Here is a 46,119-nt window from a genome sequence, read left to right on the forward strand (position 1 = left end):
GGGGCGGAGGCGCCCCGCCCGGGACCACGGGTACTGAGGGCGCAGCAGCCGCCGGCGGTGGCGGCGGAGGCGGCGTCGGCAGCGCCGACAGCGGCCTCGCCCCGGCCAGCTACACCGGCGGAGACGCGGGTGCTTACACCGGCGGCACCGCCGCTGGGACCGATGTCGGCAGCGCGGCGGCGACCAGCGCCAATCCCGGTGTGGCCAGTTCTGGTGTCGGTGGCTTCGGGATGATGCCGATGCCCATGCCGATGGGGGCAATGACCCGCAGCGCCGGTCTACTCGGCGACGGACCCTCGATGCCGGTGCCCGCCAAGGCCGAGGAGAAGGAAGAAGAGGCTGCCGCAGTCGAGGAAGCCACAGCAGAAGCAGAAGGCACGGCCGAAACGCCCGAGCCCGAAGTGCCGGCCATGAGCGTGCTGCCCACAGCGGTGCCCGGCGCCGCGGCGGCAGCAGCTCCCGGCGAAGCGAAGCCGGCCACGCAACCAGCAGCGGGAGCATCCCGGATCCCGGCATCGGGATTCCGCGCGTCGGACGCCGTCGCAGAGGAAGCCGAAGAAACGGTCGCCACGCTACGTCCGAAGATCGCCCCCGGCGAGTTTCGCCCCCGGGCCGAAGAAGAGGAAGAAGCGCGGGTCCAGATACCCGGCGCTTGACGCGTCGCTAGTGCGCGGGGGCGCGCAGCAGGCTCAGCGCCGTGCGGCCCAGCACGATGGGGTCGAGCGGATGCGGCACCGCCGCCTCGGCGCGTGACCAGCTGGCCAGCCAGGCATCGTCCGGACGTCCGGTCAGCACCAGAATCGGCGGGCACGACGACAACTCATCCTTGAGCTGCTTGGCGATCCCCATGCCGCCGGTCGGCGCAGCCTCTCCGTCCAGGATGGCCAGGTCGATGCCGCCTTCGTCCATCGTGCGGATCACCATCGGGCCGGTGGCGACCTCGACGTAGCTCAGTTCGGGCAGGTCCGGGTGCAGCCGTTTACCCAGGGCCTGCTTCACCTGTTCGCGGGTGTGGACGTTGTCGCTGTAGACGAGGATGCGCAGCGGGCTGGAGTCAGGCACGGTGCAGATGTTATTTCACGCGGTCTGAGCCGGGTGCACGAAGACGGCTTCAGCGGACACCGTGACCGCGTTGGACATCACGCCGAGTTTGTTCCAGTCCAGGTCGAACCGGGATCGGTCGATCTGCGTCCGACCCGAAACCCGTACCGACCCGTCGTCGAGTTCGGTGATCGTCACCGGGAGGGGCACCGGCTCCGTAATGCCCTTGATGGTGAAGTGGGTGTGCAGGTCGGCGGACTTTCCGGTAGCCGGGTGCAGGGCGTTGACGACGACGGTGATCTCGCCGAAGCGTTCGACGTCGAAGAAGTCGGCCGAACGCAGGTGCTTGTCGCGGCGTGCGATCCCGGTGTCCAGTGAGGCGACCTGGATGTCGATCCGGCCTGCCACCTCGCCTTCGCCGGTGAGGCGGCCCTCGCCGCTGAACTCGGTGAAGGCGCCTTTGACGGGCATCAGGCCCCACATGTTGCGGATCTTGAAGGTGACCGCGGAGCGGTCGGGCACCAGAGCCCACGTCCCGGCGGATTCCGGGTCGGTGAGCAGAGTTTCCAGCGTGGTCATCGTGAGTCCCTGACTAGTAGGGGCGCGAGGTCTGCGGGGTCGAAGTACTCGTCTATGTGGTTGATAAGACCTTCTTTGTCCACCTTGATCACGATGCAAACCCGCATCGCGATCGACTGGCCGCCGTGGCCTGTGGCGTGCAACACGTGCTGCTGGACGAATCCGTTCTCGAATACCTGGCGGTCCAGGATTTCGTAGCCGCGCGTAGCGGTGGTCGAGAGGAACCAGTCGATGACGCGCAGTGCCCGCGGCTTGTCATCACAGGTGGTCGGGTCGCGGCGGCCGTCGGTGCGCCAGACGGCGACGTCGTCGCCCCACATCGAGGCGACAGTCTCCCGGTCGCCCTTCTCGATTGCGCTGAACAGCCGGTCGGCGACCTCGGTGATCGTCATGAAGCGGGCTCCTTGTCGTATCCGGGGTGGGCGGCGGCCAGTCGGTGTCGTACCAGCGTGCGCAGGCACGCGGCGACGTCGTCGCCACGGTCGTCGAGCTCACCGGCACGGATCGCTGCGGCCAGGGCGGGTTCGTCGGCGAAGCCCAGGCCGGTCAGGGCGGCGCGAACCTCGGTCTCGCCGGGGTTCTGCAGTTCGCGCTCGACCATGCGCAGGGCGTTGGCGGCCACTCGGGCGTGGAAATTGACCTGGCCGGTGGTCGCGTCCCGCACGTCGTTCTCCAGGAACTCGGCGACGGCGGCGACCAGTTCGGCCGCGGTGGGCCGGCCGTGTAGGTTCACGAATCCTCCAACAGCTCGAGCAGATCCCATTCGTTCTCACACACCCGGCGACCGATCGTCGCCAGCTCTACTGAGCGGGTCTGCCCGCTCAGGTGGCGTTCGGCCTGATAACGGCAGATGACACCCCAGCGCAACGTGGCCAGCACCAGCCACCAGTGAAACGCGGTCCGGTCGACTGTCGTTGCGCCGGCCTCCTCATAGGAGCGCAGGAAGCTTTCGATGCTGCCCAGTCCGCCGGCCGCACGGCTGGCGGGCGCACCGAACCGCCACGCGCGCACGCAGAACCAGGCCAGGTCTTCGTAACGCTCGCCGACGTGCACCAGCTCCCAGTCCAGCACGGCGGCCAGGTCGGAGCCGTCGACAATCAGGTTGCCCATCCGGAAATCACCGTGCACCAGCACGGTGGGCGACGGAGCGGGCCGGTGGGCGCTCAGCCAGCGGATCGTCCATTCGAAAGTGGCTGTGGTGTCGCCCATGTCGTCGAGCTGCTGGCGGGAATGCTCGACGGGGTCATCGTGGGCGAGGTCGGGATCGCCGGCATCGGCGCGATGGATCGCGGCCAGGGCCTGCGCGCATTGCTGCAACAGCCGCTGCGGGTCGTCGAGCTGGCGGTAGATGCGCCGGACGATGGTCTCGCCCTTGATCTCCTCACAGATCAGAAACGGATTACCCAGTGCCGCAAGAGAATTATCAGCAACCAGCACATGCGGCACCGGTGCCCCGGCGGCCGCCGCGGCGGCCTGCACCCGGGCTTCCAGTTCCATGCCGGCGTGGATGTCGTCGGGTGGCCCGGTGCGCAGAATCAGGGGTCTTCGGTCGCTGCCGGTGACGGCGTCGAACGCCCAGGTGGTGCGGCTGGCGCCGCCGGTGAGCACCCGCAGGTTGTCGATCGCCACGCCGTCGCCCAATACCGGCTCGAGCAGCCCGGTCAAGCTTTCGGACAGCGTCATCTCTTGGTCACTTCTTGCCGAACTTGAACAGCCGCTGGGCAACCCGGCGGATCTGAATCTCCTCCGCACCCTCGGTGATCCGGTAGCGGCGGTGATGGCGGTAGATGTGTTCGAGTTGCTCGTGCCGGCTGTAACCGATGCCGCCGAGCACCTGCATGGCGCGGTCGGCCGCATCGCACACCAGCCGGTTGGCCCGGTAGTTGGCCATCGACACCTTGTCGGAGACCTCCATGTGGTGGTTGCGATCCAATTGGGTTGCGGCGTAATACACCAGCAGTCGCACCATCTGCGCCTCGGTCTGCAGTTCCACCAGCGGCCACTGCACCGCCTGGTTCACCGCCAGCGGCTTGCCGAAGACGTGACGTTCGCCGGCGTAGGCCACGGCGCGGTCGATGCAGTACTGGGCGGCGCCGAGGCTGCTGGCGGCCTGACGAATCCTGTTCTCGTGCAGGAAGGTCTGGCCCACTTCCAGTCCGCGGTCCACCTCACCCAGGATCGCGTTGTCGGGCACCCGGACGTCCTTGAGCTCCACCTCGGCATGGTCGGTGGGCATGTTGAACGTCCACCAGTAGTACGGGATGGTGAAACCGGGCGAGTCGCACGGCACCAGAAAGGCCGTGATGCCGCGGGCCTGGCCGGGTTCGCCCGAGGTGCGGGCAAACACCAGGTCGTGGGTGGCGCGATGGACGCCGGTGTTGAATCGCTTGGCGCCGTTGATCACCCAGTCGTCACCGTCGCGGACGGCGGTGGTTTCCAGCCAGGTGGCATCCGAGCCGTGCTTGGGCTCGGTCAGCCCGAAGGCCATCGACCGCTCACCGGTGATCAGCGCCTCGGTCCACTCTTTCTTCTGCGCGTCGGTGCCGAACCGGTCCATCATGATCACCTGCGGGAAGTTGCCCACGATCGACGACTCGTCCTGCAGGTCGTTGTGCAGGCCAAGTCCCTTGTGCGCCAGATGCTCCCGGATGACCGCCATGTCGATGTTGGTGCCGTCGCGTCCGCCGAACTGCGACGGCAGCCCGTACCGCAGCCAGCCGGCCCGGTCGGCGCGCCTGCGCATCTCACCGAGCAGGTCTTCCCATTCCCGGCGGGGGATGCCGCCGTTGTCCCAGTCGGTGCGGGCATTCTCGCGCCGATGGTCGAAGTACTGGATGTTCTCGCGTTCCAGCGGCTTGATCTCGGTTTCGATGAACTCGTCCATCTCCGCGAGCAGACCCGGAAGGTGTTCGGGCAGGCTGAAATCCACGTTGATCTCCTTTGTCTTGTCAAGCGCCGTACAAAGTTTTCTTCCAGATCCGCGACAGCAGGGCTATCGCGTCGTCGTCGCTGATCGTCACGCCCAGGTCCGGTTTCCCGACGAACACGGTGGTGAAGTTCTCGAAGAGCAGCGCGATGGCCGCCGCGGTGTGCTCCGGGTTGAGCTCGCCGCCGTGGCCCTGTTCCTGCGCGCGACGTACCGAAGCGGCCACGATGTCCATTCCGAATCGCCGGAATTCGTTCTGGACGTCGGCGAACCGTTGTTGGGTGGCGGCCAGCTGAGCCACCGCGATCATGATGCCGATGTTCTGCTTGAACATGCCCCAGTAGCCGGTGACCACGGAGGTGAAGAAGGCATCGTCATCCGGTGATTCGGGCAGCTGAACCCGCAAGCCGGACGGCTCGACGACGTCGTGCAGGAACGACTCCGCCAGCGCGGCCAGCAGATCTTCCTTGTCGGTGAAGTAACGGTAGAACACCGCCGACGACTTGCCGGCGGCAGAGGTGATGTCGGCCAGGGTGGTCCCGTGAAAACCCCGCTCCGCGAACAGCTTCCGCGCCGCCAGCTCGATGGCCTGGCGCGTCTGCTGGCCCTTGGCGCTGAGCACTTCTGCCGGCATCAGGTCCGCATCCGGTCTCCCGCGCGCAGCAGGGCGCTCGGCAGGTCATGGCCGACGGCCGCTCGGGCAACCTGCGCGGCGGCGATCGCGGCCCGCAGGTCCACGTCGACGTCGAACCCGCTGTCGGTCAGCAGGTACACCAGGTCCTCGGTGGCGATGTTGCCGGTCGCCCCCGGCGCGAACGGGCAACCGCCCAGTCCGCCCACCGAGGCGTCCAGTCGGGTGACACCGGCCGCCACAGCGGCGTACGCGCTGGCCAGGCCGGCGCCGCGGGTGTTGTGGAAGTGTGCGCCCAGCGGCAACTCGCCGACCACCGGATATAGTTGCCGCACAAGCGAAGTCACCCGCCCCGGCGTGACCGTGCCGATAGTGTCTGCGATGCAGAACCGGTCGGCGCCCCGTTCGCGCGCCGCGGCGGCGATGTCCAGCACGCGTTGCGGGGGAGTGGGTCCCTCGAACGGGCAGTCCCACGCCGTGGCGACGATCACCTCGACGGCCGCGTCGGCGTCGTGCGCGATGGCGACGATCTCGCTGATCTGTTCGGTGGCCTCGGCGCTGGACCGCCCGACATTGGCCTGGCTGAAGGCGTCCGATGCCGCGACCACGTACTCGATGGACCGCAACCCGGCGGCGATCGCTCGCCTGGCTCCGTTCGGACTGGCCACCAGCGCGGAGAATTCGATGTCGGGGTAACTGTGCAGTTCGGCGGCGAGCTCGGCGGCGTCGGCCATCGACGGCACCTTCGACGGCGACACGAAGGCGGTGGCCTCGACCTCGCGCACGCCGGTGGCGGCCAGGGCGGCCAACAGTTCCAGCTTGGCCGACAACGGAATTGGCTTCTCGATCTGCAACCCGTCCCGCAGCGCCACCTCGCGGATGTCGACATGGGGGCTCATATGACCTCCTCGGCCGCCAACGACGCGACTTCGTCGGCTGTCTTGCCCAGCAGCCCGGTGTAGATGTCGTCGTTGTGCTGTCCCGGGCGGGCCGGACCGGCATTGCGCACGCGGCCCGGCGATTCCGAGAGCACCGGCACGATGCCCGGACCCAGGACGTCGCGGCCCAGGCGTTCGTCGTGGTGCGGTACCAGCATGTGGCGGGCCCGCAACTGCGGGTCGTTCACCACCTCGGCGACGGTGTTGATCGGGCCGGCGATCACGCCTGCGGCGGAGAGTGTTTCGATGATCTCGGCGGGTGCACGCTGGGCGGCCCAGGCGCCGATGATCTCGTCCAGCTCGTCCTGGTTGCGTCCCCGGGCGCCGTGGGTGGCGAACCGGTCGTCGGTGACCAGTTCCGGGCGCTCCATCGCCTTGCACAGCCGGGCGAAGACGGTGTCCTGGTTGGCGGCGATCACCACCCACGACCCGTCGGCGCTCTGATAGATGTTCGACGGCGCGATGCCCTCCAGCCGGGTACCCGACGGGCCCCGCACCACACCGCCGACGTCGTAATCCGGGATGGTGGATTCCTGTACCGCCAAACAGGATTCGGTCAGCGCGACGTCGACCACCTGGCCGTGCCCGGTGACGCTGCGGCGGTGCAGCGCGGCCAGTGCGCCCTGGGCGCCGAACATGCCGGCCAGGGTGTCGCCCAGCGACAGCGCGAGCCGGGGCGGCGGGCCGCCGGGGAAGCCATTGAGGTGCCGCAGCCCGCTGGCCGCCTCGGCGACCGACGCGTAGCCGGCCTTGCGGGCGTCGGGTCCGGTCTGGCCGTAGCCGGAGACGCGGACCAGGATGATGCCCGGATTGCGTTCGGTGAGCACGTCGTAACCCAGGTTCCACTTCTCCAAGGTGCCCGGCCGGAAGTTCTCCACCACGATGTCGGACTTCTCGACCAGATCCAGGAACAGTTCGCGCCCCCGCGGCTTGCGCAGGTCGAGGGTGATGGCCCGCTTGTTGCGGGCGTGCACGGTCCAGAAGACGCGATGGCCGTCCATTTCTGCCTGCCCCCAGGTCCGCAACGGGTCCGGGGCGCCCGGTGGTTCCACCTTGATGACGTCGGCGCCCATGTCTCCGAGCAGGCGGCCGACGAACGGGCCCGCGATCAGGGTGCCGAGTTCGAGCACCCGGATACCGTCGAGAGCACCGGTCACTGCGAGCCCACGAAGTTGTGCCGGGTCAGCCAGTCGGTGACGATATCCACCGCCTGGCGTAGCTTGTCCCGCTGGTCGGGTCCCGCGTAATAGTGTGTGGCGCCGGGGATTTCGTGCATCTCCTTGTCCGGGTGCCCGATCGCCTCGTAGAGCCGACGGGTGTGGCTGGGTGTGCATGCGTCGTCGCCCAGGTTACCGATCACCAGGGCAGGGATCGTGAGGTCCTTCCCGCACGCTACGCCGTCGCCCCGGGCCTCGTCATAGCTCCACTGCGACAGCCACCCGCGCAACGTCGAGAACCGCGCCAGGCCGACGGGGCTCATGTTCACCACCTGGGGGTCGCCCAGGTAACAGGTGCCCGGCGTGCGCTCGTTGGGGTCGACGGTGGGGTCCAGCCAGCGCGGGTCGGCCATGGTGCCGTGTACGACGAAGCAGAACTCGTCATCCGGGCGGCCGGCCGACTTGAGTTCGGCCAGCTTCTCGCGGACCCACGCGGTGATCCGCCGGTTGCGGTCGATCTGCGCCTGCCGGTAGCGGGTCAGGAACTCCTCGGTGTAGGGCGGTTGATTGGGGTTGTCCGGGTTGTAGAGATCCAGCTCGGGGTCGCGCTGGGTGGGGTCGGCTTCGTCGAGGATGGACGCATCCAGCCACTCGGTCAGGGTGCCGTGCCGGCTGATATGCGCGGCGAGCAGCATGATGCCGTCGGCGGGCGGCAGTTCGAGCTGGGTCAGGTCGGGTCCGTCACCGGACGGGCTGGCGGTGATGGTCGGGTGCTGGGCCTGTTGCTGGTAGAACACCGACAGCGACCCGCCCCCGCTCCAGCCGGCGAGCACCACTTTGCGGTAGCCCAACCGGTTCTTGGCGTCCTTGATGCATTCGCCGAGGTCCTCGACCACCTTCTCCATCAGCAGTGCGGAGTCGGTGCCGCGGAAACGGCTGTTGCAGTAGATGACATGATGCCCGGCGCGGGCGAGCGCGTTGATCATCGGCAGGTACGCGCCGCCACCGATCGGATGCATGAACACCAGCACGGTGTCGGACGCCCGGTCCTTCGGCTTGAGCAGATAGCTTTCCAGCACCGTGATTTCCGCGAGCCCGCCGTAGACGTCGCGGACGCCGGAATTGTTCTGGAAAGCAACGAGATACGGGATGCGCTCGTAGTCGTGTTTCATGAGTGCTGCCCCAGGTCGTGCGCCAGCACCTCGGCCGACGGGATGAGCCGGCGACGGGTGTCGATCGCGATCACCTGCCAGTCGACGCTGGTGTACTCGTCGAACTTGCGCCGGGCGCGTTCGCGTGCCTTCTCCGGCGCTCCGTGGTGAACCCCTTGCGGCGCATGAGATATCAGGCCCGGTGGCATCGGGATGCCGTAGAGCGAGCCGCCGTGGAAGAACGCGATCTCGTCGTAGTCGACGTTGCGGTGATACCAGGGCGTGCGTTCGGTGCCCGGGACGGTCTCGGCCGGTTTGGGCAGGAAGTTCATCACGTAGACGCCGGTCGCCTGCATGAACAGATGGACGGTCGGCGGCAGGTGCATGCTGTCGGAGGTGATGACGTTGTAGTCGGCGATGTTGAACGTGAACGCGAAGTTGTCGCCGCGCCAGCCTTCGACATCAATCGGATTGTGTTGGTAGTAAAGGGTAGTCGGGCCGCCCTCATGGATGAGGCGGACTTCGTATTCGTCGCGGCCGTCGTCTTCGATCGGGGCCGGCTCGGGGATGACGGCTTGCGACGGATCGAACGGGAAGTGCCGTCCGAGCGCTCCGGGCGGCGGCACCCGGAACTCGTCGGTGGCCTCGATCATCAGCAACGTGGTTTCGCTTTGCGGAATCTGGCGCCAGGTGGTCGCTTTCGGCAGGTACACCCAGTCGCCGGTGCGGTAGCGCAACGGCCCGAACTCGGTCTCCAGCAGGCCGGCACCGTCGTGCACGAAGCACAACAGGTCGCCGTCCACGTGGCGGGTGTAGAAGGGCATCTCCTCGTGGCGCCGGCTCAGGAACACCCGGCAGTCGGCGTTGCTGAACATCAACAGCGGTCCGCCGTTGGCGTCGGTGGCGTCACTGGGCTTGAGCTGCTCAGCCAGGACGTCGACGGGTCGCAGTGGGCCGACGGCGCGGAAGGCGGTGGGGTCGTGGCGGCGGTAGATGTTGGCGGTGCGCCCGGTGAAGCCGCCGCGGCCGAGTTCGTCGTCCTTGAGGCCGTCGAGATCGGCGTGAACACGGCGCGGTGTCCTGCCTTTACGCAAGTGGACAAACGATTCCATGAAGCGGCCTCCAGATAGCGTGCAGAAAGTAAAAGTGACATTACTTTCTGTTTTGCGCGTGGGCAAGGGGCTGTGCCCGTCACGCCGGATCTAGCGGACCCGCAGAACGACCTTGCCCTTGGCGGTGCGGTTTTCCAGCGACGCCACCGCTGCCGCCGCTTCTTCGAGCGGGAAGACCTCCGGCTCCGGGGCGCGCAGCTTGCCCGAGGTGAACAGCTCTTCGAGGGCCGCCCACTGCTCTTCGAGCGAGCCGGGGTGGCGGCCCGCCCAGGCGCCCCACCCCACGCCGACGACGTCAATGTTGTTGAGCAGCAACCGGTTCACTTTCACCGTCGGTATCTCGCCGCCGGTGAAACCGATCACCAGCAACCGGCCGGCCGGAGCCAGTGAGCGCAGCGAATCGGTGAACCGGTCACCGCCGACGGGATCCACCACGATGTCGACACCGCGGCCACCGGTCAATTCCTTGACCGCGTCCTTGAATCCGTCGGCCAGCACCACGTCGGTCGCCCCGGCGGCCGTGGCGATCCGGCCCTTCTCCTCGGAGCTGACCACGGCGATCACCCGCGATGCGCCCAGCGCCGGGGCCAGTCGCAGCGCCGACGTGCCGATTCCGCCGGCCGCCCCGTGCACCAGCACCGTCTCGCCGGGTTGTAAACGACCGCGGACGGCCAGCGAGAAGTACACGGTCAGGTCGTTGAACAGCACGCCCGCGCCGGCTTCGAAGCTCAGGTTGTCGGGCAGCTTGAACAGCCGGTCGGGCGCGAGCACCGCGACCTCGGCCATGCCGCCGGTCAGCATGGTCAACCCGAGCACCCGGTCGCCGGCCTGGACGTGGGCGCCCTCTGGCGCCGACCGCACCACCCCGGCGATCTCGGCGCCGAGGGTGAACGGCGGGTCCGGCCGGTACTGATACAGCCCGCGGGTGAGCAGCGCATCGGGGAAGGCCACCCCGGCGGCGTGCACATCGACCACCACACCGTCCCCGGTGGGTTCGTCGATGTCTGTCACCTCGATCGCATCCGGACCATCCAGCCGAGTCACCCGTGCTGCGCGCATGCCGATCACCCTACTTCCGGCTCAGAAGCCACCCGCGACCCGTACGACGGCCCGGCCCGTGAAGGCCCCGGCGCGCACCTGGTCAAGAACTCCGACCACATCCTTGACGTCGACCTCGGTGGTGACCGCGTCCAGGTGACGCGGCCGCAGCGAATCGCCCAACCGCGCCCACAGGTCGCGGCGCGGACCGATCGGCAGTTGCACCGAGTCGATGCCGAGCAGGGCGATACCGCGCAGGATGAACGGCATCACCGTGGTGTGCAATGCCACGCCGCCGGTGAGCCCGCTGGCGGCGACCGCGCCGCGGTAATCGACAGCGCTGAGCACGTCGGCCAGCGTCGCCCCGCCGACGCAATCCACGCCGGCCGCCCAGCGCGCCTTGGCCAGGGGCCGCGGCTTGGCGTCCGGATCGGCCGGCAATCGCCCGATAACCTCCGCAGCGCCAAGCCGTTTCAGTAGTTCTTCGGCCTGTGGCTTGCCGGTGGACGCCACCACCTGAAAGCCGGCAGCGGCCAGCAGGTCCACGCTCACGGTGCCGACGCCACCGGACGCACCGGTGACCACGACAGGCCCGTCTCCGGGCGTGATGCCCCAGTCGGTGAGGGCCTGCACGCTCATCGCCGCCGTGAAACCCGCGGTCCCGATCGCGGCGCCGTCGCGCGGACTCAGCGCCCCGAGCGCCACCACCTGGTCGGCGGGCAGCCGCGCGTATTCGGCGTATCCGCCGTGATGGCCGGTGCCGATCTGGTAGCCGTGCGCCACCACGGCATCACCTACGGCGAAGTCCGGCGACTGCGAATCGACCACCTCGCCGGTGAGGTCGATGCCGGGCACCAACGGATAACTGCGCACCACGCCACCGCCCGGCGTCAACGCCAGCGCATCTTTGAAGTTGACGCTGGAATACAGCACGCGGATCGTCACTTCGCCGGGCGGCAGGTCAGTTTCGGATAGCGTCTGGACTGTCGTGGAAATCTGGTCGCCCTCTTGATGCGCCACCAGCGCGGGGAATTTCTGCATAGGACTCGACGCTAGCCTCAGTTATGGATTCCTTTCCACTTGGTCGTTTTTCGGTTGCCCGGGTCGGCTTCGGAGCGATGCAGCTGCCCGGGCCAGGAGTGTTCGGTCCGCCTCGCGACCGTGACGCGGCAGTGGCCGTGCTGCGGCGGGCCGTCGAACTCGGGGTAGACCACATCGACACCGCCCAGTTCTACGGGCCGGACGTCGCGAACGAGCTGATCAGGGAGGCGCTGCACCCGTATCCGGAGAACCTGGCCCTGGTGAGCAAGGTCGGCGGACGCCGCGACGAGGCGGGCGCCTGGCTGCCGCTGGCCGATCCCGCCGCCCTGCGCGCCGACCTCGAAGCGAACCTGCGGACGCTGGGTGTCGACCACCTGGCGGTGGTGAATCTGCGGTTGATGGACAGCAATGAGCCGGATGACCTGTTCGACGAACAGCTCTCGGTGATGATCACGGCCCGCGACGAAGGACTGATCGGCGGTATCGGGCTCAGCGAGATCACGCACCGGCATCTGCTGCACGCCCTGGAGCGCACCGAAATCGCCTGTGTGCAGAATGCTTTCAACCTCGTCGACCGGTCGTCGGCTCCGGTGCTGGAGGAGTGCACGGCACGCGGCATCGCGTTCGTGCCGTTCTTCCCGCTCGGTTCGGCCTTCTCGCCGTCGAATCCGGTGCTGGGACACGAGCTGGTGCGCAGCGCAGCCGAGCGGCTGGGTCACACCCCGGCGCAGGTGGCGCTGGCCTGGACCCTCGGTGTGGCGCCCAATGTGTTGCTGATCCCGGGCACGTCGTCGGTTGGCCACCTGGAAGAAAACGTTGCCGTCAGGGACATCGAGCTCGACGACGAGCTGCGCGCGCAACTCGACGCGGTGGCCTAGCCTGGCGCCGAGCGTGACGTCAGGGCGCGATAATCGTGAAAATCTCGCCCTCAGTTCACGTTCGACGAAGAAAATCGGTCGCCAGCGACTCGCCGTCGATGCCCGGGAAGCTTTCCAGGTTGTCGCTGAACATCTTCCCGACGAACGACGGCGCGAAGGGGAAGTCCGAGCCGAAGGTGATGTGACCCGGCTTGGCGAACGCGAGCAGCGACGGCAGCGCGGCGGGACTCGACGTGAGGGCAGTGTCGAAGTAGAAGCTGGACAGTTCATCGAGCACCTCGAACGGGTCCCGACCGGTTTCGGCGGTGATCGCCATGGCCATCCGGTAACTGGCGTATGGCACGAAGCCGCCGCCGTGGCTGAGGATGAATCTGATCTCGGGATAGCGCTGACGGATGCCGTTGCGCACCAACAGGAATGCCGCGCGGGTGGTGTCGAGCAGGAAGTCGGTGGCCCACGGCGCGACGCCGGGCACCGTCGGGCCGGGTAGCTCGGCAGGGTGGATGAACACCACGGCGCGCCGTTCGTTCAGGGCGGCGAACAACGGGTCCTGGCCGTCTTCGCCCAGGTAAACCCCGTCGTTGTTGGCGAGCAGCACCACCCCGTCGGCCCGCAGCTCGTCCAGCGCGCGCACCGTCTCGGCCACGGCCGCGTCCAGGTGGGGCAGGGGCACCGTGGCGAACAAGCCGAACTGGGCCGACATCAGTTCGGCGCCATAGTCATTGACATCTCGGGCCAGGGCCGCCGCCGCTGCCGCGTCGGGAAGGAAGCTGGTACCCGGCGCGGACACCGAGAGGATGGCGGTGTCGACGCCGAGTTCCCTCATCGTCTGCAGCGATTCCTGCGGGCTCCATTGCGGCAGGTCGCGCCCGCCGGCAGCGTCGATTCCCGCCGTGCGCAACGCCTTCCGGTAGACCTCGGGAATCATGTGATGATGAGTGTCGATTCGGCCCATGTGCGTCCCCCGGATATTTGCCCCGTAGTGATCGCTACGGTAATGTAGAGTGAGTTCCGGAGTCAAGGGGAGTTGCATGGCCGCTGAGAAGACCGAGCGAAAGCGCCGGGCCGACGGCGAACTGTCGCGCACCCGGATCTTGGACGCAGCCACCGAGATCGCGGCCGAACGCGGCTATGAGGGCACCAGTATCGGCCTGGTCAGCGCGAAGTGCGGGCTGCCGGCAAGCTCAATCTACTGGCATTTCAAGGACAAAGACGACCTGATCGCCGCAGTCATCGAGCGCAGTTTCGGCACCTGGCTGAGCGCGTGGAACCTCGCGGAACCGACCGATACGTCCGATCCGCGGGAGCTGGTCGCCGGGCTCACCGAACAGACCGCGAAGGCTCTGCTGGAGGCGCCGGACTTCCTGCGACTCGGACTGATGCTCGCCCTCGAGCGCCGCCCGGAAGAACCCCGTGCCAAGACGATGTTCATTCAGGTCAGGGCCCGCGCGTTCGACCAACTCAAGAACAACTTTCGGGCGGTCATGCCGAAGTTGACCGAGGCCAACGTGCACCAGCTCGCGACCTATGCGATGGCCGGCGCCGACGGCTTATTCATCGCCAAGGAACTCGGCGGTGACGCCGTCGACCTGATCGCGTTGTTCGAGCTGCACGGGCGGGCCATCTACGACCTCGCCCGCCAGCTCACTTGAGCTCGGCCGACGACAGGCCCAGCAGGCGGCGGGCCACCACCAACTGCTGAATCTGTTGTGTCCCTTCGAAGATGTCCAGGATCTTGGAGTCGCGGCCCCACTTCTCCAGCAGCATCTGCTCGGAATATCCGGTGGTGCCGGCCAATTCGACGGTCTTCAGAGTGACGTCACTGGCCATCCGGCCCGCTTTGGCCTTGCTCATGGATGCTTCTTTGGAATTGGGGATGCTGTTGTCGGCCTGCCATGCCGCACGCAACGACAACAGGTAGGCGGCCTCCCAGTCCGATTCCATCCGCAGGAATTCCGCCGCGGCCGCGCTCTGGACGTGTGCGGGCCGGTCGTAGTCGATCTCGACCCCGGCGTCGGTGAGGATCTTGCGGATCTCCTCCAGCGCGGCGCGACCGATCCCGACGGCCATGGCGGCGACGATGGGACGGGTGTTGTCGAAGGTCTCCATGACACCCGAGAAGCCTTTGCCGACTTCGATTTCCGGGTTGCCGAGCAGATTCTCCTTCGGGATGCGCGCGTTATCGAACCGGATGGCAGCGGTATCCGACCCCTTGATGCCGAGCTTGTGCTCGAGCCGCTCGACGGTGACCCCGGGGTGCTCCCGCGGCACGATGAACGACTTGATCGCCGCGCGGCCCTTCGACTTGTCCAGCGTGGCCCACACCACGATGTGGGTGGCGCGCGAACCGGCTGTGACGTAGATCTTTTCGCCGTTGATCACATACTCGTCGCCGTCGAGCTTCGCCGTAGTGGACACCGCGGCCGAGTCCGAGCCGAAGCCGGGTTCGGTGATCGCCATGGCGGCCCACACCTTGCCCAGACGCTCCAGCTGCTCCTCGGTGGCCACCGCGGAGATCGCGGCGTTGCCCAGTCCCTGATAGGGGATGGACAGCATCATCGCCACGTCACCCCAGCTGGCCTCCAGGGTCTGCACGAGGGCGGCCATGTTGGCCCCGTTGTGGTTGTCTTCCTTCTTGTCGCTGCCCCGCAGCTCGCCGGCGCCCGCGAAGCTGAACGACTCCGACGCGCCCTCGAAAAGATTGATCAGCGTGTCGAGTTCGACCGGGTAGGCGTGTTCCCGAAGGTCGTACTTGCGGGCGATGGGCCGCACCAATTCGGCGACGCCCTGGTGGGTCTTGGTGACTACCGCTTGCAGCTTGCCGGGCAGTTCGAGATTGATTGCCATGATTGATCTTTCGCCTTTGAAATATACGAAGTAGTAAACGAGTTAGATGACCACTACACCTTCGGCGACGCCGATGGCCCGCAGATCGCGGTACCAGCGCTCGACCGGGTGTTCCTTGGTGAATCCGTGGCCGCCGAGCAGCTGCACGCCGTCCAGGCCGATCTGCATGCCCTTGTCGGAAGCAAACCGCTTGGCCAGCGCCGCCTCCCGGGCGAACGGCAGACCCTGCTCGGCGCGCGACGCGCCACGCCAGGTGATCAGCCGCAGACCGTCGAGTTCGATGGCGATGTTGGCGCACATGAAGGCGACGGCCTGACGCCGGGCGATCGGCTCGCCGAAGGCTTCGCGCTCCTTCACATACGGCACGACGTAGTCGAGCACCGCGTGTGAAGTGCCCACGGCCAGTGCCGCCCAGCCCAGCCGGGAAAGTGCGATCGCCTCGGAGTAGTCGTCGTCGGTGGCCGCGTCTTCACCCAGCCGGGCGTGCAACGGCACCGAAACACCGTTCAGCTCAACCTGTCCCAACGCGGCGGCGCGAATCCCCATGCTGGGGTCCGCCTTGACGGTCAGTCCCTGGGCGGAGGATTCGACGATGAACAGCGCCGGCTTGCCGTTGAGCTGTGCGCCGACGATGAACAATTCGGCATCGGCGGCGGCCGGCACCAGCGACTTCACGCCGTCGAGTCGGTAGCCGGACGGGGTGCGCACCGCGGTGGTCCGCAGCCGCGTCGGGTCGAACAGCGGATGCGGCTCGGCGATGGCCACGCACGCCTGCGGGACGCTCTCGCCCGCAAACTCGCGCAGGTACGTTGCCTGCTGATCGGCGCTGCCCCAATGCGTCAGCGCCGCAGCGACACCGCCGGGCGCCAGGATGGGCAGCGCCTGGCCCATGTCGCCGTAGGCCAGCGCCTCGGCCACCAGCACGTTGGTCACTGCCGAGCGGTGCTCGGCGATGCCGTCGAAGTCCTCGGGGATGTTGATCGCGGTGATGCCCAGTTCGGCGGCCTTGGCGATCAGGCCGCCTGGGTAGGTCGCGGCCTCGTCGGCGTCGTGGGCGGCCGGGCGCAGGATCTCCGCGGCGAATTCCTCGACGGTCTCGGCGATCATTTTCTGGTCGTCGTCGGGCGTGAGGTCGAAGTAGTTCTTGCCGCTCGACTTCAGCCGGGTGGGGGTGCCGCGCAGGCTCTGCACCCGCTTGAACTGGCGGCTTGCCGCGGCGGTGGTGGAGAACACCTGCTTGGTGCCGTAACGCAGCGTCCGATTGAGCGGGTCGCGCAGCTTGTACTTGTCCAGGAACTCCTGGCCGACCAGCGGCGTCAGCAACGCGATGGCGATGTCGACGCCGGTGCGCTTGTGCGGTTTCATCCCGATGGTGGTCTGGGGGTCGCGGCGCTTCTTGGAGCGCGTGCCGGAAGCAGGAAGTGTGTCGGTCATATCAGCAGCCTCTGTCGTTGGGGCGATGCGAATAACCGTATCTTACTCCGGAGTAAGATAGATGGCACGTGTTAGCTAGTTCACAGCGGGCCGCAGCTGATTCAGCACGTCTTCGTGTAGCAGACCGTTGGTCGCAACGGCGCTCCCGCCGTGCGGACCGGTGGTGCCGTCCAGGCTGGTGAACCGCCCGCCCGCCTCATGCACCAGGACGTCGAGGGCAGCCAGATCCCAGACCGACACCTCGGGTTCGGCGGCGATGTCCACCGCGCCTTCGGCAAGCAGGCAGTAGGACAGAAAGTCGCCGTAGGCCCGCACCCGCCAGACGGCGTCGGTCAGATCGATGAATCGTCCCCGCAACCCCTTCTCGGCCCAGCCACTGAGGCTGGAAAACGACAGGCTGGCCGAATCTAGTTGCGCCACAGCCGAAACCGATAGACGACGCGGCGGGTCGCCGGCAACCGACGCGAACGCGCCCTGCCCGCGCGCCGCCCACCACCGTCGCTGCAGTGCCGGCGCGCTCACCACTCCGACGACCGGGATGCCGTCGTCCAGCAACGCGATCAAGCTGGCCCACACCGGAACTCCGCGCACGAAATTCTTGGTGCCATCGATCGGGTCGATGATCCACTGCCGTCCGTGCCAGCTGGTGGTGCCGCCGAATTCCTCGCCCAGGACGCTGTCCCCGGGGCGCCCGCCGGCGATCGCCTCGCGCAGTTCCGTCTCCACGGCTTCGTCGGCGTCGGTCACCGGCGTCAGGTCGGGTTTGGTGTCGACGCGTAGGTCGAGGGCGCCGAATCGGGCGCGGGTCAACTCGTCCGCCCGGTCGGCCAGTTCCAGCGCGAACTGCAGATCCGTCTGCTCCACCCCAGCAGTCCTACCATGGCGGGATGTGGGAATTCATGGTGCTGCTCCTCCTGGTGGCGGTGCTGGTGGTGTTTCTGGCGCCGCGGTTCATCCGTCCCGGCCCGCGCGGCGCCCTGGCCAGCGGCACGCTGCTGGTGACGGGTGTCAGCCCGCGCCCGGATGACATCAGCGCCCAGGGCGAGCAGTTCGCCACCATCTCCGGCGTCATCAACGGGCCCACGGTCAACGAGCACGCCGTGTACCGGCGCATGGTCGTCGACGTCGACCAGTGGCCGGTGACCGGCCAGCAGTTTCCGGTGGTCTACTCGCCGAACAATCCGGACAACTGGAACTTCGCGCCGCCTGAGCCGGCTGAGCCGCCTGAGCCGGCCGACTGAGCTGACCCCTCAGCCGACCGCCGGCGACGGCCACATCACCCGCAGCCGGCGTCCGTACCGGGGGACGACGATCGACGGTCGGGACACCTTCATCCCCGGCATCCCCGGCATCCCCAGCCCGGGCGCGGCGGGTTCGGCCGGTGCGGCAACGCTTGGCAGGGCGCCTTTGACCGGCACACCGGCCCAGCTCGCCGGCACCGACATCGATCCGACCGTGCCGGCGCGCGACAGCGTCGCGGTCACCTCGCCCACGGCGGCGCCGCCGCGCGCGACGGACGCGCTCAATCGGGGCGCCGGGGTGATGACGGGCGTCTCCGCGGTCAGCGCGGGCAGAACGCCGAGATTGTGCTCGGCTCCGATGACTCCGCATGCGGTCAGATCGAGCTTGGTGGCGCTACCGATCGTGGTGCCCACGACGCGGATCTCGTCGAACACGGTGACATCGAGATAGAACAGCGACGACGGGTCGAGCGCGGTATACAGCGCGCGCAGTGACAGGTCACCGGCAGACTCCTCGGCGGCGGCTGGTGCCTGGGCGGCCGCGGTGGCCCGCTGTGGCGAGGTGAACGGCGTCAGCTCCGATGCCGCCGCGGAGCCGGCCGCGTAGCCGTGCATCGCGGCGGCGTCCTGGGCCCAGTACTCGGCGTACTGCGCCTCGGTGGCGGCGATCGCCGCGGTGTTCTGGCCGAAGAAGTTCGTCGCGATCAGCGCGGCCAGCGCAATGCGGTTGGCCGCCACCACCGGCGGGGGCACCGTCATCGCATGCGCCAGTTCGTAGGCGGCCGCCGCCGCCCGGGCCTGCAGGGCCGTCTGTCGCGTTTGCCCGGCGGTGACCTGCAGCCAGCCGAGGTACGGGACGGCGGCTGCCGTCATCGCCGCCGACGCCGGCCCGTGCCAGTGCAACCCGGTGAGGGCGGAAAGCACCGAGTGACAGCTCTGGGCCGTGGTTTCCAGCTCAGCGGCCAGCGAGTCCCAGCTCTCCGCGGCCGCGAGCAACGACCCCGATCCGGGGCCGCTGTACATCCGCCCGGAGTTCACCTCCGGCGGCAGAAAAGCGAAATCGATCATCCAGCAGCCGGCGGGCGGGCCATCACGGTAAGCCGGGCACCGTACCGCGGCGGCGACCCGGCGCCGCGCGCCGCTGTCGCCGACGCCAGTCCGGGATAGCCGGGGTACCCGGCCACCACCGCGTCCTCGGTCCCGGGAATCACGGTGAACCCGGCCGGCTCCAGCGCCGAGAACCGGCTCGTCGACGGCGCCGCCCAGCTCGCGGGCACCGACATCTGCCCGATCGTGCCGGCCCGGCTGAGAGTGGCGGTGACGCTGCCCAGTCCCGCCGCGGCTCCCACCGGCGGCGGGGCCGCCGCAGCTGCCGGGGCGGCGTCGGCCGCCAGAGCCGCACCCGCCTTCGGAAGCACGCCCAGATTGTTCTCGGCGCCGATGACCCCGGCGGCGAACGCTTCCAGGTAGTACGTGGAGTTGATGGACGTGCCGACGGCGGCGATGACATCCAGGGCGGTCAGGTCGTCCGGGATGATCGACCCGGCCAGCGACTGCAGCTCCTGGGTCGTCGCATCGATCAACTGAGACACCGGGTCCGACGCGGCGGCGCTCGCGTTGGCCTGGGCGACCGCCGCCTGTTGAGCGGTTACTCCGGCCTGGTTGGAGGTCTGCGCGGGGGAGGAGAACTGCGGCAGCAGCTGTGTCAGCGTCTGCGACGACGCGGCGTAGCCGTACATGGCGGCGGCGTCCTGGGCCCAGAAGTCGGCGTACTGCGCTTCGGTGGCGGCGATCGCCGCGGTGTTCTGGCCCAACAGGTTCGTCGCGACCAGGGAGCTGAGCTGCGTGCGGTTGGCCGCCACTGCCGGCGGCGGCACGGTCATCGCGTAGGCCTGCTCGAAGGTCGCGGCGGCGGACCTGGCCTGTGCCGCCGTCTGCTTCGTCTGTTCGGCGGTGCCCTGCAGCCAGCCCGCATAGTGGGCGGCAGCGGCGGTCATGGCCTGCGAGGCTGGGCCGCTCCACTGCCAGGTGGCCAGAGCTGTGAGCACCGCCTCGTACCCCGCTGCGGTGGTGGCGAGTTCGGCGGCCAGCGCGTCCCAGCTGCCGGCGGCGGTCAGGAACGAAGTCGGGCCGGGGCCGGCGTACATCCTCGCCGAGTTGACCTCCGGGGGAAGAAAGGCGTAATCCATTGTGTCACTTCTCCTTCGTGGGGTACGTCTCGCTTATCAGGCGCGTGCGAGGTGGAACAGAGTTTGATTCAGTGGGGTGTTATTCGCCGTGCTGCCGCAAGCCGGGGCTGGCTGCCCGAAGACCATTCGGATGACCTCCGCTAGTGCCGTGTTCTTAACCTGACAAGGCTGACACCGGAACTGATGCGAATCCGGTGAACAGAGAAATGCGTCACGGTGAATTCCTGATGCGCTCACGCCGGCGAAATCCGGTCGTAGCTGGCCGGTTGGCTAGGGACCTAAGGCCCCGATCCGGGGACCTATGCCTCTGGGTTCCCGGCCCGGCCGTCAATAACGTTCGGGTTGGCCACGTTGATGCCAGGGTGATCGAGTGAAGGAGAGGCCGCGATGACCAGCCGCGAGTCGGGTCCCGCAGTCGTGGTAGGTATCGACGGTTCGAGAACGGCTCTGCACGCCGCGCTGTGGGCGATCGACGAGGCGGTCGCACGGGACGTTCCACTGCGCCTGGTCTATGTCATCGAATCGCCACCGGTGTCGGGCGGTATCGCGGGACACCAGGCGGCTGCCCGCGCGGCGTTGTTCGACGCCCAGCAAGCCGTCAGGGCGACGGGCAAAGAGGTGGTGATCGAAACCGAAATTCTGTGGGGCCGGCCGCTGACCAAACTGATGCAGGAGTCGCGGACGGCGTCGATGATCTGCGTCGGGTCGATAGGGCGCAATCACGCGCACAGTGGTGAGGGCTCGGTGGCCGGGGCCCTGGCCGGATCCTCGCTGTGTCCGGTGGCGGTGATACACCGGTCGCACGACGGCACGACCGCGCCCACGATCAGGCGGGTCGTCGCGGAAGCGGACAACGGAGCCGTATTGCGCCATGCGTTCCAGGAAGCTCGCCTTCGCGGCGTCCCGTTGCGCGCTGTCTCGGTGCAGCGGCCTCACTCAGCGGACTCACCCGGCGACGGAAACCGCTTGGCGCAAGCGCAGTTACACCGCAGGCTGACCCGCTGGACGCGGCTGTATCCCGATGTGCGGGTGGAGTCGGCCATCGTCCGGGGGCACGACGGCCGCTATATGGCTGACAATGAGGCGCCGGGTCAGCTCTTCGTCACCGACGCGCACGCCGCCCAGGTGCGCAGCGTGTACAACGCGGGGTCCTCGGTGTTGACCGTGCGCAGCGGCAACCTTTAGCGGCGACTTCGGGAGTGATGCCTTGGTAAGAGTCTTCCTGGTCGATGACCACGAAGTGGTGCGACGCGGCCTCATCGACCTGCTCGGTGCCGACCCCGAACTCGACGTCGTCGGCGAAGCCGGCTCGGTCGCCGAAGCGATGTCGCGGATTCCGGCGGCGGATCCGGATGTCGCGGTCCTCGATGTCCGGCTGCCCGACGGCAATGGCATCGAACTGTGCCGGGACCTGTTGTCTCGCATGCCCGAACTCCGGTGCCTGATCCTGACGTCCTACACCTCCGACGAAGCGATGCTGGACGCCATCCTGGCCGGCGCCAGCGGCTACGTCGTCAAGGACATCAAGGGCATGGACCTGGCCCGCGCGGTCAAGGATGTGGGCGCCGGCCGGTCGCTGCTGGACAACCGCGCGGCCGCGGCCCTGATGTCCAAACTGCGCGACGCCACCGAAAAACAGGACCCGTTGTCGGGCCTCACCGAGCAGGAGCGCGCATTGCTGGCCCTGCTCAGCGAGGGCCTGACCAACAAGCAGATCGCCGATCGGATGTTTCTCGCCGAGAAGACGGTGAAGAACTACGTGTCCCGATTGCTGGCCAAACTGGGCATGGAGCGGCGAACCCAAGCCGCGGTATTCGCAACGGAATTGAAGCGCTCGCAAGGTGCCGGCCGATGACCGTCGGTGAGCCGGACGAGACCGGTCCCGACGAGGTCGCTCTGCAACCGTTCCGGCAGACCCTTTCCCAGTTGCGGTTGCGGGAACTGCTCGTCGAGGTGCAGGACCGGGTCGAACAGATCGTCGAGGGCCGCGACCGCCTCGACGGCCTGCTGGAGGCCATGCTGGTGGTCACCTCAGGGCTGGAGCTCAATGCCACACTGCGTGCCATCGTGCACTCGGCGACGGATCTGGTCGACGCCCGCTACGGCGCTCTGGAGGTGCACGACGGCGAACAACGCGTGATGAACTTCGTCCACGAGGGCATCGACGAAGAGACGGTGCGCCGCATCGGCAACCTGCCCCAGGGCAAAGGCATCATCGGCCACTTCATCGATGAGCCGAAAGCGCTACGGCTGGATGATCTTTCGAAGCACCCGGCGTCGGTCGGATTTCCGCCGCATCATCCGCCGATGCGGACGTTCCTCGGGGTGCCCGTGCTGGTTCGTGAGGAATCCTTCGGCACCCTGTACCTGACCGACAAGACCAACGGGCAGCCCTTCACCGAAGACGACGAAGTGCTGGTGCAGGCTCTGGCGGCAGCGGCGGGTATCGCCATCGCCAATGCGCGGCTGTATCAAGAGGCCAAGGAACGGCAGTCCTGGATCGAGGCCACCCGTGACATCGCCACCGAACTGTTGTCCGGCACGGAACCCGCTACCGTGTATCGCCTGCTCGCCCAAGAGGCGATCAAACTGACCGCCGCGAATGCGGCCCTGGTCGCCGTCCCGCTCGACGAGAACGTCTCCCATACCGACGTCGCGGAACTGATGGTGATCGAGACGCTCGGCTCTGAAGTTGAAAATGTTGCGGGACAGACCATTCCCGTCGTCGGCACGGCGCTGGGAGAGGTGTTCATCAAAGGTATGCCACGCCAGATCGAACGGCTGGACACCGAGGGCCTGGCCGGCCTGGACGATGTCGGCCCGGCGTTGCTGCTACCGCTGCGGGCCACCGGCACCGTGGCGGGCGTGGTCGTCGTCCTGGGCCGAGGCGGTGCGGGATTCTTCACCAACGACCAACTCGAGATGATGGCCGCGTTCGCCGACCAGGCCGCGCTGGCACTGCAGTTGGCGACGTCGCAACGGCAGATGCGAGAACTCGATGTGCTGACGGACCGCGACCGGATCGCGCGGGATCTGCACGATCACGTGATCCAGCGCCTGTTCGCGGTCGGGCTGTCCTTGCAGGCCGCGGTGCCGCGGGCCGGAGAACCCCAAGTGCAGCAGCGGCTTTCAGGCGCGATAGACGAGCTGCAAGGCGTCATCCAGGAGATCCGGACCACGATTTTCGACCTGCACGGAGCCTCGCAGGGCATCACCCGGCTGCGTCAGCGCATCGACGCGGCCGCCGGTCAGTTCGCTGACTCCGGGTTGCGTACCAGCGTGCAATACATCGGGCCGCTGTCGGTGGTCGACAGTGCACTGGCCGACCACGCCGAGGCCGTGGTGCGGGAGGCGGTCAGCAACGCCGTCCGGCACGCGAGAGCGACGGCGTTGACGGTGCGCGTCAGGGTCGACGACGACCTGTGCATCGAGGTCGGTGACGACGGTTGCGGTATGCCCGAGCAGTTCACCGGCAGCGGACTGACCAACCTCAGGCGGCGCGCGGAGGAGGCCGGTGGCCAGTTCACCGTCGACACAGCGGCCTCGGGTGGGACGCTGCTGCGGTGGTCGGCGCCGCTCGTTCAATAGTTACTCGGGCCAGTCGACGACGCGGACCAGTCGGCGCCGTGGAGTGGCCGGCAACGGATCTGCGTTGATCGGGGCCCAGCCGACCCGCAGCAGCATCTGCGGATAACCGCTGTCGCCGAACACGTCGGCGCGGACCGCGGCGCGGGTCTCCGCAATCTCCAAAGGCTCGGTGATGGGGCAGCACGCCAGACCCAGCGCCGTGGCGGTCAACAGCACGATGCTGGTCGTCTCCCCGGCCCGCAGTTGCGATAACCGATCGTCCTTCTCGGTACCCAGTGCCAGGATGACGCCGCAATCGTCGGCCGGTGAGATGCCGGTCGGCTGTGCCAGCCCCGGGCCCGCGAACAACCGTGCGGGGATCGGCGAGTGCGGGTCCGACGGCGGCGCGTTGCGCGCCGGCACTCCGGCCACCGCGCCGTATCGTCCACTCCACGTGGTCAATTCGCGCATATAGGCGTCGTCGCTGGCATGGTCGGAAACGGCGCGCGCCACAATGCTTTTCATTCTCGCCAGCGAATCGACCTGGCGGAGCATGACGCCGCTGCGAGCCGCGCGGGCGGCCATCTGCGCGATGTCGCCACCCGGTACCGGCCACGAACTGTACGCGCGCCGGTCGGTCCGGCGCCGGGGGATGGCCGCTGCCAGGGCGATGTCGGACTGATCCGGCGCCTGCGGAACCACCTCGATGGTGGCCAGGTGGCGCGGATCTGCGGGTTCGGGAAAGCGACTTACCTTGGCGTGCCAGCCCATTGACGCCAGTGCGACGACACAGTGATGCAGCGCGACGCCACAGCTGATGGTCAGGTCCCGGCCGTCGGGATCGGTGCTCTGCAGCTGCATGTCCGGTTCGGAGAACAGGTCCAGGCTTGCCGCGCCCACCCGCCACCGCCAGGGCTGCGTGTTGTGGATCGAAGGGGCACGGGTGGCCAGGGTGAGGACCGTTCGCAACGTGTCGGCGTCGGGGAATTGGGCGTTCATCGGGGCTGAGCCCTTCCTGTCCATGACTGTGGTCACGCTCTCCAGGATTGTCGGCACCGCGCGACCCGCGTCAGAGGACGAAGCCCCGGCAGCGTGGGACCTTTGGCCCTGCTCCCGGCACCGCTGACAGCGGATAGTGAAACTGAGAGTTGCACATAACTGGGAGGCGCTGATTCATGGACCACCTGACGACACTGGACGCAGGGTTCCTCAAGGCCGAGGATGCCGATTCGCGGGTCAGCCTTGCGATCGGGGGTCTTGCGGTCATCGAAGGGCCGGCACCCGAGCAGAGTGAGTTGATCTCGGTTTTCGCGCAACGGATCCGGGGTTGCCCGCGGTTCGGTCAGCGCTTGCGACTGCACCCGTTGGATCTCGGTGCGCCGGAGTGGGTTAATGACCCCGGCTTCGACATCCAGCGCCACGTGCGCCGGGCCGCGCTGCCACATCCAGGTGACGACCGCGAGCTTTTCCGGTTGATTGCCGACGTGATGGCCCGGCGTCTGGACCGCGATCGGCCGCTGTGGGAGGTATGGGTCATCGAGGGACTCGCCGACAATCGCTGGGCGATGCTGACCAAACTGCACCACTGCATGGCGGACGGCATCGCCGCCACGCATATCCTCGCGGGGTTATGCGACGACGGGGTCAGCAGTGCTTCTCACCGTGGGTTGCCCGCGGCGAGGAAGATCTCGAAAGAAGGCCCCGCGCAACGGAAGCCGCTTCTAGAGGGTTTGGCGCAGGCGTCGGCCGCACTCACGGCCGGTGTCGTCCGTGCCGTCCAGGGCGCCGGTGAGATCGCCGCGGGTCTGTTGATTCCGTCCGCGTCCGCCCTGAACGGTCCGCTCAGCGACCAGCGCCGATACGGCGGGGCGCGGGTGGCAATGGCCGACATCGAACTGATCGCCTCGACGTTCGATGTCACCGTCAATGACGTTGCGCTGGCTGCGATTACCGAGAGCTATCGCAATGTCATGGTGGAGCGCGGGCTCACGCCGCTGCGCGGATCATTGCGGACACTGGTCCCCGTATCGGTGCGGTCTGCGGGTGCGGCCGGCGTGACGGACAACCGGGTGTCGTTGATGTTGCCGAATCTGCCGGTGGACGAGGAGAACCCGGTGGAGAGGCTGCGGACCGTGCACGACCGGTTGGGCCGCGCGAAGTCCAGTGGTCAGCGACAGGCGGGAAATGCGTTCTTGTCCTTGACGAATCGCATCCCGTTCGCATTGAGTGCTTGGACCGTCGGGTTGTTGATGCGTTTGCCGCAGCGCGGTGTGGTCACGGTGGCCACCAATGTGCCGGGACCGCGCCGACCGCTGCGGATCATGGGCAGGCAGGTGACCGGGCTCTATCCGGTTCCGCCGCTGGCGATGGACCTGCGCACCGGTGTGGCGATGCTCAGTTACGCCGGCGAACTGTTCTTCGGGATTCTCACCGACTACAACGCGGTCGGGGACGTCGATCAACTGGCGCGCGGCATCGAGGCCGCGATCAGGCGGCTGGTGACAATCAGCAAGCGCCGCAGGAACCCTCCGACCCGTGGGCCGCTGTCGTTGGTGGTCTGACGGTGGCGGCACGGGATCTGGTCGATCGCGCGGATATCGAGGCATTGCTGTACCGGTTCTACGGCACGGCGTTACACGACGAGGTGCTGTACGACGCCTTCACGGAACTGAGAGCCGCCGGGCTGGACGGACACATCCCGACGATGAGCGACTTCTGGGAGACCGTGCTGTTTCGCGCGGGCCGCTACCAGGGCAGCGCATTGACCGTACATCGGGACCTGCACAGCCGAACTCCGTTGACGGCAGGCCACTTTGTCCGCTGGTTGACCCTGTGGCACGAGGCCGTCGACGAACTCTACGACGGACCGGTGGCCGAGCACGCCAAGCTGCAGGCCGCCCGGATCGCCTGGTCGATGAACCGGCGGTTGAACGGTGCCGACGCGCGTGAGCTTGACGCGCTCCTCACGCGCTGAGTCCTCAGGAGGCGGTCGCGTTGTGGTCCGGTTCCGGACCGAACACGAAGCGGCGGCCGGTGATGTCATTCGGGGTGATGCGGACGAAGTTCGGCTTGGCCGTCGCCACCCACGGGTACAAGCCGGCCTTGTCCGCCTGCTGGATGTCGGCGTCGGCCTTCAACAGCTGCGCACGCCCGCGCACGATCACACTCCAGCCTTCGGCGACATTGTGGTCGTCGGCCTCGAAGATCACCGTGCGATTGGCGACGGCCGAGAAGAGTTTGGTGCCCTCGGCCGTCCGGAACAACACGGTCCGGTTCTGCACCACGAAATTGACCGGGAAGATCTCCGGTTCTCCGCCGAAGTTGGTCACCAATCGGCCGAGCGAGGCCGTGCCCAGCAGATCCCAGCTCTCGCTTTCGGACAGGACGGTGATCGGCTCATTGCTCATTGCTCATCCTTTCGGAGTGTCTGGCGTGGGGCGGATTTCGAGGACGGCATGCAGAGGACGGCGTGGTGTCGGTGCGGGCACAGGTTCCATTGCCGGGGCGATGCCGACCCGGATCAACACCTGGGGCTCGCCGCGCCGGCCGATCAGTTCCCGTACGATGTCGCGGCTCTCACTCGATTCGATCAGGTGGGTCAATGTGCAGGTCGCCATTCCGGCCATGGTGCATTCGAGTAGCACGCTAGAGAGTACTTCGCCGCAGCGCAGAACATCGGCTTTGGTGTCGGTGGGTGTCGACAACACCAGAATTTTAGACCAGTCGGTCGCGATCCCCGGGCGGCGATCCTGGTGGCCACGGACCGGGAACTCCCGGGCAACATCAACCCGCAGGCGTTCAGTGTCGGATGCCAGCGAGGACGGGGGCATGCCTTCCGATAGGGCGAATGGCGAAGTCCACCAATCGAGTTCGGCATGATAAGAAGCGTCGTCACGGCGCAGTTCCTCGCTCAGCTGCGATGCCTCGGCAAGCCTGAGGCGCTGCTCGTCGGCGAGCACGTGCAGGGTGGCCACCTCGTCATCGAGCGCTTCGCGCAGCACCGGTTCGAAGTGGTCCCAGTACATGGGCCGGTCGAACGGCAGCCGATCGGTGTAGCGCTGCAGGATCGCTTCGGCCCGATTGCGATGTGCCGAGGTGACGAGATCGATCGGACGGAATCGCAGGGTGGCCAGATGCCCGGGGTCGTTCGGGTCGGGCAACCGGGTGATGGTGGCCCGCCAGCCCGCCGCCGCCATGGCGACCTCGAGATGATGGAGTGTCGCGCCGCAGCTGATCAGTGCGCTACGCCCGGAATGGTCTGTGGCGGGAACGGTCCGGTTGCGATCGGCGAACAAGTGCACGGCGTTATGGTCGACGACCCAGCGCCACGGTTGACTGTTGTGGATCGACGGCGCCCGGCAGGCCAGCAAGACTGCGCTCTTGACGGTCTCGATGTCCACGCCAGGCACGTTACGGATGGGCGCTGGCGAGGGGTAGGGACCTTGGTCATTCGGCGGCATGCCGTGTGTCACCGTTCCGGCGGCGACGTTCGACGGTGGAAAGTGATATCGCCTGTGATATCAACACCTTTCGGCCTTCGCGGCGATCCGGACTTGTCAGTGGCCCTCCATAGAATTGGGGTATGGCATCGAGTACGCGTGAGGAGATCGTGGAGGTCTTCAATGCACTCGACGCCGCTGTTGATCGCCTGTGTGACTTGACGTTCGATGCGTTGACCACCCCGGAGTTCCTGCGCGGCATGGAGCGCCTGGAAAAGGTGCACCGCCGGATGCGCACACCCCAGCACACGTTGATCAACCACCTCAAAACCCAAGCGACCGAGGAAGAACTCGGCGGCAAACTGCCCGCGGCGTTGGCTGAGCGCCTGCGGATCACCAAAGCCGACGCCAACCGGCGCATCGCCGAAGCCGACGACCTCGGCGAACGCCGGGCGTTGACAGGCGAATCATTAGGGCCACTGTTGGGCGCGACCGCCGCCGCCCAACGCGAAGGTCTGATCGGTGACGCGCACATCAAGGTGATCCGCGACTTCATCGCCCACCTGCCCAGCACGGTGGATGTCGACACCTGGGAAGCCGCCGAAAAGGACCTGGGCGGCAAGGCCTGTGACTTTCGCCCCGACCAGGTCGCCAAATACGCCCACGAACTCATGGCGCTGCTGCACCCCGACGGCGACTACACCGACGACGAACGCGCCCGCACACGCGGCCTGACCCTGGGCCCCCAGCAATACGACGGCATGTCCCGGCTCAGCGGCCTGATCACCCCCGAACTACGGGCACTACTCGAAGCCGCCTGGGCCAAACTCGCCGCCCCCGGCACCGGCATCCCCGACGGAGACACCGACACCCGCAGCCAACCCCAACGCAACCACGACGCCATCATCACCGCCATCCGCGAACTCTTCGCCTCCGGCGAGTTGGGCACCCACAACGGCCTACCGGTCTCCATCATCGTCACCACCACCCTCAAGGACCTCGAAGCCGGGGCCGGGCGCGCCCGCACCGGCGGCGGCACCCGCATCCCGCTGCCCACCCTGATCGGCTGGGCCGCCACCTCGCATCACTATCTCGCGGTCTTCGACGGCGCCAAACCGCTGGCGCTGTTCCACGCCAAGCGGTTTGCCAACCTCGCCCAGCGACTGATGCTGCTGGCCAAAGACGGCGGCTGCACCCGCCCGGGCTGCGACGTCCCCGGCTACCACGCCCAGGTGCACCATGCCAGCGGCTGGACGAACACCCACGTCACCGACATCCACGACCTCACCCTGGCCTGCGGCATTGATAACCGTCTCGCCGATAAAGGCTGGACCACCCGCAAGAACGCCAACAGCGACACCGAATGGCTACCGCCCGCCCATCTGGATCACGGCCAACCGCGAATAAATACATTCCACCACCCGGAGAAACTGCTGGCACCGGATGACGACGAACCGAGTTGACCGCGCTTCGCAATGCGGCCCGCACCTGGCATCCTGAACGGATGGCAGGCAATGAGCTGGACCCCATCCGGGCTAGAAGCGCTCTGGCAGTGATCAAGCAGAACCCCGGCATCGTGCTCTTCGCGGTGTCACCGCTGATCGCGCTGGTGGCTGTCACCTGGTACTTCGCCGGTGCCGGCTGGGGAATCATCCTGGCACTGGTGCTGCTGGTCGCCGGCGGCGCACTCGTTCTCCGCAAGCGCTGACACCACCGGCATGCGTTCCTGGTGGGGGTGGGGCACGCTCGAACAAGCCCTCACCGAGCAAGAGACCAAAGACCTGGTGGCACGGGTTGCGGCCATGCTGCCCGGTCACGACCTCACCGACCACCCGCCACCCGACCCGAACGCGCTCGGGTTACCCAGCCCGCGCATCAGCCCGCCGCAGTCCCTGGCCGCGTTGTGCTCCGCCCAGGTGGTGGACCGGGCCGGGCACGCGCGGGGCAAGGCTTTCCGCGACGTCGCACGCAATCTGCAGGGGCGCCTGGATCATTTACCCGACCTGATCGTCCGGCCGCGGCGCGAACAGGACGTGATCGACGTACTGGATTGGTGTACCCGCGAAGGGATTCCGGCTATTCCCTACGGCGGAGGCAGCTCAGTCGTCGGCGGCGTTGAGCCCCGCTTCGACGGGCCCGCAATCACCCTGGATGTCAGCGCAACGAGCGCGGTGGTCGAGGTGGACCAGGTCAGCCGTGCCGCGCGGATCCAGGCCGGCGCACTCGGTCCGTGGATCGAAGACCAGTTGCGCAAACACAACCTGACCCTGCGGCACTTCCCTCAGTCCTTCGCGTTCTCCAGCCTCGGCGGCTGGTTGGCCACCCGCGCCGGCGGACATTTCGCCACCCTCTACACCCACATCGACGACCTGACCGAATCGGTGCGCGTGGTCACCCCGGCCGGCGTCAGCGAGTCGCGCCGGCTGCCCGGCTCGGGCGCGGGACCGTCCCCGGACCGGCTCTTCGTCGGCTCGGAGGGGACCCTCGGCGTCATCACCGAGGCATGGATGCGCTTGCAGTACCGCCCGCGCTGGCACGTCACCGCGTCGGTGGCCTTCGAGAGCTGGCCGGCCGCGGTCGCCGCCACCCGCACCGTCGCGCAAGCGGGTCTGTTTCCCGCGAACTGCCGGTTGCTCGATCCTGCGGAGGCATTCCTGAACGCCGGAGTACCGGTGACCGGTGGCCTGCTGGTGCTGGCCTTCGAGTCCGCCGACCATCCGATCGACCCCTGGCTGAACCGGGCGCTGGAAATCACCGCCGAACACGGCGGCACGGTCATCTCCCGGCGCAACCGCGAATCCGACAGTGAGAGAACAGAAGAAGACGCGTCGACCAACTGGCGCTCGTCGTTCCTGCGCATGCCTTATCAACGAGATGCCCTGGCGCGCCGCGGTGTCATCGCCGAGACATTCGAAACCGCTTGCACCTGGACTCAATTCGAGCATCTGCACAACGCGGTGACCCGTGCCGCCACGGACGCGATTAAAAAGGTCTGCGGCACCGGCGTGGTGACCTGCCGGTTCACCCACGTCTATCCCGACGGCCCGGCGCCGTACTACGGCATCTATGCCGCCGGCCGCTGGGGTGCCCTGGACGCGCAGTGGGACGAGATGAAAGCCGCTGTCTCCGAAGCGATCAGCGCTACCGGCGGCACCATCACCCATCACCACGCGGTAGGTCGCGACCACCGCCCCTGGTATGACCGGCAGCGCCCCGACCCGTTCGCCAAGGCACTGCGCGCGGCCAAGCACGCGCTGGACCCGGCCGGCATCCTCAATCCCGGCGTGCTTGTGGGGTAGTCGCGGCGGCCCGTGCTCAGCCGTGCCCGATGTGCAAAAGCCTAGCGAGGTTGGGCAGCTTGACCCGGGGGCGGCCATGCGGCTCACCGGCTGAGCGCTCGAACTGGTCGATGACGTCCCAGTGCTCCGAGGTGATCACCTTGGGCTGCCGTTCGGTCAGCCAGTCCGAAATCCGGTCGGCGTGGTCTTCGGGGAACTCAGCCAAGGAAGCACCTGCCAGATCGGCGATCAACGTGTCGACGGTCTCCTGGGAGTCGCTCTTGTTGGTGCCGATGACGCCGGTCGGACCGCGCTTGATCCAGCCGACGACGTATTCGTTGCGACTGCCCTCGACCCGGCCCCCGGTGTTGGGAATGGTGCCGCGCTTCTCGTCGAACGGCAGCCCAGGGGTGGGCACGCCGCGGTAGCCGACCGAGCGGACGACCAACTGCACGGGGAGTTCCTCGCGCTCGCCGGTGTCCTTGGCTGATACCCAGCCGCTTTCGTCGGTGACCAGTTCGTTGCGACCGAGCACGATGCTCTCGACGTGCTCCTCGCCCTTGATCTCGATCGGAGAGGTCTGGAACCGGAACACGATTCGGCGATGGCCCGGGCGCGGCTCGCGCTCCGCATAGCCCCGCAGCACCTTGATGTTCTGTTTGGTGGTCTTGCCCGCGGCCTCGGCGTCCTCGTCGGTGATGCTCTCGAACTGGGCCGGGTCGACGATCACGTCGACACCTTCGAGCTCGCCGAGCTCACGCAACTCCAGCGTGGTGAACGCCGTCTGCAGCGGACCACGGCGGCCGATGATCACCACCTCTTCGACTCCGCGGGGGCGCAGCGACTCCAACGCATGGTCGGCGATGTCGGTGAGCGCCAGCACGTCGGGGTCGGTCACCAGAATGCGGGCGACGTCGATCGCGACGTTGCCGTTGCCGACCACCAGGGCGCGGGCGCCCGACAGGTTCGGTGTCTTCTCCTCGAAGTGCGGGTGCGCGTTGTACCAGCCGACGAAGTCGACCGCGGAGATGCTGCCCGTCAGGTGCTCCCCGGGAATGTTGAGTGGCTTGTCCGACTGGGCCCCGACGGCGTAGATAACCGCGTCGTAGTGCTCGGCGAGTTCGTGCGCATGGACGTGTTCGCCGACGGCCACGTTGCCGAAGAACCGGAAGCGGGGGTCGGTGGCCGTCTTGGCGAACTGTTTGCTGATCGACTTGATCTTCGGGTGGTCGGGTGCGACGCCGGAGCGCACCAGGCCCCACGGTGTGGGCAGCATCTCGAGCATGTCGACGGCCACATCGATCTCATCGGAAGTGTCGGCCGCCTTCAGCAGGGACGCGGCGGCAAAGAAGCCCGACGGCCCGGAGCCGACGATGGCGACGTGATAGGGACGCATGTAGAAGGATGCTAGACGGTGGTGCCGGTAACGTTGTCGCCTGTGGAACCTGACCGTCAAGCAGATATCGCCGCACTTGACTCCACCCTGACCACGGTGGAGAGGGTGCTTGACGTCGAAGGTCTGCGCACCCGCATCGAAAAACTCGAGCAGGAGGCGTCCGACCCCAACCTGTGGGACGACCAGGCGCGCGCGCAGAAGGTGACCAGCGAACTGTCCCATACCCAGGGCGAATTGCGCCGCGTCGAGGAGTTGCGGCAGCGGCTCGACGACCTGCCGGTCCTCTACGAACTGGCCGCCGAAGAAGAGGGGCCGGCTGCCGACGCCGCCCTGGTGGAAGCCGACGCCGAGCTCAAGGCGCTGCGCGCCGACATCGAGGCCACCGAAGTCCGCACTTTGCTGTCCGGCGAGTACGACGAACGTGAGGCATTGGTCACAATCCGCTCCGGAGCGGGCGGGGTCGACGCCGCGGACTGGGCCGAGATGCTCATGCGCATGTATATCCGCTGGGCAGAGCAGCACAAGTACCCCGTCGAGGTGTTCGACACGTCCTACGCCGAAGAGGCCGGCATCAAGAGCGCGACCTTCGCCGTGCACGCACCGTTCGCCTACGGAACCCTGTCGGTGGAACAGGGCACCCACCGTCTGGTGCGAATCAGCCCGTTCGACAACCAAAGTCGACGTCAGACGTCTTTCGCGGAGGTCGAGGTGCTGCCGGTGGTGGAGACCACCGACCACATCGAGATCCCCGAAGGCGACCTGCGCGTGGACGTCTACCGGTCCAGCGGTCCCGGGGGGCAGTCGGTCAACACGACCGACTCGGCGGTTCGTTTAACCCACATCCCAACGGGTATTGTCGTGACTTGCCAGAACGAGAAGTCGCAACTGCAGAACAAAGTTTCAGCGTTACGAGTGCTTCAGGCAAAGTTGTTGGAGCGCAAGCGTTCCGAAGAACGCGCGGAGCTGGACGCCTTGAAAGGCGACGGCGGCAGCTCCTGGGGAAACCAGATGCGGTCATACGTGCTGCACCCCTACCAGATGGTCAAGGATCTGCGCACCGAGTTCGAGGTGGGCAACCCGGCGGCCGTCCTGGACGGAGACATCGACGGATTCCTGGAAGCCGGGATTCGGTGGCGCAACAGAAAAGATGACGACTAATAACCTCGCTTTCCACGTAAAGGGCATTGCCTCCGCGGCACAGCGATGGCATGACTTCTGGCGCGGTCCGATCGGTGAGTGGATCATCACCAGGGGACTGCGGGTTGCCATGCTGCTCATCGCCGCGGTGCTGGCTGCCCGCTTTGTCAGCTGGGTAGCCCAGCGGATCTCCCGCCAGCTCGACCTGGGCTTCGCCGAGAGTGACGCGCTGGTGCGCTCGGAGGCGACCAAACACCGTCAGGCCGTGGCCTCGGTGATCCGTTGGGTGTCGATCGTGATCATCGCGATCATGGTGATGATGCAGATCGCCGACGTGCTGCAGTTCTCGGTGGGTGGCCTGGTCGCACCGGCCACCGTCGTGGGCGCGGCCCTCGGTTTCGGCGCCCAGCAGCTGGTCAAGGATCTGCTGTCCGGGTTCTTCATCATCGTCGAGCGCCAGTACGGCTTCGGTGACCTGGTGAAGCTGACCATTCAGGGTTCGACGACCGACGCCACCGGCACCGTGGAGAACGTGACACTGCGGGTGACCAGGCTGCGATCGGCCGACGGCGAGGTGTTCACCGTCCCCAACGGCCAGATCGTCAAGTCGGTCAACCTCTCCAAGGACTGGGCGCGGGCCGTCGTCGACATCCCGGTGTCGACCAACGCCGACCTCAACCGGGTCAACGAGGTTCTGCATCAGGAGTGCGAGAACGCCCAGAACAACCCGTTGCTGGGCGAGCTGCTGCTGGACTCGCCCACGGTGATGGGCGTGGAGAGCATCGCGGTCGACACCGTCACGCTGCGCCTGGTGGCCCGCACGCTGCCCGGCAAGCAGTTCGAGGCCGGCCGGCTGTTGCGGGTGCTGGTGATCCGCGCGCTGGCGCGCGCCGGGATCGTGACCGCGGCGGACGCGACGGTCGGAGTGGTCGACGACGCCGGGATGCCCGCGACCGACGAGGTGACCGACGCCGACACATCGGTGACGAAGCGATGAAACAGATCGGATTGAACCTGCTGCAGCGCGTCCGGGAGAGCCGGGAGCGGCGGACGCCCAGCCATCTGTTCGGCGGCCGGGTCCGTACTTCGACCGTGGTGCTGATCGTGGCGTTCTTCGCGCTGTGGTGGACCTACGCCACTTACCGTCCGCACCCGGAGCCGCCGCGCAGCGACACGCCTGGCCAAGTGGTGCCGCCCGGGTTCGTGCCCGACCCCGGCTACACCTGGGTGCCGCGCACCCGGGTGCAGCCGCAGCCCGTCACCACCACCCCCACGCCGACGCCGACGACCACGACAACCCCGCCGCCGCCGACGACGACGACCACCACGACGACACCGGGCCTGCCGTGCCTGCTGCCGCCGCCCTTCTGCCCGGCATCGACGACCCCGACCACACCGCCCGCCAACCAGCAACAGCCCGGGCTGCCGGGGCCCGGTTCCTCGCCTGGTCCGGGGCCCAGCTCACCGGCTCCGGCGCGCTGAGTTTCGCCCCCCGGCGAACCACCCCGCTACACTGGCGTGCCGTGATGATCACCCTGGAACATGTCACCAAGCAGTACAAATCGTCGGCACGTCCGGCCTTGGATGACATCAACGTCAAAATCGACAAGGGTGAGTTCGTTTTCCTCATCGGTCCGTCGGGCTCGGGCAAGTCCACGTTCATGCGGTTGTTGCTGGCCGCAGAGACGCCGACCACCGGTGACATCCGGGTCTCGAAGTTTCACGTCAACAAGCTGCGCGGGCGCAACGTGCCCAAGCTGCGCCAGGTGATGGGCTGCGTCTTCCAGGACTTCCGGTTGCTGCAACAGAAGACGGTGTACGACAACGTCGCCTTCGCGCTGGAGGTCATCGGCCGCCGCGGCGACGCGATCAACCGGGTGGTTCCGGAGGTGCTGGAGACGGTCGGCCTGTCGGGCAAAGCCAACCGACTGCCGCACGAACTCTCCGGCGGCGAGCAGCAGCGGGTCGCCATCGCCCGCGCGTACGTCAACCGGCCGCTGGTGCTGCTGGCCGACGAGCCCACCGGCAACCTCGACCCAGACACCAGTAAGGACATCATGGATTTGTTGGAGCGCATCAATCGCAGCGGCACGACGGTGTTGATGGCCACCCACGACCACCACATCGTCGACGCGATGCGCCAGCGTGTGGTCGAGTTGTCGCTGGGCAGGCTGGTTCGCGACGAACAGCGCGGCGTCTACGGGATGGATCGCTAAGTGCGCGTCGGATTCCTACTCAACGAGGTCGTCACCGGCATTCGTCGCAACGTCACGATGACGATCGCGATGATCCTGACCACCGCGATCTCCATCGGCCTGTTCGGCGGCGGTCTGCTGGTGGTCCGGTTGGCCGACAACTCGCGGGCCATCTATCTCGACCGGGTCGAGACGCAGGTGTATCTCACCGAAGACGTGTCGGCCAACGACCCCACGTGCGGCGGCGACATCTGCAAGGCGCTGCGCAACAAGATCGAGAGTCGCCAAGACGTCAAGTCCGTGCGGTTCGTCAACCAACAGGACGCCTACGCTGACGCGATCAAGAAGTTCCCGGAGTTCAAGGACGTCGCCGGCAAGGACTCCTTCCCCGCGTCTTTCATCGTCAAGCTGAGCAACCCGGACCAGCACGCCGAGTTCGCCGCGGCTATGGAGGGCCAGCCCGGCGTGCGCGGCATCCTCAACGAGAAGCAGCTGATCGACCGGTTGTTCGCGGTGCTGGACGGGTTGAGTAACGCCGCGTTCGCCGTCGCACTGGTACAGGCCATCGGCGCGATTCTGCTGATCGCCAACATGGTGCAGGTAGCCGCCTATACCCGTCGCACTGAGATCGGCATCATGCGTCTGGTCGGCGCCAGTCGGTGGTATACCCAGCTGCCGTTCCTGGTGGAGGCGGTGCTCGCCGCGACCATCGGTGTGGTGATCGCGATTCTGGGCTTGGTAGCGGTGCGGGCGTTGTTCCTGGAGGGGGCGCTGAGCCAGTTCTATCAAGCGCATCTGATCGCCAAGGTCGACTACGCCGACATCGTCTACATCTCACCGATCCTGCTGCTGCTCGGCGTCGCGATGTCGGGGTTGACGGCATACGCGACGCTGCGCCTCTACATACGGCGGTAGCGGTGGCCAAGAAGCCTCCCGGCCGACAAATCATCGCCAGCAACCGCAAGGCGCGGCACAACTACTCGATCCTCGAAGTGTTCGAGGCCGGCATCGCGCTGCAGGGCACCGAGGTCAAGAGTCTGCGGGAGGGGCACGCATCTCTGGTCGACGCGTTCGCCACCGTCGACGACGGCGAGATCTGGCTGCGCAACGTGCACATCCCGGAGTACCGGCACGGGAGCTGGACCAACCATGAGCCGCGGCGCAACCGCAAGCTGCTGTTGCACCGCCGCCAGATCGACACCCTGATCGGCAAGATCCGCGAGGGTAACTACGCGTTGGTGCCGCTGTCGATGTACTTCTCCGAGGGCAAGGTCAAGGTCGAGCTGGCGCTGGGGCGTGGTAAGCAGGCGCACGACAAACGTCAGGACATGGCCAAGCGCGACGCTCAGCGTGAGGTGATCAGGGAACTCGGTCGCCGGGCCAAAGGCATGGGCTGATGACCGAAGACCCCGTCATCAGGGAGCTCTCGGCGGCAGTCGAGCGCAGCCCGGACGTGGTCGAACTGCGGGTGCACCTGGCCCGGTTGCTGGCGGACAAGGGGCGCTACGCCGAGGCCGTCGGACACTGCAGCGCGGCGCTCACGCACGACGCAGGCAACGCCGACGCACTGAGCCTGCTGCAGCGTTGCAGCGCGGCGCTGTCGGGGCCGGCCGAGTCACAGTTCGACTGGCACAGCGCCGAGCAGCAGGTTGCCGACATCGTCGAACCGGCTTTCGTCGAAGGGTCCGCCGAGGACAGCGCTGACGTCGTGCACGAAGGCGACTACGACGTGCTGCAACGCAGCACAGTGGGCCTGGCCGACGTCGCCGGCATGCCCGATGTCAAACAGCAGCTTGAACTTTCGCTGCTGGGCCCCATCCGCAACCCCGACCTGATGAAGGCGTTCAAGATCACCGCGCGTGGTGGGCTGCTGCTGTACGGCCCGCCGGGGTGCGGCAAAACCCATATCGCCAAAGCCATTTCGGGCGAGCTGGGCGCCGGCTTCTACCACGTGGGCATCGCTGACGTGCTGAGCCGCTGGCTGGGGGAGAGCGAACGCAGCATCCGCTCGGTCTTCGACGTTGCCCGCCGTAATGCACCCTGCGTGCTGTTCTTCGACGAAGTCGACGCGTTGGGGCACCGCCGTTCGGCACTCGGCGGCAACTCGGGGATACGTACGGTGGTCAACGCGCTGTTGGAGGAACTCGATTCGGCCGGTTCGGCGAACGACGGCGTGTACGTGCTGGGCGCCACCAATGCGCCTTGGGACGTCGACCCGGCGCTGCGGCGCCCCGGACGTTTCGACCGGACCGTCTTCGTCGGGCTACCCGATGCCGAAGCCAGGGCCGGCATCGTCCGCTACCATCTGCGGGATCGGCCGGCGGCGGGCATCGACCTCAAAGCGGTGGCCGGACGCACCGAGGGATTCTCGGGTGCCGATCTGGCCCATGTCTGTGACAGCGCAACACAATTGGCGATGGCCGACTCGATGCGCAGCGGACAGGTGCGCCCCGTCTCGATGGCCGACGTCACCGCGTCGCTGGCGCAGATCCGTCCCAGCACCGGACCGTGGTTCGAGACCGCGCGCAACGTCGTCGAATTCGCCAACCGCGACGGCAGCTACGACGAGCTGGCAAAGTATCTGCGGCGCAGGAAAATTCGGTAATGACTCAGCCCGGCCCCGATCCGGTGGCCGAGGCCATCGTGGTCGCCGACGCTTACATCGAGTCGAAGAACTATCAGCGTGCGCGTGACGTGCTGCGGCAGGTACTGGCCGAGCACCCGAACGATCCCGGGCTGTTGGCCCACAATGCCCGCGCCGAATACCTGCTCGGCGACCATTCGCAAGCGGCTTCCAGCGCCTATGCCGCTCTGTCGGCCGCGCCGCACGACGAACTTGCCATGCGGATCTACGCACTCGCGCTGGATGGGCAGGGGCGCGGTCCGGAAGCGGTGTGGATGGCCTGGCGAACGGTCACGCAGCACCCGAATGAGGTTCTGTCCCATCGCCTTTACGCCCGCGTACTACAGAAGGCGCACCGGTACCACGATGCCCTGATCGAGGTCGACGAGGCGCTGCGGCTCTCGCCCGCCGATGTGGACACGCTGGTGCTGCGCGGCACCATCCTGCACGACCTCGGTTACATCGCAGAGTCGTCGGCCACCTACGAGCGGGCCCTGGCGCTGGATCCCGGCAATGCCGAGGCCCAGAACAACCTGGCCGTCAACCGGCTGCGCGGCGGAAAGTTCGGCCATGCGTTGCGCGGTTTTCTCGGGGCCGCGGGCAGCGACCCGACGCTCGGAAACCTGGTGCGCCGCAATATCGGTGCGGTCCTCGCGACCATCCTGCGCCGCGTCACCGTACTGGCGGTAATGGTGGGTATCTTGTGCGCGTTCGTCGGCTCGTCCCACGGCGGCACGGATTTCCGCACCGTGATGATGCAGGTGCTGATCGTGATGGGCGTCGTGGTGCTGATCGGGAACTTCGTCTGGCTGCTGCGCGCGGTGCCGCGCCGGACTTTTGTTTCGGCTGCGCGCGGCCGCGCCGGCGTTGTCGTGCGCATCGTGCATGCGGCGCTGGCGGCGGCTGTCGGGGCGGGTGCGGTGGCCTTCGGTGGGCCGTGGGCAATCCCGGCGGGAGTATTGGTGGCCGTCAGCGGCCTGTTCATCGTGAGGTTCGGCCTGCTCGTCTAGGTACTATCCACCCATGGCCGACCGTCCCGTCACCCTGCTCGACAAGTCCGACGTCCTGACGGGTCTGTTCGCCGTCTGGGATGACCTCGACGCATTACTGGGCGGATTGTCCGAGGCGGACTGGGAGAAGCCGAGCGCGCTGGCCGGCTGGGACATCAAGGCCGTGGTTTCGCACATCATCGGCACCGAGTCGTTCCTGCAGGGCGTCAGTCCTCCCGAACCCGACATCGACGTCAAAGCGCTCGACCATGTGCGCAACGACATCGGGGTGATGAACGAGTGTTGGGTACGCCACCTCAGTGAGGAACCGGGCGCGCAGGTGCTGGAGAAGTTCCGCGAAGTCACCAGTGCGCGTCGAAAAGTATTGGAGGCCATGACCGACGAGCAGTGGAACGCGGTGTCCTTCACCCCGGCCGGGCCGGACAGCTACGGACGCTTCATGCGGATTCGGGTGTTCGACTGCTGGATGCACGAACAGGACATCCGGATCGGTCTGCAACGACCGTCGTCCGACAAGGAACTGCTCGGACCGGCGTTGCGGTTGTCGCTGGACGAGGTCGAGACCTCGATGGGATTCGTTGTGGGCAAACTGGCGAAGGCGCCCGAAGGCTCGCGGGTCCTGTTCGACCTGACCGGCCCGCACGCGCGCCAGATACGGGTCAGCGTGGACGGCCGGGCGCAACTGGTCGACGACTTCGGTGACGCGGAGCCGACCGCAACGATCCGCGTCGACGCTTTGCAGTTCACCCGGCTTGCCGGCGGTCGCTCGTTATGCCCCGCGCGCAGCCAAGACGTCGGACTCGACGGCGATCGGGACGTGGCGGGACGCATTGTCGAGCGAATCAACTTCGTTATTTGACAATGCTTTTCGTCGCACGGAGCGACGTGGATCACACCTGGGATGAGGATGTTACTCGTCGGCCGAGATGGGTAGCCGACAGTTACGGGCGCCGTCGCGCCACCGAAATCCTCAAGACTCAGGGAGGTCTACAGATAATGACTGCACCAGATACGACCAGACTGCTCGCGCAGCTTCGCACTCTGCTCGATCTGACGAATACCGAGATTCAGATTGCCGAAACCCGGGTGATTCAGGCTCGCACCGATGCGGTACGCCGCGAGCTGAGCCAGAACGCTGAGAATGGCCGCGAGCGAGCCGAAGCCATTCAGGCGAGGATTCGGGACCTGGGCGGCTACCCCGACGTGATCGGCCCATTCCTTGGTCGCGCTGCCGCGGCCGTCAAGGCGCTGACCGAGCAGGCCGAGCCGTTTGACGAGGCACTGCTGGGTGACCTGGCGCTGGAAGACCAGCTGCTGGACCGCGCCCGCTACACCAAGGCGCTGGCGATCGCTGCCAAGAACAAGGACGTCGAGAACCTGGCCGACCGCCTGATCACCGCGCACACCGCGACGGTGGAATGGCTGACCACGGTGCTTGCCGAGGACGCCCTCGGCGGTCCGGCGGCGCTTCGTCGCACACCGGTGCAGATGGCTGCCGGCACCGCGGTGAAGCTGGTCAACCTGCCGGTGACCTGGTCGGCGCGCGGCATCGACCGCGCTGTCGAGAGCCTGCGCACCGCCGGTCCCGCGTTCCGCGAGCTGGTGGAGCGAGGCGGAAACGCCGGCGAGATCGCTGCCAAGGCGCTGTCGGCCTCGCAGAACGCCGCGTTGCGGGCCGCCGAACGCGTCACCCGTAACGAGGGAGCCGACGGTGCCGCCGACGCGCTGCACGAGGGGCGTGAGACGGTGGGCGTCCTGGACGCCAGTGAGTTGCCGATCGCGAACTACGACGACCTGAACATCGGTGACGCCGTCGCCGCGATCAAGGACCTGACCACTCCTCGGGACGTCCGCGTCATCATCGCCTACGAGGAGGCGCACAAGGATCGTCAGCGGATCGTTTCCGCCGCGCAGACCCGCGTCGCCGCCATCGCCAAGGAGGCCGTCGGCATCAGCTAGGCAGGATGTTTCGATCGAGTCCCCCCGGTCCGCTAACCGGGGGGACTCGGTTGTCTGCGGCCGATGCGGCCGGGAAGATAAATGCGTTGCCGCTGGTTGATAGAGGCGTACCATTGGTTGTCCTGCCGGGAAACCGGTAGGGGTGCTCGAAGCAACAAAGACAAGGGGCTGAACGGTTTCGACTTCGCGCATCGAATCAAGGGAAGCGTGCCGGTGCAGGCAAGAGACCACCGTAAGCGTCGTTGCAACCATATAAGCGCCGATTCACATCAGCGCGACTACGCTCTCGCTGCCTAAGCGACAGCTAGTCTGTCGGACCGGGAACGCCCTCGCCCCGGACCCCGGCATCAGCTAGAGGGATCAACCGATGAGTTCGGTCGCGGGACTCATCGGGACACCAACAGCGACTGGGATCGTCATCCTGGCTAGTTCGCGTGACCAGGAGATCCGAGCAGAGACATAGCGGACTGCGCACGGAGAAGCCTTGAGGGAATGCCGTAGGACCCGGGTTCGATTCCCGGCAGCTCCACAAAAGAAGATGCAGGTCAAGGTATAAAAGCTAGGCCTCAGGCACTTTTACGTCAACATGGGGTCAACAGGCCAGCGTTATGATGCCTCCATGGCGTCGCTGCGCACACGGTCCCGCAAAGACAAGTCAACCTACTACGCGGTCCTCTACCGGCATGGCGGCAAGCAGACCTCGACCAGCTTCGAGGACTTCGAGACAGCCGAGAAGTTCATGGGACTGGTCGACCGCGTCGGCCCGATGAAGGCACTATCGTCCATCGGCTCCGACCCGGCGCTGTCGACTATGACCGTTGGCGAGTGGGTCGAACGGTACATCGACCACCGCACCGGCTTGGCGAAGTCGACGCTTGCGGACTATCGGTCGTATCTCAAGAACGACATCGCTCCGACCCTCGGCCCGATCCCGTTGTCGGCGTTGACGAGGGAGGACGTAGCCAAGTGGTGCCAGGCCATGGCCGACGGAGGGAGTTCGGGCAAGACGATCTCAAACAAGACTGCCTTCCTGGCATCTGCGTTGAGTTCGGCGGTCGAGGCCGGTCGCATTCAGGCGAACCCTGCCTCCGGGCATCGCGCCCCACGCACTGAGAAGAAGGACATGGTGTGCATGTCCCGCGCCGAGCTTGGCAAGCTCCTCGAAGCCGTCACTGAGCATTGGCGACCGCTGGTCGAGTTTCTGGTCGTCTCAGGTGCACGGTGGGGTGAGGTGACGGCCTTGCGCCCGTCCGACATCGACGTGGACAACGGCACCGTGCGCATCACGCGGGCCTGGAAGCGCACCTACGCCGTTGGCGGGTACGAACTCGGAGCTCCAAAGACCACGCGGTCGGTGCGGACCATCAGCGTCCCGAAGTCGACCCTGGCCAAGCTCGACTTGACCAAGGAATGGGTCTTCACCAACAAGTCGGGCGGCCCGGTTCGAGGCAATGGATTTCATGAGAGGGTGTGGCAGCCTGCCGTGGAGCGGGTCTGGCCCAGTGCCGATGACGAAAGCCAGCGGGTACCGTCGCAGACCACGGTGCGGCACCCGCGTATCCATGACTGCAGGCACACTTGCGCCTCCTGGCTCATCGCTGCCGGGGTTCCGATGGCGACAGTGAGCCGCCACCTCGGTCACGAATCGATCCAGACGACCATTAATCTCTACACCCATTTGGATCGCAGCAATATGCAGGTCGCCTCGGAGGCTATGGAGAGGATTCTTCGCTGAGTACGCGTACTGCTCTCGGCGAAGGCAGTCTTCTTCCGCAACCCGTCCGCGAGGTGGGCGGCTTCAGCGGAATCGGTATTCGACAGTTGACGACACCATTCGTCCTGACACCGTGGAGTGCAGCCAGCCATGCTTGCAGCCCTACATGCTTTTCATGCCTGCATGGTTACATGTGAAACACATTGTCAGTAAACAATTTTGGTGAATTTGGCGATCAGATCTTACTTGCGGAGTAAGCATCCGTGCGTGTAGCGTCATGGGTGGAGAACCGAATGCAGCCTTTCGGCTTGAGGTGGATTAATCACCGCCCGGGACGCACCAGATCATCGGAGCCAGGTCGTGCTGGTCGGCATCCGATGGCGTGATTCGAAATGGCCAGCGCATCAAACGGTCAGAGCACGCCATTTGCATTGAATCGACACCCCCGCGTTGTCGTCTCATGCCAGCATTTCCGGAGTCCGGCCCGTGTCCAGCACTACCTGTGTCCGCGCTCATCGAGCCCGAGTCGCAGCACTAACCCGTCACCGCGATCATTCCGACCCCGAGTTGGCCGAGGCCCGCGAGCGGCTGCACGAGGAAGTGTTCGTTGCCGCCGTAGAGCGTGCCCTCCGGTCAGCGCTACCGATCCGGCCCGAGATCCGTGAGCGGGTCCTTCTGCTGCTGGCAGCTGGAGCCGTCGCATGAGCAACTTCAAGACCTACAGCATCGACGAAGTAGCAGAGGGTCTTGACTGCACGCCGCGCTGGCTCACGGAGCAAGTGCGGTCGGGTAGGTTTCCTGCAATCAAGATCGCCCGACATTGGCGTTTCACAAGCGCGGATGTTGAGGCGATTTTTAGCCTGTGCGCCAACAACTTTGATAGAGGAGCGGGAGGCTCCGTCACTGTCCCCGGCGTCGCCCGAATTGTCGGTCTCACTCCGCGTAGCCGTAGGCGGGTGCTGGGCCTGTGATTGCTCCGAGGTACACGGAGGATGGGCTATTGGCCATGTCGCCCCGGCCGCTCAACATTAGGGCTCATTCGGAAAGCTTGGCTGTCCTGCGGGTTGGTCAGTTCAGCCCACATGTGTGTCCTGAGCCGAGACACCGTGCACCAGCCCGCATGTACAGCAGGCCTCCTTGACCTGTCATTCGCATGTCCACAAAGAGTGATGCCCTCGGCTGCAACCGAAGGCATCGGACCCCTGAAATCTCACCCAGCGCAGAGGATCTCCCTGATGTTAGCGGATTCGAACGCTCCCCGGACAGGGGCGCGGCTGAACCGTGCCCGGAAAGGCGCTTCTGACGAGACTGCCGCAGAAAGCATTTCGATCAACCGCGCTTTGCCGCCGTGGGCAATGTCAGCCCTGCGGACCGGAATTGAGTGCAGGAAGCCCGACCTCCGCAAGGTTTGGGGCCTGTTTGTCGCTATCGCCATGTCCTGCCAGCGACGTGGCTGGACCCAAGTGCAGTACGTCGAGGAAATGTGGTCGCGGGAAACCCGGTTATTCGCCCGAGGCGAGAGGGTCTTTGGTCACTGGCCGTTGATGATTCAACTGCTGACCGGCGTCAAGGGCAACTCGAAGCGTGCTCAGCGACAAATCGACCGAGCCTGGGCCACGGCTAGTGAAAACCTTAAACGCGAGGGCACGCTCAAGCCCATCGATGAGTACATGACAGACCTGATCGGGGCGGCATACGCCTGGGAGGACCGCCTCGATGACGACGTGGACAACCTGTCGGACACCCAGAAGCAGGTAATGCGCTATGTCATTACGTCAGTACAGAAGAGACGTAACTCCAAGGTCACCTGTCCCTGCCGCGAGGTCGGTGCCATCGTCGGCATCCCGCATAGCTCTGCCAGTAACACCCTGAAGGAGTTGGCCAAGAGGGGATTTCTGGTCCTGCATGACTCTGGGTCCTACTCCGAGAATCCAAAGAACCGGAAGGCGGCGATCTATTCCCTTTCCGACCCGTTTGAACTCGCCCATGGAGGCCGTCAGTGAGCTTCCATGCCTTGGACATAGGAAACCCCTGGGAAGTACTCCTATGTCCAAAGTCAACAGGGCACTGCTCATCCTTTGAGAAAGAAATTGAGATGACGAGAAAGGCGTCCATGACATGTTCACGTCCGATACGGAGACGAACCCGTCCCGTCGAGCCGAAAGTGATCCGCTGATGGCGCGCAGAAGGACTCGGCGCAGCCGCGGTATTACTGACAATGAGCTTCTGGCTTCCGGCTGGGGCGAATTGAAGGGCACGGCAATGGTTAAGACCCGGCAAATACCATTTCCGACTTGCACAGCACCATTCAGCACCCGTCACCGCACTTTATGCGAGCGGCGCGGGCGCTGGTTCGAGGGGGCGACGACGTACAGTTTCGCTCAGACTTCTCGGGCGCGCTGCATAGCTGGTGCGAGCCCCACCGATTACCCCCGCTGCGGTTGCAAAGCCAATTGTCAGGGGCGAGCGACCAGAGCCCCCCGTCTGCCTCGAGTGTCACCTGATGCTCGCGGAAGGGTGCTGGTGGCTATGACAGTTTGATTCAGGACCGGTGTGACGGCCTGATTCAGGACCACCTTCTTTCAGACCGGTGTGTTG

General features: G+C 66.5%; 47 protein-coding genes, 1 other RNA gene and 1 pseudogene. 26 read left to right on the forward strand and 23 right to left on the reverse strand.

The window, feature by feature from the left end; genetic code table 11:
• A pseudogene (locus tag AO501_RS38405) lies at positions 1-656 on the forward strand (hypothetical protein); the annotation flags it as partial.
• A gap of 7 nt (positions 657-663) precedes the next feature.
• On the opposite strand, the gene AO501_RS22775 reads toward AO501_RS38405, so the two are convergent.
• The 13 genes from AO501_RS22775 to AO501_RS22835 all read right to left on the reverse strand — a co-directional run bounded on the left by AO501_RS22775 (position 664) and on the right by AO501_RS22835 (position 11,614).
• Positions 664-1,062, reverse strand: coding sequence for a response regulator transcription factor (locus AO501_RS22775; RefSeq protein ID WP_055579880.1), 399 nt, complete (start codon positions 1,060-1,062; stop codon positions 664-666).
• Positions 1,063-1,077: 15 nt separating this feature from the next.
• Complete coding sequence (locus tag AO501_RS22780) at positions 1,078-1,620, reverse strand: YceI family protein (protein WP_055579881.1); 543 nt, start codon at positions 1,618-1,620, stop codon at positions 1,078-1,080.
• On the reverse strand, positions 1,617-2,012 hold the full coding sequence (locus tag AO501_RS22785; protein ID WP_055579882.1) for a nuclear transport factor 2 family protein: 396 nt from the start codon (positions 2,010-2,012) through the stop codon (positions 1,617-1,619). The genes AO501_RS22780 and AO501_RS22785 overlap by 4 nt, the downstream gene beginning before the upstream one ends.
• Positions 2,009-2,353, reverse strand: coding sequence for a DUF6285 domain-containing protein (locus tag AO501_RS22790; RefSeq protein WP_231752583.1), 345 nt, complete (start codon positions 2,351-2,353; stop codon positions 2,009-2,011). Before AO501_RS22790 ends, AO501_RS22785 begins: the two co-directional genes overlap by 4 nt.
• Positions 2,350-3,303, reverse strand: coding sequence for a phosphotransferase family protein (locus tag AO501_RS22795; RefSeq protein ID WP_055579884.1), 954 nt, complete (start codon positions 3,301-3,303; stop codon positions 2,350-2,352). Before AO501_RS22795 ends, AO501_RS22790 begins: the two co-directional genes overlap by 4 nt.
• Before the next feature lie 7 nt (positions 3,304-3,310).
• On the reverse strand, positions 3,311-4,549 hold the full coding sequence (locus tag AO501_RS22800) for an acyl-CoA dehydrogenase family protein (protein ID WP_055579885.1): 1,239 nt from the start codon (positions 4,547-4,549) through the stop codon (positions 3,311-3,313).
• Between the two features lie 19 nt (positions 4,550-4,568).
• The gene (locus AO501_RS22805; protein WP_055579886.1) at positions 4,569-5,180 is read right to left on the reverse strand and encodes a TetR/AcrR family transcriptional regulator; all 612 of its coding nucleotides are present in this window, start codon (positions 5,178-5,180) and stop codon (positions 4,569-4,571) included.
• Positions 5,180-6,076, reverse strand: a complete 897-nt coding sequence (locus AO501_RS22810; RefSeq protein WP_055579887.1) for a hydroxymethylglutaryl-CoA lyase — start codon at positions 6,074-6,076, stop codon at positions 5,180-5,182. Before AO501_RS22810 ends, AO501_RS22805 begins: the two co-directional genes overlap by 1 nt.
• Positions 6,073-7,272: a CaiB/BaiF CoA transferase family protein gene (locus tag AO501_RS22815; RefSeq protein ID WP_055579888.1), complete on the reverse strand. Its 1,200-nt coding sequence runs from the start codon at positions 7,270-7,272 to the stop codon at positions 6,073-6,075. Before AO501_RS22815 ends, AO501_RS22810 begins: the two co-directional genes overlap by 4 nt.
• Positions 7,269-8,444, reverse strand: coding sequence for an alpha/beta fold hydrolase (locus AO501_RS22820; RefSeq protein WP_055579889.1), 1,176 nt, complete (start codon positions 8,442-8,444; stop codon positions 7,269-7,271). The genes AO501_RS22815 and AO501_RS22820 overlap by 4 nt, the downstream gene beginning before the upstream one ends.
• Positions 8,441-9,535: a homogentisate 1,2-dioxygenase gene (locus AO501_RS22825; protein WP_055579890.1), complete on the reverse strand. Its 1,095-nt coding sequence runs from the start codon at positions 9,533-9,535 to the stop codon at positions 8,441-8,443. The genes AO501_RS22820 and AO501_RS22825 overlap by 4 nt, the downstream gene beginning before the upstream one ends.
• 90 nt (positions 9,536-9,625) lie before the next feature.
• The gene (locus tag AO501_RS22830; protein WP_055579921.1) at positions 9,626-10,594 is read right to left on the reverse strand and encodes an NADPH:quinone oxidoreductase family protein; all 969 of its coding nucleotides are present in this window, start codon (positions 10,592-10,594) and stop codon (positions 9,626-9,628) included.
• A gap of 21 nt (positions 10,595-10,615) precedes the next feature.
• Complete coding sequence (locus AO501_RS22835; RefSeq protein WP_055579891.1) at positions 10,616-11,614, reverse strand: oxidoreductase; 999 nt, start codon at positions 11,612-11,614, stop codon at positions 10,616-10,618.
• 23 nt (positions 11,615-11,637) lie between these two features.
• Between AO501_RS22835 and AO501_RS22840 the strand changes: the two genes are divergently transcribed.
• Positions 11,638-12,492 (forward strand): oxidoreductase, encoded by an 855-nt coding sequence (locus tag AO501_RS22840; protein ID WP_055579892.1) that lies wholly within the window; start codon positions 11,638-11,640, stop codon positions 12,490-12,492.
• A 55-nt stretch (positions 12,493-12,547) separates the two neighbouring features.
• Here AO501_RS22840 and AO501_RS22845 read toward each other — a convergent pair whose 3' ends face one another.
• Entirely contained in the window at positions 12,548-13,447 is a 900-nt protein-coding gene (locus AO501_RS22845) for an amidohydrolase family protein (RefSeq protein ID WP_055579893.1), read from the reverse strand.
• Positions 13,448-13,523: 76 nt separating this feature from the next.
• Here AO501_RS22845 and AO501_RS22850 point away from each other — a divergent pair, with 76 nt between their 5' ends.
• Positions 13,524-14,144 carry a TetR/AcrR family transcriptional regulator gene (locus tag AO501_RS22850; RefSeq protein ID WP_055579894.1) on the forward strand — a complete coding sequence of 207 codons (621 nt, stop codon included), beginning with the start codon at positions 13,524-13,526 and terminating at the stop codon, positions 14,142-14,144.
• Here AO501_RS22850 and AO501_RS22855 read toward each other — a convergent pair.
• The 3 genes from AO501_RS22855 to hisN form a co-directional block, all read right to left on the reverse strand.
• Complete coding sequence (locus AO501_RS22855; protein ID WP_055579895.1) at positions 14,137-15,339, reverse strand: acyl-CoA dehydrogenase family protein; 1,203 nt, start codon at positions 15,337-15,339, stop codon at positions 14,137-14,139. The two genes, AO501_RS22850 and AO501_RS22855, sit on opposite strands and share 8 nt — an antisense overlap.
• A 42-nt stretch (positions 15,340-15,381) precedes the next feature.
• A complete protein-coding gene (locus AO501_RS22860) occupies positions 15,382-16,773 on the reverse strand; it encodes an acyl-CoA dehydrogenase family protein (RefSeq protein WP_055579896.1) in 1,392 nt (463 codons plus the stop codon).
• Between the two features lie 75 nt (positions 16,774-16,848).
• Positions 16,849-17,637: a histidinol-phosphatase gene (gene hisN / locus AO501_RS22865; protein ID WP_055579897.1), complete on the reverse strand. Its 789-nt coding sequence runs from the start codon at positions 17,635-17,637 to the stop codon at positions 16,849-16,851.
• Between the two features lie 23 nt (positions 17,638-17,660).
• On the opposite strand from hisN, the gene AO501_RS22870 reads away from it, so the two are divergent.
• Positions 17,661-18,014 carry a hypothetical protein gene (locus AO501_RS22870; protein WP_055579898.1) on the forward strand — a complete coding sequence of 118 codons (354 nt, stop codon included), beginning with the start codon at positions 17,661-17,663 and terminating at the stop codon, positions 18,012-18,014.
• 9 nt (positions 18,015-18,023) lie between these two features.
• Here the strand turns inward: AO501_RS22870 and AO501_RS22875 are convergent, their stop codons facing one another.
• Together AO501_RS22875 and AO501_RS22880 are read right to left on the reverse strand one after the other, a co-directional pair.
• Entirely contained in the window at positions 18,024-19,079 is a 1,056-nt protein-coding gene (locus AO501_RS22875; protein ID WP_055579922.1) for a PPE family protein, read from the reverse strand.
• Positions 19,079-20,203, reverse strand: a complete 1,125-nt coding sequence (locus tag AO501_RS22880; protein ID WP_055579899.1) for a PPE family protein — start codon at positions 20,201-20,203, stop codon at positions 19,079-19,081. The genes AO501_RS22875 and AO501_RS22880 overlap by 1 nt, the downstream gene beginning before the upstream one ends.
• A gap of 387 nt (positions 20,204-20,590) precedes the next feature.
• On the opposite strand from AO501_RS22880, the gene AO501_RS22885 reads away from it, so the two are divergent.
• Genes AO501_RS22885 through AO501_RS22895 form a run of 3 tightly spaced genes read left to right on the forward strand, consistent with a single transcriptional unit; the run spans position 20,591 to position 23,791 of the window.
• Positions 20,591-21,388: a universal stress protein gene (locus AO501_RS22885; protein ID WP_055579900.1), complete on the forward strand. Its 798-nt coding sequence runs from the start codon at positions 20,591-20,593 to the stop codon at positions 21,386-21,388.
• A gap of 22 nt (positions 21,389-21,410) precedes the next feature.
• Positions 21,411-22,058, forward strand: coding sequence for a hypoxia response regulator transcription factor DosR/DevR (dosR, locus tag AO501_RS22890; RefSeq protein ID WP_055579901.1), 648 nt, complete (start codon positions 21,411-21,413; stop codon positions 22,056-22,058).
• Entirely contained in the window at positions 22,055-23,791 is a 1,737-nt protein-coding gene (locus AO501_RS22895; protein ID WP_055579902.1) for a GAF domain-containing sensor histidine kinase, read from the forward strand. The genes dosR and AO501_RS22895 overlap by 4 nt, the downstream gene beginning before the upstream one ends.
• Here the strand turns inward: AO501_RS22895 and AO501_RS22900 are convergent, their stop codons facing one another.
• On the reverse strand, positions 23,792-24,769 hold the full coding sequence (locus AO501_RS22900; protein WP_055579903.1) for an Acg family FMN-binding oxidoreductase: 978 nt from the start codon (positions 24,767-24,769) through the stop codon (positions 23,792-23,794).
• Positions 24,770-24,945: 176 nt separating this feature from the next.
• Here AO501_RS22900 and AO501_RS22905 point away from each other — a divergent pair, with 176 nt between their 5' ends.
• Together AO501_RS22905 and AO501_RS22910 are read left to right on the forward strand one after the other, a co-directional pair.
• Positions 24,946-26,331 (forward strand): WS/DGAT/MGAT family O-acyltransferase, encoded by a 1,386-nt coding sequence (locus AO501_RS22905; RefSeq protein WP_055579904.1) that lies wholly within the window; start codon positions 24,946-24,948, stop codon positions 26,329-26,331.
• A 2-nt stretch (positions 26,332-26,333) separates the two neighbouring features.
• On the forward strand, positions 26,334-26,744 hold the full coding sequence (locus tag AO501_RS22910) for a group III truncated hemoglobin (RefSeq protein ID WP_371934967.1): 411 nt from the start codon (positions 26,334-26,336) through the stop codon (positions 26,742-26,744).
• A gap of 4 nt (positions 26,745-26,748) precedes the next feature.
• Here the strand turns inward: AO501_RS22910 and AO501_RS22915 are convergent, their stop codons facing one another.
• A complete protein-coding gene (locus AO501_RS22915) occupies positions 26,749-27,177 on the reverse strand; it encodes a pyridoxamine 5'-phosphate oxidase family protein (protein WP_055579905.1) in 429 nt (142 codons plus the stop codon).
• A gap of 3 nt (positions 27,178-27,180) precedes the next feature.
• Positions 27,181-28,164 carry an Acg family FMN-binding oxidoreductase gene (locus AO501_RS22920; RefSeq protein WP_055579924.1) on the reverse strand — a complete coding sequence of 328 codons (984 nt, stop codon included), beginning with the start codon at positions 28,162-28,164 and terminating at the stop codon, positions 27,181-27,183.
• A 188-nt stretch (positions 28,165-28,352) separates the two neighbouring features.
• Between AO501_RS22920 and AO501_RS22925 the strand changes: the two genes are divergently transcribed.
• Genes AO501_RS22925 through AO501_RS22935 form a run of 3 tightly spaced genes read left to right on the forward strand, consistent with a single transcriptional unit; the run spans position 28,353 to position 31,508 of the window.
• Positions 28,353-29,672, forward strand: a complete 1,320-nt coding sequence (locus AO501_RS22925) for an HNH endonuclease signature motif containing protein (protein ID WP_055579906.1) — start codon at positions 28,353-28,355, stop codon at positions 29,670-29,672.
• 41 nt (positions 29,673-29,713) lie between these two features.
• Entirely contained in the window at positions 29,714-29,917 is a 204-nt protein-coding gene (locus AO501_RS22930) for a hypothetical protein (RefSeq protein ID WP_055579907.1), read from the forward strand.
• 10 nt (positions 29,918-29,927) lie between these two features.
• A complete protein-coding gene (locus AO501_RS22935; RefSeq protein ID WP_055579908.1) occupies positions 29,928-31,508 on the forward strand; it encodes an FAD-binding oxidoreductase in 1,581 nt (526 codons plus the stop codon).
• Between the two features lie 16 nt (positions 31,509-31,524).
• Here the strand turns inward: AO501_RS22935 and AO501_RS22940 are convergent, their stop codons facing one another.
• Positions 31,525-32,883, reverse strand: a complete 1,359-nt coding sequence (locus AO501_RS22940) for an FAD-dependent oxidoreductase (protein WP_055579909.1) — start codon at positions 32,881-32,883, stop codon at positions 31,525-31,527.
• A gap of 42 nt (positions 32,884-32,925) precedes the next feature.
• On the opposite strand from AO501_RS22940, the gene prfB reads away from it, so the two are divergent.
• From prfB to AO501_RS23000, 14 genes are all read left to right on the forward strand, one after another.
• Positions 32,926-34,041: a peptide chain release factor 2 gene (gene prfB, locus AO501_RS22945; RefSeq protein ID WP_055579910.1), complete on the forward strand. Its 1,116-nt coding sequence runs from the start codon at positions 32,926-32,928 to the stop codon at positions 34,039-34,041.
• Entirely contained in the window at positions 34,031-35,017 is a 987-nt protein-coding gene (locus tag AO501_RS22950; RefSeq protein WP_055579911.1) for a mechanosensitive ion channel family protein, read from the forward strand. Before prfB ends, AO501_RS22950 begins: the two co-directional genes overlap by 11 nt.
• Positions 35,014-35,502 carry a hypothetical protein gene (locus AO501_RS22955; RefSeq protein ID WP_055579912.1) on the forward strand — a complete coding sequence of 163 codons (489 nt, stop codon included), beginning with the start codon at positions 35,014-35,016 and terminating at the stop codon, positions 35,500-35,502. The genes AO501_RS22950 and AO501_RS22955 overlap by 4 nt, the downstream gene beginning before the upstream one ends.
• Positions 35,503-35,546: 44 nt before the next feature.
• Positions 35,547-36,236, forward strand: coding sequence for a cell division ATP-binding protein FtsE (ftsE, locus tag AO501_RS22960; protein WP_055579925.1), 690 nt, complete (start codon positions 35,547-35,549; stop codon positions 36,234-36,236).
• Positions 36,237-37,130, forward strand: coding sequence for a permease-like cell division protein FtsX (gene ftsX, locus AO501_RS22965; protein ID WP_055579913.1), 894 nt, complete (start codon positions 36,237-36,239; stop codon positions 37,128-37,130). It begins immediately after the preceding gene.
• Between the two features lie 2 nt (positions 37,131-37,132).
• The gene (gene smpB, locus AO501_RS22970) at positions 37,133-37,612 is read left to right on the forward strand and encodes an SsrA-binding protein SmpB (protein ID WP_055579914.1); all 480 of its coding nucleotides are present in this window, start codon (positions 37,133-37,135) and stop codon (positions 37,610-37,612) included.
• Positions 37,612-38,820 (forward strand): AAA family ATPase, encoded by a 1,209-nt coding sequence (locus tag AO501_RS22975; RefSeq protein ID WP_055579915.1) that lies wholly within the window; start codon positions 37,612-37,614, stop codon positions 38,818-38,820. Before smpB ends, AO501_RS22975 begins: the two co-directional genes overlap by 1 nt.
• Positions 38,820-39,848 (forward strand): tetratricopeptide repeat protein, encoded by a 1,029-nt coding sequence (locus AO501_RS22980; protein WP_055579916.1) that lies wholly within the window; start codon positions 38,820-38,822, stop codon positions 39,846-39,848. The genes AO501_RS22975 and AO501_RS22980 overlap by 1 nt, the downstream gene beginning before the upstream one ends.
• 13 nt (positions 39,849-39,861) lie before the next feature.
• Positions 39,862-40,707 carry a maleylpyruvate isomerase family mycothiol-dependent enzyme gene (locus AO501_RS22985; RefSeq protein WP_055579917.1) on the forward strand — a complete coding sequence of 282 codons (846 nt, stop codon included), beginning with the start codon at positions 39,862-39,864 and terminating at the stop codon, positions 40,705-40,707.
• A gap of 137 nt (positions 40,708-40,844) precedes the next feature.
• Complete coding sequence (locus tag AO501_RS22990) at positions 40,845-41,807, forward strand: hypothetical protein (RefSeq protein WP_055579918.1); 963 nt, start codon at positions 40,845-40,847, stop codon at positions 41,805-41,807.
• Positions 41,808-41,971: 164 nt separating this feature from the next.
• Positions 41,972-42,339: a transfer-messenger RNA gene (ssrA, locus tag AO501_RS34580) on the forward strand.
• An 87-nt stretch (positions 42,340-42,426) separates the two neighbouring features.
• Positions 42,427-43,542, forward strand: coding sequence for a tyrosine-type recombinase/integrase (locus AO501_RS22995; protein ID WP_055579919.1), 1,116 nt, complete (start codon positions 42,427-42,429; stop codon positions 43,540-43,542).
• 680 nt (positions 43,543-44,222) lie between these two features.
• The gene (locus tag AO501_RS40790) at positions 44,223-44,492 is read left to right on the forward strand and encodes a helix-turn-helix domain-containing protein (protein WP_082658789.1); all 270 of its coding nucleotides are present in this window, start codon (positions 44,223-44,225) and stop codon (positions 44,490-44,492) included.
• Between the two features lie 264 nt (positions 44,493-44,756).
• A complete protein-coding gene (locus tag AO501_RS23000; protein WP_156452743.1) occupies positions 44,757-45,524 on the forward strand; it encodes a hypothetical protein in 768 nt (255 codons plus the stop codon).
• The last annotated feature ends 595 nt before the right edge of the window (positions 45,525-46,119 follow it).

The organism is Mycobacterium gordonae, from assembly GCF_001417955.2.
Classification (GTDB): domain Bacteria; phylum Actinomycetota; class Actinomycetes; order Mycobacteriales; family Mycobacteriaceae; genus Mycobacterium; species Mycobacterium gordonae_B.

Bases quoted from the DNA above. Each gene is read 5' to 3' on its own strand.
- AO501_RS22905 (WP_055579904.1), top strand. From the start codon at position 24,946: ATGGACCACCTGACGACACTGGACGCAGGGTTCCTCAAGGCCGAGGAT.
- AO501_RS22985 (WP_055579917.1), top strand. From the start codon at position 39,862: ATGGCCGACCGTCCCGTCACCCTGCTCGACAAGTCCGACGTCCTGACG.
- AO501_RS22810 (WP_055579887.1), bottom strand. From the start codon at position 6,076: ATGAGCCCCCATGTCGACATCCGCGAGGTGGCGCTGCGGGACGGGTTG.
- AO501_RS22940 (WP_055579909.1), bottom strand. From the start codon at position 32,883: ATGCGTCCCTATCACGTCGCCATCGTCGGCTCCGGGCCGTCGGGCTTC.
- AO501_RS22830 (WP_055579921.1), bottom strand. From the start codon at position 10,594: ATGCGCGCAGCACGGGTGACTCGGCTGGATGGTCCGGATGCGATCGAG.
- AO501_RS22795 (WP_055579884.1), bottom strand. From the start codon at position 3,303: ATGACGCTGTCCGAAAGCTTGACCGGGCTGCTCGAGCCGGTATTGGGC.
- AO501_RS22860 (WP_055579896.1), bottom strand. From the start codon at position 16,773: ATGACCGACACACTTCCTGCTTCCGGCACGCGCTCCAAGAAGCGCCGC.
- AO501_RS22925 (WP_055579906.1), top strand. From the start codon at position 28,353: ATGGCATCGAGTACGCGTGAGGAGATCGTGGAGGTCTTCAATGCACTC.
- AO501_RS22950 (WP_055579911.1), top strand. From the start codon at position 34,031: ATGACGACTAATAACCTCGCTTTCCACGTAAAGGGCATTGCCTCCGCG.
- AO501_RS23000 (WP_156452743.1), top strand. From the start codon at position 44,757: ATGTTAGCGGATTCGAACGCTCCCCGGACAGGGGCGCGGCTGAACCGT.
- ftsE (WP_055579925.1), top strand. From the start codon at position 35,547: ATGATCACCCTGGAACATGTCACCAAGCAGTACAAATCGTCGGCACGT.
- AO501_RS22825 (WP_055579890.1), bottom strand. From the start codon at position 9,535: ATGGAATCGTTTGTCCACTTGCGTAAAGGCAGGACACCGCGCCGTGTT.
- AO501_RS22845 (WP_055579893.1), bottom strand. From the start codon at position 13,447: ATGGGCCGAATCGACACTCATCATCACATGATTCCCGAGGTCTACCGG.
- AO501_RS22930 (WP_055579907.1), top strand. From the start codon at position 29,714: ATGGCAGGCAATGAGCTGGACCCCATCCGGGCTAGAAGCGCTCTGGCA.
- AO501_RS22935 (WP_055579908.1), top strand. From the start codon at position 29,928: ATGCGTTCCTGGTGGGGGTGGGGCACGCTCGAACAAGCCCTCACCGAG.
- AO501_RS22820 (WP_055579889.1), bottom strand. From the start codon at position 8,444: ATGAAACACGACTACGAGCGCATCCCGTATCTCGTTGCTTTCCAGAAC.
- AO501_RS22995 (WP_055579919.1), top strand. From the start codon at position 42,427: ATGGCGTCGCTGCGCACACGGTCCCGCAAAGACAAGTCAACCTACTAC.
- AO501_RS22870 (WP_055579898.1), top strand. From the start codon at position 17,661: ATGTGGGAATTCATGGTGCTGCTCCTCCTGGTGGCGGTGCTGGTGGTG.
- AO501_RS22895 (WP_055579902.1), top strand. From the start codon at position 22,055: ATGACCGTCGGTGAGCCGGACGAGACCGGTCCCGACGAGGTCGCTCTG.
- AO501_RS22780 (WP_055579881.1), bottom strand. From the start codon at position 1,620: ATGACCACGCTGGAAACTCTGCTCACCGACCCGGAATCCGCCGGGACG.
- AO501_RS22835 (WP_055579891.1), bottom strand. From the start codon at position 11,614: ATGCAGAAATTCCCCGCGCTGGTGGCGCATCAAGAGGGCGACCAGATT.
- AO501_RS22855 (WP_055579895.1), bottom strand. From the start codon at position 15,339: ATGGCAATCAATCTCGAACTGCCCGGCAAGCTGCAAGCGGTAGTCACC.
- AO501_RS22980 (WP_055579916.1), top strand. From the start codon at position 38,820: ATGACTCAGCCCGGCCCCGATCCGGTGGCCGAGGCCATCGTGGTCGCC.
- AO501_RS22805 (WP_055579886.1), bottom strand. From the start codon at position 5,180: ATGCCGGCAGAAGTGCTCAGCGCCAAGGGCCAGCAGACGCGCCAGGCC.
- AO501_RS22990 (WP_055579918.1), top strand. From the start codon at position 40,845: ATGACTGCACCAGATACGACCAGACTGCTCGCGCAGCTTCGCACTCTG.
- AO501_RS22885 (WP_055579900.1), top strand. From the start codon at position 20,591: ATGACCAGCCGCGAGTCGGGTCCCGCAGTCGTGGTAGGTATCGACGGT.
- AO501_RS22915 (WP_055579905.1), bottom strand. From the start codon at position 27,177: ATGAGCAATGAGCCGATCACCGTCCTGTCCGAAAGCGAGAGCTGGGAT.
- AO501_RS40790 (WP_082658789.1), top strand. From the start codon at position 44,223: ATGAGCAACTTCAAGACCTACAGCATCGACGAAGTAGCAGAGGGTCTT.
- AO501_RS22840 (WP_055579892.1), top strand. From the start codon at position 11,638: ATGGATTCCTTTCCACTTGGTCGTTTTTCGGTTGCCCGGGTCGGCTTC.
- AO501_RS22975 (WP_055579915.1), top strand. From the start codon at position 37,612: ATGACCGAAGACCCCGTCATCAGGGAGCTCTCGGCGGCAGTCGAGCGC.
- AO501_RS22850 (WP_055579894.1), top strand. From the start codon at position 13,524: ATGGCCGCTGAGAAGACCGAGCGAAAGCGCCGGGCCGACGGCGAACTG.
- AO501_RS22955 (WP_055579912.1), top strand. From the start codon at position 35,014: ATGAAACAGATCGGATTGAACCTGCTGCAGCGCGTCCGGGAGAGCCGG.
- AO501_RS22900 (WP_055579903.1), bottom strand. From the start codon at position 24,769: ATGAACGCCCAATTCCCCGACGCCGACACGTTGCGAACGGTCCTCACC.
- AO501_RS22880 (WP_055579899.1), bottom strand. From the start codon at position 20,203: ATGGATTACGCCTTTCTTCCCCCGGAGGTCAACTCGGCGAGGATGTAC.
- AO501_RS22785 (WP_055579882.1), bottom strand. From the start codon at position 2,012: ATGACGATCACCGAGGTCGCCGACCGGCTGTTCAGCGCAATCGAGAAG.